This window comes from Calothrix sp. CCY 0018, assembly GCF_963920925.1.
Lineage (GTDB): Bacteria > Cyanobacteriota > Cyanobacteriia > Cyanobacteriales > Nostocaceae > Rivularia.
The window spans coordinates 115,344-173,014 of record NZ_CAWUDI010000007.1 but is presented as its reverse complement, the minus strand read 5'-3'; the positions used below and the strand labels follow the sequence as shown (position 1 = coordinate 173,014).

Annotated in this window: 61 protein-coding genes, 1 tRNA gene, 2 pseudogenes and 1 riboswitch (1 of these 65 only partly in view); of the genes and pseudogenes, 28 read left to right on the top strand and 36 right to left on the bottom strand. The window is 38.3% G+C overall.

Annotated elements, in window-relative coordinates; translation table 11 throughout:
* Positions 1-112 precede the first annotated feature (112 nt).
* The 10 genes from ACM03V_RS07480 (at position 113) to ACM03V_RS07435 (ending at position 5,819) form a co-directional block, all read left to right on the top strand.
* Positions 113-463 carry a type I restriction-modification system subunit M N-terminal domain-containing protein gene (locus ACM03V_RS07480; protein WP_414620134.1) on the top strand — a complete coding sequence of 117 codons (351 nt, stop codon included), beginning with the start codon at positions 113-115 and terminating at the stop codon, positions 461-463.
* Between the two features lie 33 nt (positions 464-496).
* Positions 497-1,672 (top strand): HsdM family class I SAM-dependent methyltransferase, encoded by a 1,176-nt coding sequence (locus ACM03V_RS07475; protein WP_414620165.1) that lies wholly within the window; start codon positions 497-499, stop codon positions 1,670-1,672.
* Between the two features lie 162 nt (positions 1,673-1,834).
* Positions 1,835-2,596, top strand: a complete 762-nt coding sequence (locus ACM03V_RS07470; protein ID WP_414620133.1) for an Rpn family recombination-promoting nuclease/putative transposase — start codon at positions 1,835-1,837, stop codon at positions 2,594-2,596.
* A 9-nt stretch (positions 2,597-2,605) separates the two neighbouring features.
* A complete protein-coding gene (locus tag ACM03V_RS07465; RefSeq protein ID WP_414620132.1) occupies positions 2,606-2,908 on the top strand; it encodes a hypothetical protein in 303 nt (100 codons plus the stop codon).
* Positions 2,905-3,246, top strand: a complete 342-nt coding sequence (locus ACM03V_RS07460; protein ID WP_414620131.1) for a type II toxin-antitoxin system PemK/MazF family toxin — start codon at positions 2,905-2,907, stop codon at positions 3,244-3,246. Before ACM03V_RS07465 ends, ACM03V_RS07460 begins: the two co-directional genes overlap by 4 nt.
* A 52-nt stretch (positions 3,247-3,298) precedes the next feature.
* The gene (locus tag ACM03V_RS07455) at positions 3,299-3,559 is read left to right on the top strand and encodes a ribbon-helix-helix domain-containing protein (RefSeq protein ID WP_414620130.1); all 261 of its coding nucleotides are present in this window, start codon (positions 3,299-3,301) and stop codon (positions 3,557-3,559) included.
* Positions 3,560-3,561: 2 nt separating this feature from the next.
* Positions 3,562-3,738 carry a type II toxin-antitoxin system RelE/ParE family toxin gene (locus ACM03V_RS07450; RefSeq protein WP_414620129.1) on the top strand — a complete coding sequence of 59 codons (177 nt, stop codon included), beginning with the start codon at positions 3,562-3,564 and terminating at the stop codon, positions 3,736-3,738.
* 234 nt (positions 3,739-3,972) lie between these two features.
* The gene (locus ACM03V_RS07445; protein ID WP_414620164.1) at positions 3,973-4,635 is read left to right on the top strand and encodes a DEAD/DEAH box helicase family protein; all 663 of its coding nucleotides are present in this window, start codon (positions 3,973-3,975) and stop codon (positions 4,633-4,635) included.
* A 24-nt stretch (positions 4,636-4,659) separates the two neighbouring features.
* Positions 4,660-5,577, top strand: a complete 918-nt coding sequence (locus ACM03V_RS07440) for a type I restriction enzyme endonuclease domain-containing protein (protein ID WP_414620128.1) — start codon at positions 4,660-4,662, stop codon at positions 5,575-5,577.
* 41 nt (positions 5,578-5,618) lie between these two features.
* Positions 5,619-5,819, top strand: coding sequence for a hypothetical protein (locus ACM03V_RS07435; protein ID WP_414620127.1), 201 nt, complete (start codon positions 5,619-5,621; stop codon positions 5,817-5,819).
* A gap of 117 nt (positions 5,820-5,936) precedes the next feature.
* Here ACM03V_RS07435 and ACM03V_RS07430 read toward each other — a convergent pair whose 3' ends face one another.
* From ACM03V_RS07430 to ACM03V_RS07410, 5 genes are all read right to left on the bottom strand, one after another.
* The gene (locus tag ACM03V_RS07430) at positions 5,937-7,628 is read right to left on the bottom strand and encodes a SulP family inorganic anion transporter (protein WP_414620126.1); all 1,692 of its coding nucleotides are present in this window, start codon (positions 7,626-7,628) and stop codon (positions 5,937-5,939) included.
* Between the two features lie 288 nt (positions 7,629-7,916).
* On the bottom strand, positions 7,917-8,132 hold the full coding sequence (locus ACM03V_RS07425) for a universal stress protein (protein WP_414620125.1): 216 nt from the start codon (positions 8,130-8,132) through the stop codon (positions 7,917-7,919).
* Positions 8,133-8,335: 203 nt separating this feature from the next.
* Positions 8,336-10,027 carry a SulP family inorganic anion transporter gene (locus tag ACM03V_RS07420; RefSeq protein WP_414620124.1) on the bottom strand — a complete coding sequence of 564 codons (1,692 nt, stop codon included), beginning with the start codon at positions 10,025-10,027 and terminating at the stop codon, positions 8,336-8,338.
* Between the two features lie 122 nt (positions 10,028-10,149).
* On the bottom strand, positions 10,150-11,013 hold the full coding sequence (locus ACM03V_RS07415; RefSeq protein WP_414620123.1) for a universal stress protein: 864 nt from the start codon (positions 11,011-11,013) through the stop codon (positions 10,150-10,152).
* A 99-nt stretch (positions 11,014-11,112) separates the two neighbouring features.
* Positions 11,113-12,600, bottom strand: a complete 1,488-nt coding sequence (locus ACM03V_RS07410; RefSeq protein WP_414620122.1) for a SulP family inorganic anion transporter — start codon at positions 12,598-12,600, stop codon at positions 11,113-11,115.
* Between the two features lie 467 nt (positions 12,601-13,067).
* On the opposite strand from ACM03V_RS07410, the gene ACM03V_RS07405 reads away from it, so the two are divergent.
* Entirely contained in the window at positions 13,068-13,277 is a 210-nt protein-coding gene (locus ACM03V_RS07405; protein ID WP_414620121.1) for a DUF6888 family protein, read from the top strand.
* Positions 13,274-13,456 carry a DUF6887 family protein gene (locus ACM03V_RS07400; RefSeq protein ID WP_414620120.1) on the top strand — a complete coding sequence of 61 codons (183 nt, stop codon included), beginning with the start codon at positions 13,274-13,276 and terminating at the stop codon, positions 13,454-13,456. Before ACM03V_RS07405 ends, ACM03V_RS07400 begins: the two co-directional genes overlap by 4 nt.
* Before the next feature lie 68 nt (positions 13,457-13,524).
* On the opposite strand, the gene ACM03V_RS07395 is transcribed toward ACM03V_RS07400, so the two are convergent.
* The 4 genes and pseudogenes from ACM03V_RS07395 to ACM03V_RS07380 form a co-directional block, all read right to left on the bottom strand.
* Positions 13,525-14,559, bottom strand: coding sequence for a tRNA dihydrouridine synthase (locus ACM03V_RS07395; RefSeq protein ID WP_414620119.1), 1,035 nt, complete (start codon positions 14,557-14,559; stop codon positions 13,525-13,527).
* A gap of 98 nt (positions 14,560-14,657) precedes the next feature.
* Positions 14,658-15,059 carry a hypothetical protein gene (locus tag ACM03V_RS07390; protein WP_414620118.1) on the bottom strand — a complete coding sequence of 134 codons (402 nt, stop codon included), beginning with the start codon at positions 15,057-15,059 and terminating at the stop codon, positions 14,658-14,660.
* Positions 15,060-15,394: 335 nt separating this feature from the next.
* Positions 15,395-17,098, bottom strand: coding sequence for an SGNH/GDSL hydrolase family protein (locus tag ACM03V_RS07385; RefSeq protein WP_414620117.1), 1,704 nt, complete (start codon positions 17,096-17,098; stop codon positions 15,395-15,397).
* 368 nt (positions 17,099-17,466) lie between these two features.
* A pseudogene (locus ACM03V_RS07380) lies at positions 17,467-17,718 on the bottom strand (IS1 family transposase); the annotation flags it as partial.
* Positions 17,719-17,733: 15 nt separating this feature from the next.
* Between ACM03V_RS07380 and ACM03V_RS07375 the strand changes: the two are divergent.
* Positions 17,734-17,895 carry a hypothetical protein gene (locus ACM03V_RS07375; protein WP_414620116.1) on the top strand — a complete coding sequence of 54 codons (162 nt, stop codon included), beginning with the start codon at positions 17,734-17,736 and terminating at the stop codon, positions 17,893-17,895.
* 225 nt (positions 17,896-18,120) lie between these two features.
* On the opposite strand, the gene mazF is transcribed toward ACM03V_RS07375, so the two are convergent.
* Together mazF and ACM03V_RS07365 are read right to left on the bottom strand one after the other, a co-directional pair.
* Positions 18,121-18,468: an endoribonuclease MazF gene (mazF, locus tag ACM03V_RS07370; RefSeq protein ID WP_414620115.1), complete on the bottom strand. Its 348-nt coding sequence runs from the start codon at positions 18,466-18,468 to the stop codon at positions 18,121-18,123.
* Complete coding sequence (locus ACM03V_RS07365) at positions 18,462-18,704, bottom strand: AbrB/MazE/SpoVT family DNA-binding domain-containing protein (RefSeq protein WP_414620114.1); 243 nt, start codon at positions 18,702-18,704, stop codon at positions 18,462-18,464. The genes mazF and ACM03V_RS07365 overlap by 7 nt, the downstream gene beginning before the upstream one ends.
* A 65-nt stretch (positions 18,705-18,769) precedes the next feature.
* Between ACM03V_RS07365 and ACM03V_RS07360 the strand changes: the two genes are divergently transcribed.
* Positions 18,770-18,958 carry a hypothetical protein gene (locus tag ACM03V_RS07360; protein ID WP_414620113.1) on the top strand — a complete coding sequence of 63 codons (189 nt, stop codon included), beginning with the start codon at positions 18,770-18,772 and terminating at the stop codon, positions 18,956-18,958.
* Between the two features lie 151 nt (positions 18,959-19,109).
* On the opposite strand, the gene ACM03V_RS07355 is transcribed toward ACM03V_RS07360, so the two are convergent.
* Positions 19,110-20,720 carry a protein kinase domain-containing protein gene (locus ACM03V_RS07355; RefSeq protein ID WP_414620112.1) on the bottom strand — a complete coding sequence of 537 codons (1,611 nt, stop codon included), beginning with the start codon at positions 20,718-20,720 and terminating at the stop codon, positions 19,110-19,112.
* A gap of 57 nt (positions 20,721-20,777) precedes the next feature.
* Positions 20,778-21,455, bottom strand: a complete 678-nt coding sequence (locus tag ACM03V_RS07350; RefSeq protein WP_414620111.1) for a L,D-transpeptidase family protein — start codon at positions 21,453-21,455, stop codon at positions 20,778-20,780.
* Between the two features lie 163 nt (positions 21,456-21,618).
* Between ACM03V_RS07350 and ACM03V_RS07345 the strand changes: the two genes are divergently transcribed.
* From ACM03V_RS07345 to ACM03V_RS07335, 3 genes are all read left to right on the top strand, one after another.
* The gene (locus ACM03V_RS07345) at positions 21,619-22,476 is read left to right on the top strand and encodes an FAD-binding domain-containing protein (protein ID WP_414620110.1); all 858 of its coding nucleotides are present in this window, start codon (positions 21,619-21,621) and stop codon (positions 22,474-22,476) included.
* Positions 22,477-22,673: 197 nt separating this feature from the next.
* Complete coding sequence (locus ACM03V_RS07340; RefSeq protein WP_414620109.1) at positions 22,674-23,807, top strand: GNAT family N-acetyltransferase; 1,134 nt, start codon at positions 22,674-22,676, stop codon at positions 23,805-23,807.
* A gap of 314 nt (positions 23,808-24,121) precedes the next feature.
* Positions 24,122-24,286, top strand: a complete 165-nt coding sequence (locus ACM03V_RS07335; RefSeq protein WP_414620108.1) for a toll/interleukin-1 receptor domain-containing protein — start codon at positions 24,122-24,124, stop codon at positions 24,284-24,286.
* A gap of 153 nt (positions 24,287-24,439) precedes the next feature.
* Here ACM03V_RS07335 and ACM03V_RS07330 read toward each other — a convergent pair whose 3' ends face one another.
* Both ACM03V_RS07330 and ACM03V_RS07325 read right to left on the bottom strand, forming a co-directional pair.
* Entirely contained in the window at positions 24,440-24,808 is a 369-nt protein-coding gene (locus tag ACM03V_RS07330; RefSeq protein WP_414620107.1) for a DUF5615 family PIN-like protein, read from the bottom strand.
* On the bottom strand, positions 24,801-25,139 hold the full coding sequence (locus ACM03V_RS07325; RefSeq protein ID WP_414620106.1) for a DUF433 domain-containing protein: 339 nt from the start codon (positions 25,137-25,139) through the stop codon (positions 24,801-24,803). Before ACM03V_RS07325 ends, ACM03V_RS07330 begins: the two co-directional genes overlap by 8 nt.
* Positions 25,140-25,295: 156 nt before the next feature.
* Between ACM03V_RS07325 and ACM03V_RS07320 the strand changes: the two genes are divergently transcribed.
* The 3 genes from ACM03V_RS07320 (at position 25,296) to ACM03V_RS07310 (ending at position 28,392) form a co-directional block, all read left to right on the top strand.
* Positions 25,296-25,805, top strand: a complete 510-nt coding sequence (locus ACM03V_RS07320) for a hypothetical protein (RefSeq protein WP_414620105.1) — start codon at positions 25,296-25,298, stop codon at positions 25,803-25,805.
* Position 25,806: 1 nt separating this feature from the next.
* Complete coding sequence (locus tag ACM03V_RS07315) at positions 25,807-26,250, top strand: nucleoside 2-deoxyribosyltransferase domain-containing protein (protein WP_414620104.1); 444 nt, start codon at positions 25,807-25,809, stop codon at positions 26,248-26,250.
* A gap of 76 nt (positions 26,251-26,326) precedes the next feature.
* A riboswitch (cyclic di-AMP (ydaO/yuaA leader) is annotated at positions 26,327-26,485 on the top strand.
* Between the two features lie 569 nt (positions 26,486-27,054).
* Positions 27,055-28,392, top strand: a complete 1,338-nt coding sequence (locus ACM03V_RS07310) for an SLC13 family permease (protein WP_414620103.1) — start codon at positions 27,055-27,057, stop codon at positions 28,390-28,392.
* Positions 28,393-28,540: 148 nt separating this feature from the next.
* Here the strand turns inward: ACM03V_RS07310 and ACM03V_RS07305 are convergent, their stop codons facing one another.
* The 3 genes from ACM03V_RS07305 to ACM03V_RS07295 all read right to left on the bottom strand — a co-directional run bounded on the left by ACM03V_RS07305 (position 28,541) and on the right by ACM03V_RS07295 (position 32,537).
* Complete coding sequence (locus ACM03V_RS07305) at positions 28,541-28,900, bottom strand: Spx/MgsR family RNA polymerase-binding regulatory protein (RefSeq protein WP_414620102.1); 360 nt, start codon at positions 28,898-28,900, stop codon at positions 28,541-28,543.
* Positions 28,901-29,257: 357 nt separating this feature from the next.
* On the bottom strand, positions 29,258-31,648 hold the full coding sequence (locus ACM03V_RS07300; RefSeq protein WP_414620101.1) for an EF-hand domain-containing protein: 2,391 nt from the start codon (positions 31,646-31,648) through the stop codon (positions 29,258-29,260).
* A gap of 205 nt (positions 31,649-31,853) precedes the next feature.
* Positions 31,854-32,537 (bottom strand): Uma2 family endonuclease, encoded by a 684-nt coding sequence (locus ACM03V_RS07295; RefSeq protein ID WP_414620100.1) that lies wholly within the window; start codon positions 32,535-32,537, stop codon positions 31,854-31,856.
* A gap of 137 nt (positions 32,538-32,674) precedes the next feature.
* Here ACM03V_RS07295 and ACM03V_RS07290 point away from each other — a divergent pair, with 137 nt between their 5' ends.
* Together ACM03V_RS07290 and ACM03V_RS07285 are read left to right on the top strand one after the other, a co-directional pair.
* On the top strand, positions 32,675-33,094 hold the full coding sequence (locus ACM03V_RS07290; RefSeq protein WP_414620099.1) for a hypothetical protein: 420 nt from the start codon (positions 32,675-32,677) through the stop codon (positions 33,092-33,094).
* 242 nt (positions 33,095-33,336) lie between these two features.
* Complete coding sequence (locus tag ACM03V_RS07285; protein ID WP_414620098.1) at positions 33,337-34,362, top strand: sodium:calcium antiporter; 1,026 nt, start codon at positions 33,337-33,339, stop codon at positions 34,360-34,362.
* Positions 34,363-34,470: 108 nt separating this feature from the next.
* Here the strand turns inward: ACM03V_RS07285 and arsC are convergent, their stop codons facing one another.
* The 7 genes from arsC to ACM03V_RS07250 all read right to left on the bottom strand — a co-directional run bounded on the left by arsC (position 34,471) and on the right by ACM03V_RS07250 (position 41,313).
* On the bottom strand, positions 34,471-34,854 hold the full coding sequence (gene arsC, locus ACM03V_RS07280) for an arsenate reductase, glutathione/glutaredoxin type (RefSeq protein ID WP_414620097.1): 384 nt from the start codon (positions 34,852-34,854) through the stop codon (positions 34,471-34,473).
* A 103-nt stretch (positions 34,855-34,957) separates the two neighbouring features.
* Positions 34,958-35,575, bottom strand: a complete 618-nt coding sequence (gene arsH, locus ACM03V_RS07275) for an arsenical resistance protein ArsH (RefSeq protein WP_414620096.1) — start codon at positions 35,573-35,575, stop codon at positions 34,958-34,960.
* A gap of 36 nt (positions 35,576-35,611) precedes the next feature.
* A complete protein-coding gene (locus ACM03V_RS07270) occupies positions 35,612-36,325 on the bottom strand; it encodes an MIP/aquaporin family protein (protein ID WP_414620095.1) in 714 nt (237 codons plus the stop codon).
* 311 nt (positions 36,326-36,636) lie between these two features.
* Positions 36,637-37,497 (bottom strand): manganese catalase family protein, encoded by an 861-nt coding sequence (locus tag ACM03V_RS07265; protein ID WP_414620094.1) that lies wholly within the window; start codon positions 37,495-37,497, stop codon positions 36,637-36,639.
* Between the two features lie 450 nt (positions 37,498-37,947).
* Entirely contained in the window at positions 37,948-38,271 is a 324-nt protein-coding gene (locus tag ACM03V_RS07260) for an ArsR/SmtB family transcription factor (protein ID WP_414620093.1), read from the bottom strand.
* A 31-nt stretch (positions 38,272-38,302) separates the two neighbouring features.
* Entirely contained in the window at positions 38,303-39,514 is a 1,212-nt protein-coding gene (locus ACM03V_RS07255) for an aspartate aminotransferase (RefSeq protein WP_414620092.1), read from the bottom strand.
* Positions 39,515-40,080: 566 nt separating this feature from the next.
* Positions 40,081-41,313 (bottom strand): iron-containing alcohol dehydrogenase family protein, encoded by a 1,233-nt coding sequence (locus ACM03V_RS07250; protein ID WP_414620091.1) that lies wholly within the window; start codon positions 41,311-41,313, stop codon positions 40,081-40,083.
* A gap of 378 nt (positions 41,314-41,691) precedes the next feature.
* Between ACM03V_RS07250 and ACM03V_RS07245 the strand changes: the two genes are divergently transcribed.
* The gene (locus ACM03V_RS07245) at positions 41,692-42,045 is read left to right on the top strand and encodes a peptidoglycan-binding domain-containing protein (RefSeq protein ID WP_414620090.1); all 354 of its coding nucleotides are present in this window, start codon (positions 41,692-41,694) and stop codon (positions 42,043-42,045) included.
* Between the two features lie 64 nt (positions 42,046-42,109).
* Here ACM03V_RS07245 and ACM03V_RS07240 read toward each other — a convergent pair whose 3' ends face one another.
* From ACM03V_RS07240 to ACM03V_RS07230, 3 genes are all read right to left on the bottom strand, one after another.
* Entirely contained in the window at positions 42,110-42,631 is a 522-nt protein-coding gene (locus ACM03V_RS07240; protein WP_414620089.1) for a Ycf51 family protein, read from the bottom strand.
* A 78-nt stretch (positions 42,632-42,709) separates the two neighbouring features.
* Positions 42,710-43,975 (bottom strand): glycosyltransferase, encoded by a 1,266-nt coding sequence (locus tag ACM03V_RS07235; RefSeq protein WP_414620088.1) that lies wholly within the window; start codon positions 43,973-43,975, stop codon positions 42,710-42,712.
* A gap of 100 nt (positions 43,976-44,075) precedes the next feature.
* Positions 44,076-44,468, bottom strand: coding sequence for a hypothetical protein (locus ACM03V_RS07230; protein ID WP_414620087.1), 393 nt, complete (start codon positions 44,466-44,468; stop codon positions 44,076-44,078).
* 305 nt (positions 44,469-44,773) lie between these two features.
* Between ACM03V_RS07230 and ACM03V_RS07225 the strand changes: the two genes are divergently transcribed.
* Positions 44,774-45,706, top strand: coding sequence for an ADP-ribosylglycohydrolase family protein (locus tag ACM03V_RS07225; protein WP_414620086.1), 933 nt, complete (start codon positions 44,774-44,776; stop codon positions 45,704-45,706).
* Positions 45,707-45,857: 151 nt separating this feature from the next.
* On the opposite strand, the gene cutA is transcribed toward ACM03V_RS07225, so the two are convergent.
* The 4 genes from cutA to ACM03V_RS07205 all read right to left on the bottom strand — a co-directional run bounded on the left by cutA (position 45,858) and on the right by ACM03V_RS07205 (position 49,124).
* On the bottom strand, positions 45,858-46,181 hold the full coding sequence (cutA, locus tag ACM03V_RS07220; RefSeq protein WP_414620085.1) for a divalent-cation tolerance protein CutA: 324 nt from the start codon (positions 46,179-46,181) through the stop codon (positions 45,858-45,860).
* A gap of 158 nt (positions 46,182-46,339) precedes the next feature.
* Entirely contained in the window at positions 46,340-47,422 is a 1,083-nt protein-coding gene (locus ACM03V_RS07215) for a transposase (protein WP_414620084.1), read from the bottom strand.
* 29 nt (positions 47,423-47,451) lie between these two features.
* Positions 47,452-48,327 carry a hypothetical protein gene (locus ACM03V_RS07210; RefSeq protein ID WP_414620083.1) on the bottom strand — a complete coding sequence of 292 codons (876 nt, stop codon included), beginning with the start codon at positions 48,325-48,327 and terminating at the stop codon, positions 47,452-47,454.
* A gap of 137 nt (positions 48,328-48,464) precedes the next feature.
* Complete coding sequence (locus ACM03V_RS07205) at positions 48,465-49,124, bottom strand: Npun_F0813 family protein (RefSeq protein WP_414620082.1); 660 nt, start codon at positions 49,122-49,124, stop codon at positions 48,465-48,467.
* A gap of 247 nt (positions 49,125-49,371) precedes the next feature.
* Between ACM03V_RS07205 and ACM03V_RS07200 the strand changes: the two genes are divergently transcribed.
* A tRNA-Arg gene (locus ACM03V_RS07200) sits at positions 49,372-49,445 on the top strand.
* Between the two features lie 119 nt (positions 49,446-49,564).
* On the opposite strand, the gene ACM03V_RS07195 is transcribed toward ACM03V_RS07200, so the two are convergent.
* Positions 49,565-50,398: an Rpn family recombination-promoting nuclease/putative transposase gene (locus tag ACM03V_RS07195; RefSeq protein WP_414620081.1), complete on the bottom strand. Its 834-nt coding sequence runs from the start codon at positions 50,396-50,398 to the stop codon at positions 49,565-49,567.
* A gap of 87 nt (positions 50,399-50,485) precedes the next feature.
* Here ACM03V_RS07195 and ACM03V_RS07190 point away from each other — a divergent pair, with 87 nt between their 5' ends.
* Both ACM03V_RS07190 and ACM03V_RS07185 read left to right on the top strand, forming a co-directional pair.
* Positions 50,486-50,626, top strand: a complete 141-nt coding sequence (locus ACM03V_RS07190) for a pentapeptide repeat-containing protein (RefSeq protein WP_414620080.1) — start codon at positions 50,486-50,488, stop codon at positions 50,624-50,626.
* A 462-nt stretch (positions 50,627-51,088) separates the two neighbouring features.
* Positions 51,089-51,412, top strand: coding sequence for a Mo-dependent nitrogenase C-terminal domain-containing protein (locus ACM03V_RS07185; RefSeq protein WP_414620079.1), 324 nt, complete (start codon positions 51,089-51,091; stop codon positions 51,410-51,412).
* A gap of 139 nt (positions 51,413-51,551) precedes the next feature.
* Here ACM03V_RS07185 and ACM03V_RS07180 read toward each other — a convergent pair whose 3' ends face one another.
* The 3 genes from ACM03V_RS07180 to ACM03V_RS07170 form a co-directional block, all read right to left on the bottom strand.
* A complete protein-coding gene (locus tag ACM03V_RS07180) occupies positions 51,552-51,947 on the bottom strand; it encodes a hypothetical protein (RefSeq protein ID WP_414620078.1) in 396 nt (131 codons plus the stop codon).
* A 115-nt stretch (positions 51,948-52,062) separates the two neighbouring features.
* Positions 52,063-54,696: a protein kinase domain-containing protein gene (locus ACM03V_RS07175; protein ID WP_414620077.1), complete on the bottom strand. Its 2,634-nt coding sequence runs from the start codon at positions 54,694-54,696 to the stop codon at positions 52,063-52,065.
* 479 nt (positions 54,697-55,175) lie between these two features.
* Entirely contained in the window at positions 55,176-56,348 is a 1,173-nt protein-coding gene (locus ACM03V_RS07170; protein ID WP_414620076.1) for a metallophosphoesterase family protein, read from the bottom strand.
* Between the two features lie 253 nt (positions 56,349-56,601).
* Between ACM03V_RS07170 and ACM03V_RS07165 the strand changes: the two are divergent.
* Positions 56,602-57,671: pseudogene (locus tag ACM03V_RS07165) on the top strand (iron uptake porin); it runs 636 nt beyond the window's last position.

Genomic DNA, 57,671 nt, shown 5'->3' with positions numbered 1-57,671 from the left:
GGTACACTCTAGCCTTGATAAACAAGTTAAATTAAATTTTTATATCTTTTGCAAGTTGACAGCTTAAAAGTTATATAATAAAAACTTTGGTTATTTTGACTACTATTCCTTTATGGCTGCTAACACCTCCGATTTAGAAAAACGTTTATGGGATGCTGCTGATGAGTTAAGGGCTAATTCTAAACTCAAATCTTCTGAATATTCTGTTCCGGTTTTGGGTTTGATTTTCCTCCGCTACGCTGATTGGAAGTTTACCGAAGCTGAGAAGGATTTGAAAGATAAAGGTAGTCGCAGACGAGGTGTTTCTAAGGCAGATTATCAAGCTCAAAGCGTAATGTTTTTACCGGAAAGTGCGCGGTTTTCTCAGCTATTGGATTTACCGGAAGCAGCTGATATTAGTAAAGCTATCAATGACGTGATGAAAGCGATTGAAGATGAGAATACACAGTTAAATAATATTTAACCTAGAAGTTACAACCGCTTTGATAATAATTTACTGGTTGAGTTATTAAAAAAGTTTAGTAAGGTTGATATAGATACGGATTTAACAGGAGATGCTTTCGGGAAGATTTACGAATATTTTCTGGGTAAATTTGCCATGAGTGAAGGGCAGAAGGGGGGAGAATTTTTTACTCCTACTTCTGTTGTGAAGTTAATTGTGGAGATTTTAGAACCATATCACGGCAGAATTTTTGACCCCGCTTGTGGTAGTGGTGGAATGTTTGTCCAAAGCGCGTCTTTTGTCAAACGTCACCAGAAGAATCCTAGCAGCGAAATTAGTATTTACGGACAGGAAAAGGTAGGGGAAACTGTACGTCTTTGTCAGATGAACTTGGCTGTGAATGGTTTATCTGGGGATGTTAAGGAAGGAAATACTTACTACGAAGATATTCATAAAAGTATTGATAAATTTGATTTTGTGATGGCGAATCCACCGTTTAATGTTGATAAGGTGGATAAAGAAAGGATGGAAGGCGATCCAAGAATTATAGAGTTAGGGATGCCGAAGGCTGATAATGCTAATTATCTATGGATTCACTTTATTTATAGTGGTTTAAACGAAAAAGTTAGAGCCGGATTTGTGATGGCGAACTCTGCCAGCGATGCCCGCAGTTCTGAATTAGAAATTCGCAAAAAATTAATTAAAGCTGGTGCGGTAGATGTAATGATTGCCGTTGGTTCTAACTTTTTATATACGGTAACTTTACCCTGTACGCTGTGGTTTTTAGATAAAGGCAAAGCGGATACGATAAGAAGAAATAAGGTGTTATTTATTGATGCCAGGAATATTTATCAGCAAATAGATCGAGCCCATCGGGAATTTTCGGCGGAACAAATAGAGTTTTTAGCTAATATCGTTAGGTTGTATCGCGGGGAAGCAGTAGAAACAGTTAATGGTGCCGATGCAATGCTGCAAGAAAAGTTTCCCGAAAGTATTTATATAGATATAGCGGGATTGTGTAAAGTCGCCACAGTTGATGATATTGAAGCGCAAGGTTGGAGTTTAAATCCAGGGCATTATGTAGGAGTTGCGGAGAAAATTGTTGATGATTTTGATTTTGCCGAAAGGTTGGGAGAATTGAATGAAGGATTGGAACTTTTGAATGGGGAAGCAAGGGAATTAGAGGAGAGGATTGCGGAGAATGTGGTTAAGTTGTTGGAGAATAAATAACTCTAAAACCTCACCCCCATCCCCTCTCCTTGTTAAGGAGAGGGGTGTTTGAAAGAAGTGGTGAGGTCGTCTATCTCATATTTCAAAAGGTGCATTTCCATGAGTTATGATAATGCTTGTAAATATTTAGCTGAAGAATATCCTAGAGATTTTATGCGGTAGTTGTTAGGAGTAGAACCACAAGATATAGAAGTATTAAAAACCGAATTAACACTAGAACCAATTCGCGCTGATTCCGTTATATTTCTACAAACAGCAAACGAAATTTTACATATTGAATTTCAGACTTTACCTCAATCTACCCCAGCAATACCCTTTAGAATGCTTGATTATTCAGTACGTTTAAAACGACAATATAAATGTGATGTCATCCAGGTAGTAATTTTTCTCCAGGAGACGACAAACGAAGTTGTTTTTACAGAAGAATATCGAGATAATACAACCACACATCATTATCGAGCAGTGCGGATATGGGAACAACAACCAGCGCTATTTTTAAATAACCCCGCTCTATTACCTTTAGCAACATTAGCACGAACCGATTCTCCCCAAAGCTTGCTTGGACAAGTAGCCGAACAAATCGCTACAATTTCAGATAGAGAGGAAAGACAAAATATCGCAGGCTGTACGGAAATTTTAGCCGGATTGCGGTTTCAAAAAGATATTATTCGTCAATTTTTACGAGAGGATATTATGCAAGAATCAGTAATCTATCAAGATATTTTACAGCAGGGGAGAAAGCAAGAAGCGCTTAAAATGTCTATTTCATTATTAAATTACCGTTTTAGCGAACTTGATTCATCAATTATTGCACGAGTTCAAGTTTTATCAGTTGAAAAATTAGAGGCTTTAATTAAGGCTTTGTTTAATATTTCAGAAGTTTCTGATTTAGTTGCTTGGTTGGATGAAGAAGAAAGTAATTGAGGAGTTATTATGCATATCAAAATCAAACCCGAACACGAACAGTTTATTCAAGCACAAATGGCTACAGGTAAATATAACAATCCTGAAGAGATACTTGATATAGCATTTCGAGTATTGAAAAAGTTAAATGCTAAAGAAAAAATTACCGCAGAAATTGAAGCTTATCATCAAGAAACAAATCATACAAGTTTTTTTGAAGCAGCGAATAAAGCTTATGATGCTTTACGCAATAATCCGGAAGCTTGGCAAGAAGAATTACAAGAAAGGCAATTATGGGAAAATACTTTAGCTGATGGTTTGGAGGAAGCTTGAATAAAATATCACGAGGGGAAGTCTGGCTAATAGATTTAAATCCTGTGCGTGGACACGAACAAGCAGGGAAACGTCCTTGTTTAGTAATATCAGTGAACTTATTTAATCAGGGTTCATCTGGATTAGCAATTGTATTACCAATAACTTCTAAAAACAAACCTATTCCCTTTCATATTGAAATTAATCCACCAGAAGCTGGATTAAAAATGCAAAGTTTTATTAAATGTGAAGATGTCCGTTCTATTTCCGTAGAAACATTTGAGAAAAAAAGGGGTACTGTTTTTGAAGAAACGCTTGTAAAGGTTGAGGAAATATTGCGAATTTTGATGGGTGTTTGATTATTTTTAAGTTGTTTGGTTAGATTAACAAGAAAGTCAATAAGGAAAAAATATGCATATAAAAATTAAACCCGAACACGAACAATTTATTCAAGCGCAAATGGCGACAGGTAAATATAAGAATCCTGAAGAAGTCGCTGATATAGCATTTCGACTTTTAGAAAAATTAAACGCTGAATATGCTCAATGGATAGAAGAAACCCGTCAAAAAGTTGATGTTGCTATTGCTGAACTTGAACGTGGTGAAGGTTTGGATGGTGAAACTGTAGTATCTGAGATATTAGAAAGATTTCAAAAAGCGCGGGATAAATAAGAATGAGTAATTATATTATTTCGCCATCTGCAACTAGGGATTTAAATCAAATTGCTGATTACTTTCTCACGCGGAATCTTGAAACAGGAGAAAAATTATTTAAAGAGTTTAATAAAAAGTGCCAAAATTTAGCAAGTTTTCCTAAGATGGGGCGCAGTTATGCTTATATAAAACCTTGATTACGTGGCTTACCGTTAGATGGATATATTATTCTCTACCAAATAATTGATGATGGAATTGAAATTTTACGAGTAGTTAGTGGTCGTCAAGATTTAGAATCTTTATTTACAGACTTGGATGATCAATAAAGAATTAAAAGTGGTTAAGTAAAATATAAATTAGATTTTTGCGCGTATCCTCTAAGGAGTAATTATGCATATCAAAATCAAACCCGAACACGATTAGATAATCAAATCTACAAAAACTTTGCTTATGCGGGGGCTGTTACCGAACCAGAAAAAGAAGTTAGAGCCAACAGTGCAGAGCATTTAAAATTACTACTCCAAGAAAACCACCGTTATGTATTTACACTTATACAAAAATTTCGCATCGAAAAAGGTCAAATTTACCCGCAGTTATCCCAACGTTCCGACATTATCGTTATAGCCGACGAAGCCCACCGCAGCCAATATGACACCTTCGCTTTAAATATGCGAAATGCCTTACCCAACGCCGCATTCATCGGCTTTACAGGTACTCCATTAATGGCAGGAGAGGGGCTTAATTCTCCCCCTTTCCAGCAAGGAGAGGGGCTTAATACTAATTTTAATTCTCTTAATTCTCCCCCTTCCCTCGCAGGGAAGGGGGCTGGGGGGTTAGGTTTGAGCGAATTTGAAATCAAAAAGCTGCAAAAACAAATTCGCTACATGGAATCAACAGACATGGCTGTAATAATATCCCAATCCCAAGGAGAAACCGCAGCATTTGCAAACAAAGGATTAGATATTACCCCCCATAGAAAACGCATAGTAAACGAAGCCCCAGCTTTAGATGAAAAATTCAAAGATGCCGAAAATCCCTTACGGATAGTATTTGTCTGTGCAATGTGGATAACGGGTTTTGACGCTCCCAATTGATCGACAATTTACTTAGATAAGCCGATGCGAAACCATACTTTAATGCAAACAATCGCTAGAGCAAATCGAGTATTTGAGCAGAAAGTCAACGGTTTAATTGTTGATTACATCGGAGTATTTCGCGACTTACAAGAAGCTTTAGCAATATACGGCTCCGCATCCGGTGGTGGAGTTATCGAAGGAGACACACCAGTTAAAGATAAATCCGCTTTAGTAGAAAAATTAAGAGTCGCAATATCAGAAGCAGTCGAATTTTGTACCCAGCGAGGAATTGATTTTCATAAATTACAAACAACCAAAGAAGCCTTTACACGTACTAAAATTTGGGATGATGCTGTAGAAGCAATTTTAATCAACGACGACTCGAAACACAGCTATTTTTCCATAACAGCTAACGTCAGCCAACTTTACAAAGCAATTTTACCCGATACAGCAGCAAACGAATTTTCCAAAATTCAAGTTTTGTTAGAAAAATTAGCCCAAAAAATCCGTTTGGAAGTACCCGAAAACAATATTTCGGAAATGATGGAATCTGTAGCAGAAATTTTAGATGATTCGATAACAGCGGGAGAATTTGTAATTTATAGCAAACCCCAAATCATCGATTTAAGTAGATTAGATTTTGATGCACTGCAAGCTGAATTTGCTACAGGTTATCAAAACACCAAAGCCGAAAAGCTCAAAGTCACGATTAAATCCAAGCTGCAACAGATGGTACAGCAAAATAAAACCCGCATCAATTCTTTAGAAAAGTTTCAAAAAATGATTGATGAATATAACGCTGCTTCCCAGAATGTGGAATGGTTTTTTAATCAATTAATTAGCTTTGCTCGTGATTTAAAAACAGAAGATAAACGACCCATATTGGAAAACTTAACCGAAGAAGAATTAGCAATTTTTGATTTACTCACAAAACCGAAAATCGAACTTAATCAAAAATAAAAAAACAAGTAAAACAGGTTGCTAGAGAATTATTAACAACCTTGAAAACAGAAAAACTGGTTTTAGATTGGCGAAAACGACAACAAACAAAAGCCGGTGTAGAAGTTGCCATCAAAGATATTTTAGATAAATTGCCTGAAAGTTCTTCAATTGAATTATACGAACTTAAATGTCAAGAAGTATTTCAGCATATTTATGAATCTTATCATGGGAAAAAAAGAAGTATTTATGATGCAAATTAATTTCAAGACTTACGCAAAGCCCCCCAATAAATCGGGGGGTTGGGGGGATCTTAAATGTCTGGGATGGTGCGTTAGGCTGAAGCCATAATATACCCTACAACTACCAATTACCAATTATCAATTATCAACGATCAATTCCCAACTACCACCTTGTCTGCCGCTAACTATAGCAAAACCTTCTTTTAAGGCATTCAATCTTTGATCCATCCAGTGATTTTCGGGAATTAAACCTTGAATACCCAATTTTTCTAAACGTCTTTTAACTTTTCCTGTTGCTCCCACGACTATTACTTCCCTACCTTCGTCAATCGCTTCATGAATCGCATTTTCTATCGCTAAGGAAGATGTTACGCCCAAAATGGGAACTTCAGCTAAATCAACAATCAAAACATCATAGTTGGCGATCGCACCATGTTCTCTAGAAATTGCTTTGGCAACACCGAAAATCATCGGGCCGCTAAGATGAAATAATAATACTCTGCCGTTTGCTAAATCTAAATATTTCTTTTCTTCAGAACTAAGCACAATTCGATCATCATCGTCGGTAATTGCTTTGACAGATTTCGCTTGCATTTCGTTCAAACGAGCAATAGTTAAAATATTCGCAATAAATACCCCTACAGCAACAGCTACCATTAAATCCACAAATACCGTAAGTAATACTACGCTATACAAAATTCCGGCTGCTTTCAAAGAAATGTTGTGAACCCGTTTGAGAAAACCCCAATCGATAATATCAATCCCGACTTTTAAGACAATTGCTGCTAATACGGTAAGCGGAATTCCAGAAGTTAAAGGAGCAGCCCACAATACGACTATTAACAGCACTAAAGCCCGACTAATACCGGATAACGCAGTTCTTCCACCAGCTTGAATATTAACTACAGTCGCCGTTGTCGATCCAGCACCTGCAATTCCACCACATAAGCCGGTAATTAAATTAGCAATACCTTGTCCAATTAATTCTTTATTTGATTTATGTTCGGTACGGGTGAGGCTGTCAGCAACAAGGCAAGTTAACAGAGAGTCGATGCAACCTACTATGCCTAATACTAAAGCTTCTACAAACATTAATCTTAAATCGCCACTGGTAAAAGTAGGTAGTTGTAGTTGAGGTAAACCGGGAGTGATTTCACCGATAGTGGCAATGGTGCGAATTTCTACACCTTTTAATAAGAAGATCGAAATTAAAGTACCGACGATTAAAGCTACTAATTGTGGAGGAATAAAGTTTTTTAATTTATTTGGATACAGGAAAAGAATTGCTAAAGTTACAATTCCTAAACCAGTTTCCCAAAAATTAAGATTAGTAATTAAAGTTGGTAGATTCTGAATTACACCAACCACTCCACCTTGGGGAGTTTCTTGTCCTAAAAAAGGTGCTATTTGAATAAAAATCAGAATTACGCCGATTCCTGTCATAAATCCAGAAATCACGTTGTAAGGCATCATTGTAATATACTTTCCTAACCTGAGTAATCCAAAGATAATTTGAAATACTCCCGCCATCATGATTACGGTAAATGCCATTGCCAAACCATTTTCGGGATTCTTCGCGGTTAGTTCGGTAATAACTGCGGTAACAATTACGGTCATCGGGCCAGTTGGCTCGGAAATTAAACTTGGAGTACCGCCAAATAAAGCAGCGAAAAATCCAACTAATATCGCTCCCCACAATCCAGCCGAAGCACCCGCACCAGAAGCGATACCAAAAGCTAATGCCATAGGCAAAGCCACCACCGCTGCCGTTACCCCTCCAAGAATATCTCCTTGCAAGTTACGGAAATGGATCTGATTAGTTATTTGCATTTTGCATTATTACTCCATTAGAAAATCGAGTTGAATTAATTCATGGGAATGGAGAATGCACCAAAAGAAGGGCAAGTGAAAAGAAACCGGGTTTTTGTTGCTCAGAATATAATTTTTTGGTTTAAGAGGATGTTTTAAAAGTATCCGGCGCTTTATTACCGCACGCCAGTTGCTACAACGCGGGGAACCCGCGCAACGCACTGGCTCTACTACACAGGCAAATTCCACCTCCGTGGAATATTGATTTATAACCCACGGAGCTGGGTTTTGCTTGTGTAGCCGCGACTTCTAGACGAAGCGGTAGAGTATATAATTAGACTTTCCTTCACATCCTCTAAGCAGTTGAGCGGTGGTACTACCAATTACTAAATTGCGAATGCGGCTATATCCGTAAGCTCCCATGAGTAATAAGCTAATATCTTGCGCGTTGATATAGTTGGCAATTACTTCGGTTTCACCTTCTAAGTAACTGCAACAGTCGTTGATATTTTGCTCTTTAAACATGATTGCTTAGCTTGGTTAAGTCTGTCTGTTGCCGTTCTATCAGAGCGATTTTTAGCAACTGTAAGCAAATGTATTTTTAAGAAGATGTTTGAAAACTCCAAACCTCTCTCGTTCTTGGAGAGAGGCTTATTACCCCCCTTCCCTGTGAGGGAAGGGGGGCAGGGGGGTTAGGTTTCCAGGCATCTGAAAGTATTCCGGCGCTTTCAACCGCCAAACTGTTCCCTTTGTCTGCCACTAACTATTTCAAAACCTTCTTTAAGGGCACTCAGCTTATCATCCATCCAGTGATGTTCGGGAATTAAACCTTTGATGCCCAATTTTTCTAAACGACTTTTTACTTTTCCTGTTGCTCCGACGACAATCACTTCCCGATGTTCGTCGATCGCTTCGTGAATCGCATTTTCTATCGCCAAAGAAGAAGTTACACCCAAAATCGGCACTTCACTTAAATCTACAATCAAAACATCATAATTAGAAATAGCACCATGTTCTCTGGCAATGGCTTTGGCAACACCGAAGATCATTGGGCCGCTAAGATGAAATAATAATACTCTGCCGTTTGCTGAATCTAAAAGTTGTTTTTCTTGGGGAGTTAGAAAAATTTGATCGTCGTCGTCGGTAATTGCTTTGACTGACTTAGATTGCATTTCATCCAAACGAGCAATAGTTAAGATGTTTGCAACAAATACCCCGACAGCAACGGCTACCATTAAATCTACGAATACCGTTAGCAATACTACGCTATACAAAATTCCCGCTGCTTTCAAAGAAATTTTGTGAACCCGCTTGAGAAAGCCCCAGTCAATAATATCAATCCCTACTTTTAAAACAATTGCAGCTAATACAGCTAAAGGGATTCCCGAAGTTAAAGGAGCAGCCCACAATACGACAATTAACAGTACTAAAGCTCGACTAATTCCCGATAATGCAGTACGCCCACCAGCTTGAATATTAACGACAGTTGCGGTTGTAGCACCACTCCCAGCAATTCCACCACAGAAGCCGGTAATTAAATTAGCAATACCTTGTCCGACTAATTCTTTGTTTGATTTATGTTCGGTGCGGGTGAGACTGTCAGAAACCAAGCAAGTTAACATACAGTCGATGGAGCCTACCATCGCCAATATCAAGGCATTAATAAACATTAACCTCAAATTACCACTAGTAAAATCTGGCCAATATAGTCTTTCGGGTAAACCAGGAGTAATTTCACCAATAGTGGCAATGGTACGAATTTCTATTCCTCTCAAAAAAATCAAGGAAATTAACGTACCAATAACCAAAGCTACCAGTTGTGGAGGAACAAACTTTTTTAATTTATTCGGGTACAAAAACAGAATTGCTAAAGTTACAATTCCTAAACCAGTTTCCCAATAATTGATATTTGTAATTAAATTTGGTAAATCCCTAATTACAGCCAACACGCCACCAGGGGGAGTTTCTTGCCCTAAAAAAGGTGCTATTTGAATAAAAATTAGAATTATACCGATTCCCGTCATAAATCCAGAAACCACGTTATAAGGCAGCATTGTAATATACCGCCCTAATTTGAGTAATCCAAACAGGATTTGAAACAGCCCCGCCAACATAGTTACGGTAAATGCCATTGCCAAAGCTTTCTGTGGATCTTCGGGATAAATAGCCATCAGTTCGGTAATAACTGCGGTAACAATTACCGTCATGGGGCCAGTTGGCTCAGAAATTAAACTTGGAGTACCACCAAACAAAGCGGCGAAAAACCCGACTAATATCGCTCCCCACAAACCCGCAGAAGCGCCCGCACCAGAAGCGATACCAAAAGCTAATGCCATTGGCAAAGCAACCACCGCAGCCGTTAAACCTCCGAGAATATCTCCTCGCAAGTTACGGAAATGGATTTGATTGGTTATTTGCATAAAAAGATTACAGGTTAAAGGTTGAAGATTAAAGATTACAGGTTAAAGGTTAAAGGTTGAAAATTAAAGGTTAAAGCTTGAAATTAAGAAACTCCCTACTCCCTACTCCCTATATCTCTCAATTAACGAAATAGTAATAAAGGAATATTGCTACTTCTGAGTAGTTGAGCGGTGGTACTACCAATTACTAAATGGCGAATGCGGCTATGCCCGTAAGCTCCCATCAATAAAAGACTGATATCTTGCTCGTTGACATAGTTATCGATGACTTTTTCTGATTCACCTATCTTAAGACTGCAAATCGGTTGATATCTTGCTCTTTTTAAAAATTGTTCTGCTTCATTAAGTCTTGCCGTAGCCTTTCTATCCGAACTATCTTTAGCTACCGTCAGCAAATGTATTTCTAAGTTTTTAAAAGCATCAGAATCTGCTAAAAATTTAAGTACTTTATATGCCGTTGCACTACCGTCATAAGCAAATAAAATCCGCTGAATCGGTTTAAATTCAGCAGAAGTAACTAAACAAGGTTTGTGACTGCTACGAACAATTCTGTCTACATTTGCTCCCAAATGTCCCTGTGCGAAATCCGCCGCTTCTCCCCGCTTACCCAAAACAATTAAGTCCGAATTCTCTTCAAATTCATGCAAAAAATCTACCAAAAATCCGGTTTTATGAATTAAATTAAAGTCTTCTACACCTTCAGCTTTTAAACTTTGGGCTGCATTATCTAATATTAATCTTGCCCGTTGATTGTTTATCTTGGCTCTTTCATGTTCTAAATTTACTAATTCATTCAGCAAAATTTCCGAAGCACCGAGTCCAATACTGCCGCTTAAATTGTCAGTATTCGCAACTTGTTGGCTACGAATATCGGTGACAGATAACACTTTGATGGGAGCGTTAAATTGAGTTGCAAACCAAGCCCCATATTTATAAATATTTTCAGCAAAAGTTGAACCATCGGTACAAAGTAAAATATTTTTCACGGTAATTCGGGCACCTGAAACTAAAAGTATTTTTTGTGGGCATAGGGAGCAGGAAGTAAGGAGTAGTAACCAGAATTTTTTAGAAGAATTTTTTAAATACTACTGGTTATGAGCGGGCTTCGGTTTTTGATAGTCTGTCAATTTATCTAGTAAGGTGGCACTAGCTTCATTGAGTCCGATTAAATCTACTTCTGCACCATTCCGGCGAAATTTAAGTATCGCTTTATCGAGTACTTCTACTGCCCCTTGATCCCAGAGGTGAGCATGAGTTAAGTCAATCGTGACATTTTCTACTAACTCTGTAAAATCAAAATACTCTAAAAACTCATCTCTTGATAAAAAGAAAATTTGTCCGGCGACTTTATAAGTGCAGTGAGAGCCATCTTGACTGAGCATTTTATCTACAAATACCAACTGAGCAATCTTACGAGAGAAGAATACGGTACTCATCACAATGCCCACAACCACACCAAGGGCAAAATTACTAGTAAAAACTATCACTAACATCGTAGTCAACATCACGGCGGTATCCGTGCGGGGAATGCGGCGAATATTCTTAAACGAAGACCAGCGGAATGTCCCAATTGACACCATAATCATTACTGCTACTAAGGCTGCCATCGGCATCTGCTTAACCCAAATTTGCAAACCCAAAATTGCAATTAATAGAAAAACTCCAGCCGCAAGAGTTGATAATCTACCCCTTCCACCAGACTGCACGTTAATTACCGATTGTCCAATCATTCCGCAGCCAGCCATACCGCCGAAGAAGCCAGTTATCATATTTGCAATCCCTTGCCCTTGCGCTTCCTGATTTTTATCGCTGGGAGTATCGGTAAATTCATCCACCAAGGAAGCTGTTAAAAACGAAGCCAATAAACCAACGATCGCCAAAGTTACAGAATAAGGCAAAATTATATTCAAAGTTTCCAGATTAAAAGGCACTTCGGGTAAAGCAAAACTAGGTAAAGCAGTTGGCAACTCTCCTTTATCTCCCACCCTGGGAACGTTTAGATTTAAACTAATTGCTGCTATAGTCATCACTACCAAAGCCACCAAGGGAGAAGGAACTACTTTGGTAAAACGAGGCAAAATATAAATAATCGCCAACGACAGCGCAGTTAACAGGTATACAGTTAGGACGTTTACCGTTGACGGAAGCCCGATTAATTCCGGTAGCTGAGCCTTAAAAATTAATATTGCCAAAGCATTAATATAGCCAACCATCACCGCTCTGGGAACATACCTCATATATCGTCCCAGTTTCAGCACCCCAAACAAAACTTGTAAGATTCCCGTTAAAAAAGTGGCTGCGAATAAAAATTGCAACCCGTAATCCTTAACTAAATCGATCATCAAAAGAGCCATCGCTCCTGTAGCAGCAGAGATAGAAGCTGGCCTTCCCCCCAAAAACGCCGTCGTTACTGCAATAATAAAAGAGGCATAAAGACCCACCTTGGGATCGACACCAGCAATAATCGAAAAGGCGATCGCCTCCGGAATCAACGCCAATCCGACCACAGCCCCGGCTAAAATATCCTGCCGACTGTTAAAAAACCACTCTCGCTTCCAAGTTGTCAAATTCAAATTATCCTCCTAGCACCGTAATTCATCTAAGTCAGCGCATAATTATCGCTTCAATTTAGCCTACCCGTAAATTGAATTCAGTAATTAATAATTCGTAATAAAAAAGTTGATATTCCCTTAGAGAACTTGTGAGACAAGATATAAAACCTAACACAGACTTTAATTACAGCCAAACCCGCACGCGAAAATTAGTTCGCTGCTTTTTCTCCAGCAATAAGTGGAAATAATTTTGATGAATATTGAATCAGGCAAGAGATAATGATTGACAATTCCAGCTATTTGAAGCTACCGAAGAGATAGTAATCTGCGACATTATCCGAACCCGTTTACTATTGATTTCAAGTTACGCAAGCATATCATAGCGTTGTTACAATTCGCAACATAAGTTAACTTGGGTTGAATTTAGATTTTGCTGAGTTGCTATATATATTGATCAAGAATCGATATAGGGAAACCAAAACAAAATCTTGATAAAATCTAGATTGTTTGTCAAAAAAACAGTAGAACCTACTATTGAACAGTTAAGAACTTTTTACATTCTATGTCTAGAAACAAGTAATTTACTAAAAACTGTGGAATTAACTAGATATGATAGAAGAACTGGAAGAATAGTAGTTTTAATCGGCGACACAATTGAAGTAGAAATTTTAACTAATGGAGAACGCATTATAAGATGAATGACTCAGATTATATGCAATTAACTGAAGCTGAATTGCGAGAATACATTAAATCTCATCCTCAAGATGAAGATGCTTTTCAGCATTATCTGTCAATTATCAGAAAAAGACCAAATAGTGTTGTTGTTAGTACCGACGAACAATTAAGAGCAGAATTAAGAAAAAGATTGAATTCTTAAGAAGGCGATCGCTAAATTTTTCAAGTTTTTCTTCAATCTTGGTTAATCTTTCTTCAGGTAAGGCGCTCTCAAATAGGATTCGGATTTTTAGCATTTGAGTACGGTGAATCGGCTAAATTTTTGTTGCTATCGAGGAGAATGCGATCGCAAAGGTTAAGCAGTTCTACTTCGGTTTTTGTTCGTCGCATTAGCTTTAGAAAATGACCTTCATTGTCAACCAAGAGTGCAATATAGTTGAGGTACATTTTGAGGTGTCCCGCACGCGCACGCGCTGGTGTTTTTACTGCTTCAGGGGTTAGTCGTAATCTATCTATATATTTACGAACTTCAACTAAGGGAACGGGTGAAATTGGCTCGGAGCGTAAAGCCTGCCTAATTTGACTAAAAATCCAAGGATTTGCGATCGCCCAACGTCCCACCATCACACCTGCCGCACCCGTTTGAGAAAGCACTTTGAGGGCAGTCGCAGCTGAGTTAATATTACCATTGGCAAGCACCGGACAATTGACCCGTTTGACCGCTTGGGCAATCAAATCGTATCTCACCACTCCACGGTACATATCTTTCACCGTGCGACCGTGCAAGCTGAGTAAGTCGATACTATGGCGATTAATTATATCTAGAATTTCTTCAAAGGTATTGGTGTTATCAAAGCCTATACGCATTTTCACGGTTAAAGGTCGATCGTTCACAGCAGAACGCAATTCTCCCAAAATCCGATTCACAGTTTCAGGTTCTCGTAGTAATCCGCCCCCAACATTTTTGCGATAAACTCTAGGTGCCGGACAACCCATATTTAAGTCAATTCCAGCAATATTATAGTGGCAGAGTTCTCGTGCTGTTCTGATTAAATCTGGAACACTTTCGCCAATCATTTGAGCAAAAACGGGGCGATTCGTGTCGTTTTCGACGATTGAAGCCAAAATCTTATGATTGAGCCGCGAGTCATCGCGGACGCGAAAATATTCGGTAAAGAAATAGTCAGGACTGCCGTAGTCGGCAATAATTTTCATAAACCAGAGATTTGTCACATCCTGCATGGGTGCAAGAGCGGTGAGGGGTAAATCTGGATCGAGCGATTTGGGGAGCGATACCTTGGACATAGAGATTACGCGAGCGGACAAAGCATTACTTTATCAAAGCGCGATCGCTTCTTCTAGATACTGCAATATATAGATATTTTCCGTAACGCGCATATGATTCAATTCGGTTGATTGGCACGAACTTCGATATCTTCAAGTGTTTGCAGTAAAAGACGCTTAGCTTGCATCTCCCAGCCTAATTTCTGAATTTTAATAGCTGCAAAAGTACCACCGATCGCAGCCAACAAGCCGATGGGTTGATGAAGTGAAATTCCGAGTAACAAACCCAAGCCACCAATTCCCCAAAACGGTAAAGCTACTGTTTGCCGCTGTTCTTCAATAATTTTATTTAGTTCACCCGACGGCATTTCGGTCAATAATGCTTCTTTTACCTTTTTCTGTTCTGCCATTGGTACAGCTAAACAAATCTTCCGTCGTAACTTTTCAATTTTACGGGCATCAGTGCTATATTCCGTAAGTTCATCAAGAGTCATTGATAACAAACGTTTTAATTGTTCCATTATGTGCTACAGCTTCCTTATATTTTTTTAGTGAAAAGTTATTTAATGTGATGTATGTATCTTATCGGTTTTTGACATCTTCCCTTACTAAAAGTAGTACCAATTCTGTATGAGATGAGGTTGCGCTGAATCGCTCTGAATGTGATTAGTCAAAAATTTCTCCCGACACCCTTCTAAAGTGAGGGCTTTTGGCAAGTAATTAAGAAGCTGGCGGTTGAAACCACACCTATTGCTATATAGAAATTGGTATAAAAAATAAAAGGATGCCTGTGGTTAAAACAAGCATCCGTCAATAGATGAATTCTAATTAACTTCCGTAGTACAGGTTGAGCCTTCTATACAAGTCCAGCCTCCGCTGCACAAAGTGCTGTTTGACTTCCAAAAATATTCACTACGTCTTCAACTTCATTACTAAGATTTATCAAATCTACTCGCAGCAAATTTTGGGAGACACGGGTAAATTCAATTGTTCCCCCAGCATTTAAGTAGCTGGTAAAATCCAACATATCATTTGTTTGGAACCAATTAATCGTATCCACATCGGCTTGCCCATCCAAAATGTCGCTGCCAAATATGTAAGTATCTTTACCCAAACCACCATTAAGTTTGTCGTTACCGATACCTCCGTTCAGTGTGTCGTTACCAAAACCGCCGTTAAGTTTATCGTCGCCGATGCTACCGTTGAGTTTGTCGTCGCCGAAACCGCCGTTAAGTTTATCGTCGCCGATACCACCCGCCAGAAAGTCGTTGCCAAAACCGCCGATTAGTAAGTCGTTGCCAAAACCGCCGATTAGTAAGTCGTTGCCAAAACCACCATAAAGTTTGTCGTTACCAAAACCACCGATTAGTATATTAATTCCACTGTCACCGAGAATAAAAGCGTCATGGCGATTGCTAGTAGCTTGCAAATTTTGATAAACAAATTCTCCTGTAATTTCATGAACTGCTCTTGTTGGATGCTCTCCATCCCAAAACAAATATTCCGAGGGATCGTCACCTACAGAGGAGGAAGCTAAGAAAGAATCTTCTGTATTTGTTAATCCAAAAGCTTCCGGGTTATCGATAGAGAATTCTAAAAGAGAATTGATATCGATGGGAGTAATACTAATATCGGATAGCTCCGAATCCAAATTACTTATTCTCTGTGCCAACAGTTCATTGTATTTATTAGTTGCTTCTGTAAAGATTTGAGCTTCTTCTGGACTGTTAACTAAAGGTCGGATTCCTAAATCGGGCAGATTAAAAACAATGAAGTTGCGAGCGTCTACCTCGTTGTAGAGTTCCTTTACAGAAGTTTCCAAATTATTGACTGGTTCATTTAGGTCTAAAACAGAACCATTTAGATCGACAACAGAACCATTAGAAACTGCGTCGAAATCATTGGAACCACCCCATATAGCGTAAAGTGCATCTCCTAATTGGCTAGTCTGCTCGGCAGGCAAATCGTCAACGTCATTAATAAACGAATCAATCTGTTTTAATACCCCTGGTATATTCGGATTCAGCCCCGGTATTGGGGGATTGGGAGGTATTGGATCTGGATTCGCGACATTCTCAAGTCCACTTGTTGCTCCTGCAAAGGCAAAGTTAACGGAATTAGTTGCTGTTTGAGTGCCATAGTTTAAATTAGCTTCAACTACAAAGGTGTTGGTGTTGAAAACCGCAGCAGGAGGTAAAGATGGATCGGGAGGAGGCAAAAAGGATGGATCGGGAATCACGGTTAATAACGTGGATGCCACAACAGGACCATCTAAATTAAGCTTATCAGCCAGAAAATCTACCCAAATTGAACGTGGATCATCTGGATCGCCATTAGTAAACTTTCCTTCGCTATCGTAGGGGGGTACTGGCGGTGAGATTGGAACTAAGCCAGAAAGTCTTGGATCGATGCTGCTAAATATATTTTCTACGGCTTTGGTAGTATTAAAGACATTTCCAGGGTCGGAGAGACTATCGCTAAAAACGTATAGCTGGTTGAACGTCTTGTTGGTAGAATTATTTTCTTTTGTTTTGCCTGATTTATATGTAAAAGATACCACTGGAAATACCTGCCTTCAAATGTAATAGGACTTGAAAGAATTCATTGTCTGCTTGAGTAGGTGCAACGCTATTTTATAAACTGCGATCAAAGATTAATGATTGTCAATTTTTGAAGAAAATTCTTAAAAAATCAAATTAAAATCAGTAATTTTACGTTTATATTAACTAAATGTTACTAGATACACAAGTAGTTTCAATTACATTTTTTACACTTATCTAAATTCTGGATCTCAAGTAGAAATCTATTGAATTAACCACGTAGGTGGGTTTTGCTTGTGTAGATGAGCCATTGCGTTGCGCAGGTTCCCCGCGTTGTAGCAAATGGCGTGCGGTTTCAACCGCCAAACTTAAAATAACCAACTTATATCCCAGCCTGCTTCACCCAATTGATCGCAGTATTATGAGAAATTCCCATCTTTTTCTCAATCGCTCGAAACCCCATCCCTCCTCGATATAATTCCAAGCATCGTTGCTTAACTTCCTCTGAATAACCTTTTGGCGAATAACTCTCTAAAAACTGCTTTCCACATTCTTTGCAAATATAGCGCTGCTTGTTGTGACGATGACCATTTTTAGAAATCTTTTCTGATTGGCAATGCGGACATCTGTATTTGTTCAAGTTCAATATCCATTTATGAAAAGCTTGCTTAAAAAATCGATGCTCAAGGCTATAGATACAGTTGTCGAGCAAGATGCAACCGCTATCGAAAATCTATATCCCAAGCAGCAACCAAAAATTAAACTTCTCAATGAAGAAATTATGCATTATGCAAAGCAACTTTACAGCAATTGGTGAGGTAATTTTGGATCGTAAATAGTAATTGATAATTTTCTTAATACATAATGGTGCGTTACGGCATTATCAAATGGGATAGGTTTTCAATCAAATTAACTCGTGCCGTAACACACCCTACAATTTTAATTTAAAGGCGTAATTTATCATTTTATTAATACAATTATCAAAATGTTGATATTTATAAACTTCATGTAGCAGCGGGTGCAAGTTAAGAGCAACAAAAAATTAAAAAATTAATGGTTCAATTTTTGCTTGTATTTCTTCTATTGTATCTTCTGGTAGACACTCAATAAATTTTGCTTTTCGAGCTTTCCAATCCAAACATTTTATTTGGTTTACAAGAACAATCCCATGTGTTTTTAATCCGTCAGGAAGAACAACTTCAAAAGGATAATTCTTTTGATTGCTTGTAACAGGGATAAATAAAGCCAGGGAGCTTTTTTTATTATAAGCATAAGGTGAAATAACAACAGCAGGTCTATAACCTCTTTGTTCGTGACCTTTAGTTGGGTCAAAATCCAAATAAACGATATCTCCCCGGCTTGGAATATAAGAATCGCTATGCGTTACCAAACCTCTTTCCCCACAGCTACTCCACTATCAATTTCGTCATGACTATTTTCTGGCGTGATTTGACTTACAAGCTCCTCAAGTGAATAACGCTTACGTCTTTTCGGCACGACGATTAAATTCCCATCTTTCACACTAAAATCAACTACCGAACCTTCAGTAACATCAATTTCTTTTGCTATATTTTGCGGAATCCGAATAGCAAGGCTATTTCCCCATTTTGCAACATTTGCATTCATAATCAATCGAATTCTAAATAGAATATACAATGTATCTACATAATAGCAGATTGTTTGAGACTGTTATGGGTTGGTGCTATACGGAAGGTTATGAAAAAAGTTTAAAAAGTGGAAGAATTAACCCCAAACCTCAGATAAAAGTCATTTCCGAACGCCCTAGTTTGATTCGCACAGATGCAGACGCAGCTAAAAAAACCGAGATAGCAGTTGTTGGTGTTACTAACAGCAATCACTTAAAGAAACTCCGCGATTAAAAGCAGAAGAACCAATTTATGACCCCGGTGAATTAGAAATAATTACCTATCAACAACGATTAAAAAAAATGGTATTCCCGTACCTATAGCTTTAATTGAAACCCTCACAAAACATTTTGGGAATAATCTTGTTTCTAAATTTTCTAAATATTTAGTTAATTCGTCGTCTGAATAATTTTAACAATCCAATTCCTGTAATTAAACTAGATAAAATAGTAGTTGTTATCACTCCAATTACAAAGCTAACAATCCAAGCAATTTCTGGATTCCAAACCTTAGATAATAATGAATTAGCAATTAAACCCGTAAAAGAACCTAAGAAAACGCTTGCAAAAATACCTACTAAAGATAGCATCAACCATCCCAACGAATTGTGTATTTGTCGGCGTATGGTTAACCATTTAGCTATCGATGTTCCTCCTATTACTCCTGTTACTGCACATAGCAATTGTCCCTTAAAACCGAATAACATCCCTGTAAAAGTTCCTATAAATAAACCTATCAAAAAGCCAAACAAAGTTTCTATCAAAGACCAAAAATTAAATATAATTCGCTGTTTTAGCACCAACCATTGCATAATTTCAACTGGTACCAAAGTAACGATTGCTGCTAACATTGCGTAGTGATAACCTAAATTTTGACCGAAAATAGAATATACTGCTCCACTTAAAATACTACGTATAAATAAACCAATGCCGATACCAACAATATTTGATAACATCCATTGATAGAAAAAACCAACGTTAATAGCTGTTATTGGAGTTGTTAGGGTATTTATTTGGTTTGTATTCGGTTGATTAGTAACTTTAAAATTCTCAGAATTATTCGTATTAAATGGTATATTACTTCGGAGCGTAGGCAAAAGTGAAATTGGCTTGATCTCCGATAACCGTTGTAAAATTTCTTCAGTATTTGCTGGGCGTTGAGATGGCGATCGCATCATCATCCAATCGAGAAAGTCTGCAAAGGTTGGCGAAATATTTGGTACTGCATCGCGCCATAATAATTCATCAGTTTGGGGATTATAAAATTGATTTGGATCTTTTGCAGTGAGTAAATAAACGAACGTGCGTCCCAAAGCGAAAAAGTCAGATTGCTGCATAGCTTGACCGTTCATTTGTTCCGGTGGCGTGTATCCAGCCGAAACTATCCCCGTTACCTGTCCTTTTGCTTGTGCCTGCCAGTAAGTATCTGTAACTACTCGCGCTGTACCAAAATCAATCAGTGCTAAACCACCTTCAGCCCGCAGCATAATGTTAGCTGGTTTGATATCGCGATGAAAAAAGTTTTGATTGTGAACCTGTTGCAAAATAACGGTTAATTCTTGCAACCACTGCATCGCCATTCTTTCATCAATAGGGCGATATTCCCGCTGTTTGATGTATTCATATAAATCCATCCCCTCGATTTTTTCCATTACCAAACAGTGCAAAGGTTCTCGACTGTTGCGGGGATGATAAACGAAATATCCGTCGTCTTCAACTTGCGGAATTCCAGGATAATTTAACTGAGATAAAACTTCAGCTTCCCGTTGAAATAATTCGATTGCTTTGGGAAAATTATTATGGAGAATTTTAAGGACTTTTAAATTATTATTGCGTTCTTTAATTTCATAAGTCTTACCAAAACCACCACCTCCCAAATACTTTACTACCTTGTAACGTCCTTGCAGCAGCAATTCCGAACCGCAACCCAGACAAAAAATTATCTTGTCAGGATTATCATTGGGTTTTGGACAGTGGGGATTTATACAAAGAGTCATAATTAATGGGCATGGGGAATTGGGCATGGGCTATAGGCGATCGTTATTACCCAAATGTTAAGGAACAACTTCTAATAATGTACCTATTTTTACGACCTTATATAATTCTTCCACATCTTTATTTTTTAATGACGGGCAACCCCAAGTCCAGTTTGTTCGATTATCTATCATTTCATCGCTTCCTTGTGGTACCCCATGAATACCGACTTCACCGCCAATAGAATTAAACCAAGAAATTTTGCCTTGGCTTTTAGCTTGAAAATGCTTTCTCCAAGATGCAGCATTGGGATAATCTAACCACATAAATTTACTCCATGAAGCATGAGGATATAAATCTTTTATACGAAAGATACCTTCAGGAGTACGTCTGTCACCTTCCTTGAACTTATCTCCTTTTGGACTACTACCGAAAACCACCGGGTAAGATTTTATCGGCTTTTGATTGTAGTAAAGCGTGATTCGATGCTTTGATTTTTCAATTAAAATCGAAGTCTTATCTGTATCTATATTTTCTCCAATTAACTCCTCAACTGTTTGATTGTAATTAAGTAAATTGTGTCCAGGAATTGCAGAGTGAATAGTTTTCGGTGATTCACAACCAGTAAAACATAAAACTCCCGCAACATCCCTAAGAGGGAAAATAAATCCCAAGCGAGTTAGTAGAAAATATAGTGCAGATGTGCTAAAAATTAAAATAAAAAATATTTTTATTTGATTTTGATATTTTAAATTCATTTTATTTAGAGTAATAATAGTTACATTTTTTTAGTCAATCAACTTTAACACTCCGAGTATATGAATTACACACCGGCAAACCTCACCCCTTCCCCTCTCCTTAATAAGGAGAGAGGTGCCGGAGGCGGGGTGAGGTTCTTTTATTCCCAATGCCCAATTCCCAATGAACAACGAAATGCGCCGCGACTTTGACAACCGCGAAGAATTGATAGCTTATCTCAAACAAGAATTTCCCGAAGCTGCAAAACGAGACGAACACATCAGCGAAACCGTAGGTGGACGAAAAGCCGCCGAAAAAGCTTTAGAAAAAGTAGACCCCAAACGCTACGGGAAAACACGTAATTTTTTAACTGGTGGAGTTACCAAACTTTCTGCTTATTTGCGCTACGGTGTTCTTAGTTTGGCAGAAGTACGAGACTTTGCTTTAAATAGAGCTAGCAACGATAACGACGCGACAAAGTTAGTTAACGAATTAGGCTGGCGCGATTATTGGCAAAGATTATACGTAAAACTCGGTGATGGAATTTGGGAAGATAGAGAAGAATACAAAACGGGATACGATGCTGCCGAATATGCAGCAGAATTACCCGAAGATATCGCACAAGGTACCACAGGATTAGTTTGCATCGATCGTTTTAGTCAACAATTGCGCGAAACTGGTTATTTACACAACCATATGCGGATGTGGATTGCAGCATATATAGTACATTGGCGAAAGATTCGCTGGCAAGCTGGAGCAAAATGGTTTTTAGAACATTTATTAGATGGCGACCCAGCAAGTAATAATATGTCATGGCAGTGGGTAGCAAGTACCTTTAGTCATAAACCTTATTTCTTCAATCGCGAGAATTTAGAACGTTATACCGATGGGGTTTATTGTAAGCAATGCCCTTTATATGGAAAATGCGATTTTGAAGGTAGTTACGAACAGTTAGAAGAGAAATTGTTTCCTAAAAAAGAGTTTAGTAATCAGCCCAATAGTCAGAGTTTTCAGAAGGGGAAGAGGAAGGGTAATGGGTAATGGGTAATTGGATGTAGGTTGGCTTCACGGCGCATGAGAATTGAATCATATAATAAATTATTCATGTTGCGCCGTAACCCAACATTGCCTTGTTAATGTTAAAAAAAATTAAAATGCTTTTTAAGAAAAAAATTGACACTTAAATTACTTTGTTTTATGTAATAATAATTACAAAATGGAATAAATATTAATTCATCATGCTTATACAGGAAAATTTATTCAAGAAAGAAAAACTACAGATAAAAGCGGTTCAAACTGTTAATGAACTTGGATTACATATAGATGCTTGGAATCAACTGGCTTTTGCAGCACCTCAACAGTTACCAATGTCTTCTTATGCTTGGGTATCATCGTATTTTGAACACAATTTGTCAGCGGATGAATCCTGGGTTTGTTTATTTGCTTACGATGAAAAAGAGCTAGTAGGTGTGATGCCGCTAGTTGTAAAATCACGCAGTTTAGTGGGATTCAAGTTTTTTCTATTAGGTATCCGTAGGTCTACACAAACCTGTTCGATTGATGTATTAGCTAAACATGGTCAGGAAAATACAGTTATTCCGGCTATGATTGATGCTGCAATTGCATATTATCCCCATCAAATAGGTTTTATTTTTGATAGATTACCAGAAAATTCGCCAACGATTGATGTCTTAGAAAATTTATCAGGTTTTACCCTTGTCAAAGAATTTGATAGTGTAGGAGCTTTTTTAAAAATTGCCGATAGTTTCGCGGAATATCGATCTAGTTTGAGCGGTAATTTTAGGAGCAATCTGAATAAAGCCTCCAAAAAACTGCATAAGCTAACAGATGTGAAAATTAGTTTTCTAAATGGAAATAAAGCAACACAAGAACACTTAACTAAATTGATAGAAGTAGAAGCGAAAAGTTGGAAAAAAGATGAAGGAACAGCGATAAGCGATAGTGCTAAAGATATGGATTTTTTTCAACATCTTGCCGAGCGATTATCAGCAGCAGGTTTTCTAGAATGGCAAATATTAGAAGCTGAAGGAAAGACAATTGCAGTTAACTTTGCAGTTCGCTTGAAACGTTCAATTTTAATTTGGAAGCTAAGTTTCGATCCGAGCTACTCGAAATGTTCTCCTGGTAGTATCCTTTTGGAAGAAGCAGTCAAATTAGCATATGAATCTGAGGATATTGACGAAATCAATTTAATGACCGATCATTCCTGGTACGACAATTGGAAAATGGAAAAACGGCGATATTACAATCTCAAACTATATCAAAATAAACCAATTCCCTTGATGATTGGATATTTTGCTACGTCTATACGCCAAAAATTTCGGTCATTATCAAGTCCAGCCGATCACTGACTATTAAAATGTAGGTTAGCTTCACGGCGCACGGATATATTCATATTTTACGAAAAATTAAAATGCGCCGTAACCCAACATTGCGTTATTGGTTTTTTATAAAATTCTGCTTTTTAATAACAATATTCATCCACAAGCATGATGTTGGGTTACGAGACGATTAATGTATATTATCGTTAAAAATTAAATTTGGTTTCCGTGTCTAACCCAACCTACGAGCTATATTAGTAAATTAAGCTAGTTTCATCAGGAATATTTCTGTTTTATGTTGTAAAAATAGTAATGTATATACTGGATAAATCTACTTAGCCGAAATGTCCTCACAAAACCAATTCGACGTTTTCCTTTGTCACAATAGCAAAGACAAGCCGGAGGTAAAACAAATAGGAGAACAATTGAAACAGCAGGGACTCCAACCTTGGTTAGATGAATGGGAATTTCGTCCGGGTTTTCCTTGGCAACGGGAATTAGAGAGGTAAATTGGACACATTAAATCTGCTGCTGTTTTTGTCGGTAGTAGCGGTTTTGGTCCTTGGCAAGAACACGAGTTAGATGCTTTTTTGCGTGAGTTTGTCAAAAGGCAATGTCCCGTGATTCCTGTATTACTTCCTACTGCACCACAAATACCACAATTACCAATTTTTCTTAGTGGTTAAATGAATAATCTGGTCTTGATACTCGTTATCAAAAGAAAATTCAGCCAACAAAATCAACTCCTCCAGATTTTGACCTGCGCTTAAATTTGGGTTAAGTATAAAAATACCAGGCATATGATGACCTTCTGCTATGTGGTCAGTCAAATGTACGGGCATAGATTTACGATTATTTGTCACCAAGACAAAATTATATTCTTCGCACCAACAAAGAATTTCTGGATCTAAAGTTCCTTTTATTGGTGTGTCAGGTTCTCCTACAGCCCAAACTACTAAATCGGGTTTCTGTCGTCGCAGTTGATTAGTATACACAGGATCTACATTCTCATCCATCAAATATTTAAGCACCTTTACCCTGTTCCATCGCTGCTTTTTCTTGTTTAATTTTCCGCAAACGAACAATACCCGGAGGTGGATTTAAAGCTTGTGCTTTGCGTTGTTGGTGTCCCCATTCCAACCAATCAGCAATATAGTTACTCACAACTTCCTTATTTTGCAAATAATAAAGAATCGTCGCGTAAACTTGTTCTAAACTCAGAGATGTGTAAGTTTGAGCAATTTCCTCTGGAGTTCGAGAACGATAAATATGTTCATAGAGAATAGTTTCAATACCTATTCGAGAACCTTTGAGACGAATATCATCGGCTGATAAAAAATTAAAGTAATCTTCTAATTGCATACCTTAAACCTCTTTCTTTTTATCTTAAATTCTATGCAATATTATTTCTATACGAAAATGTAAATTCTTAGCCCACGCAGGTGGGCTTTGTTTGTATAGCCCCAGACTTGCAGTCTGAGGGTACCGTACCATATTTAAAAACACGAATTATCAAAAATGCCCAAACAAGACTCTACAAAATTAACAAAAGTATCTGTAAATCTCCCTTTCGGCATTGGTGGAACGGAATGGGAACCCGATGATACCGAAAGAAAAGCCGCTTGGTCATTATTTGTAGAACTCGTCACCCGTGTCACCATCCAACCTTTAGAACCTGAAACAAACCAAGGATTATTGCGTGAAGCACTGACATCTCTCCATAGTTTATTTGCAACTACGCGGGAAATCCTTAAAAAAGCTGGTCCCGATATCGGTGCATCTCATCGCTCGGTTGGAGGAATAGCTATTACTGTACTAAATAAAGGTTTACGTCCTTTTCTTGCTAAGTGGCATCCTTTATTACAATCTTGGGAAGCACAACGTCCTCTCGATTTAAGTCCTTTTGAACATGAAAAAAACTGGAAGCACCAGGCAAACTTAAGAAGCGAATTAGAAGTACTCAGGCGCGATTTAGAAGAATATGCTATAGCTTTAGCAGTAATTGCGGGTGTAGATTATACCTTTTGAAATGAGTAAATACATTGAAGCTTTATCAGAATTTGATGGACAAGGTGATGCGATATTTTGCGCTGGAGGTATAAGCAACTGTCCAGATTGGCAATCGCAAATAGTGGAATTGTTGAAACCTTCACCTTGGATTATTTTAAATCCTCGTCGTGCTAATTTCCCGATTGATAATCCCGATGCTTCTAAACAACAAATTGCATGGGAACACAAACATTTGCGACTTGCTTCATCAATTATGTTTTGGTTTCCCCAAGAAACAATTTGCCCCATAGCACTTTACGAATTGGGTGCTTTTTCAATGACAGATAAACCTTTGTTTATAGGAGTTCATCCTAATTATCCGAGAAGACAAGACGTAGAAATTCAAACAAGTTTAGTACGTCCCGATATTAATATAGTTTACTCGTTAAAAGAATTAGCCAAACAAATTTTAAAGTCAGGTTAGGAAATACCTAAAAAATAAAACACTCTTAAGATAGATTTTATAAACCAGTAGATCGATTGTATTATAAATTCTGTTAAGCAAAAATCAGCCTAATCCAGCTTATATTCAAGTTGGAGCGGAGGAACCATTATTATCGGGGCTTATTTTACTTAGAAGAATTAATATCTTCTTAGTAAGAAGGATACCTCTCAATCCTAGCCCGTCAGCTAACTTCGTAGGCATCGAGGGGGATTGATGATAAACGTTATGTTTTCATCATTATCCCAGGCTAATATTACTCGCGTCAGTTGTGTACTTAATTATTACCTGGTGAATTTATCATGCATAATTTATTAATTTGTATAAAAGAAAATCTCTATAATTTAAGCATTTAAGATTATAGAAATAATTATTAGTACATAGATCCAAATTGCAGCTAATTTCTGTAATGGCGGCATCTCGATCCATATTAACAACTACTATCTCTCTTTACCTCTTCCCTCCCTCTTGAAAAGTTGTTCTCTTCGAGAAAGCCTATGTCCTAGCGGACACGCTTCGCTAACGGCTCACATAGGGGAAACCCCCAAGTTCACACTTTATGTCGCTATCGCGACACGCTGAACCGCACCTTCGGTGAACGCTAACGCCGCGAACTCTGCGTCTCAGCGGTTTTTTTAATAAGTAATTTTCTGGTGGTAAGAAAGTAATTTTTATAGTAGAACTATCTTGCTCCCTATTAATTATTAGTAGGAAGCAGATGCTCCCAATTAATGATTTAGCCATTCAAAATTGATCATAAAAACTATTAAATCTGGAGAAATTGTGATGCTACATTGGCAAGCAATGTTGAGCAGTGCCGTATTTATCGCTGTCATTGGTTTAATTATGACAGAGTGGATAAATTTGACGGTAGCAGCTTTATTAGGAGCATTACTATTAGTTTTCACTAATATAATGACTTTAGAAGAAGCAATTGGGTATATTGCTAAAAGTCACGGAACGTTATCATTATTTTTCGGCGTAATGATATTAGTAAGAGCGTTTCAACCGACAAAAGTTTTTGATTATTTAGCTGCACGGATACTATTTCTAGTAAAGGGAGAAGGTAAACGTTTACTACTAGGAATTATTGCTGTAACTGTTCCAATTTGTGCAGTTTTACCCAACGCTACAACTGTAATGTTGTTAGCTCCTTTAATTCCTCCAATAGCCAAAGAATTAAGCGTTAATTTTGTTCCGCTATTGATTTTAATGGTATTCGTTGCCAATGCTTCGGGATTATTAACTTTAGTCGGCGATCCGGTTACATTCTTAGTTGGTGATGCAATTAATTTAAGTTTTGCGGATTATTTATTACGTTTAAGTTTGGGGGGAGTAATATCAATTGCTGTAGTTGCGCTGACATTACCCATACTTTTCCGCAAAATTTGGCGAACAAAGTTAGATGATTTGGGACAAATACCACATCCACAAATTAAACATCCAGAAGCTTTGACAATGGCTGGGTTTATATTTGCTTCTGTACTGCTATTTTTTGTCATCGGGGATTCTTTACCAGTTAAGATTTCACCTGCTGCTGTTGCTTTAATGGGTGCTGCTTTATCAATGCTTGTATCTCATCAAAGCAGGGTTGATACGGTTGAGAATATTTTGCGCGATGTCGATTGGAGTACTTTGATATTTTTTATGAGTACTTTTGTGTTAATCGGAGGATTGGAAAAAACAGGTGTAATTAAAAGTTTTGCAGGTATCTTAGCAGTATCTATCGGGACTAATATAGTTTTTGGTTCGATAGTATTAGTTTTTGTGGTTGGAATCTTATCAAGTATAGTTCCGAATATTCCTTTAGTCGTGGCAATGATACCGCTGCTAAAACAGTATTTAATTAATGTTGGTTTAGTAGGAACAGAAGTATTAACACCAGATTTCATGGGGCAATTACCGCCATCCGTATTACCTTTATTTTATGCCATGCTGTTTGGTGCAAGTTTAGGAGGAAACGGTACTTTAGTTGGAGCATCTTCTAATATTGTCGCCGCAGGAATTGCCCAACAGTACGGAAGACGCATTTCATTTAAAGGATTTCTTAAATATAGTATTCCGGTGACGATATTACAGTTAGTTGCAGCCACAATTTATTTGTTAATTCGATTTTTTGGCTGAATTTTTAAAGGATGTTTTAGAAGTATCTGGCGGTTTAAACCGCTACTACACAGGCAAAGTCCACCTCCGTGGACTAATTTATTTATATAATTTATAACCCGCGCAGGCGGGTTTTGCTTGTGTAGCCGCGAATTATATTCGCCTGTAATTAATATAATTCCAACTTTTCTTTTATCACCTCTTCTTTTTCCCTAAATCCCACCAACACACCATTACCATCTTTGACAAATAACGGACGTTTGAGCAGCATTGCATCTTGAGAAAAAGCTTCTATCCATTGCTCATCAGTCCAACTTTTCTTTTCCTCACCTAACGCTCGATAAGATTGTCCTGAAGTATTTCGCATCGGTTTAGAGCTTAAAGCTTTTACCCAGTTGGCAATAATATCCTTACTGGGTGGATTTTCTTTAGTATTAATAAATTCGTACTCGATGTTGTTATTTTGCAGCCAAGCGAAAGCTTTTTTGCAAGTACCGCAATTAGGAATACCGTAAACTTGGATTGACATTACTACCTATAGGGGGATTAAGAAACGATTACGATAAAGGTAATCTGAGTTTATATACCTAATTTTCCCTCAAAGGTGTGACATGAGCCAAGAAGAAGATAAAAATACTATTAAAATCGAACCTGGAACTGTGGTATTTATTATATTTGTCTTGTTGATACTTCCGTTGCTGCTTACAGGTTTTCTTTCTCAGTAAAAAAATATAAGCAATATGATAAGTAGTTGTGCAAAATTAATTGTACATTCCGAAACCTTGAAATCCTTGTGATTGCTTCGTTCCTCGCAATGACAATATCTAATTAATTTTGCCTAAGCACTTAAGCAGTACCGAAAACATCGATACTGCTTCTGATTGGTTTATGTGATTTCTACAAATTCGCCACTGCGAGCAAACTCTTCCTCTTCCGGAGTGAAGTGGGGAGTTTCATCAACAATTTCTGGATCGAAGCTGTACGTTTCCTGAAGAAATTGTCCTTCGATGACAGATGATTCTAACTCTTTGATATAATCTTGGGCTAGGGTACAGGCCTCAATGATACCTGACTCATCGCCTTTATCCAACAACTTTTGCAGAGTTGCTCTTACCCCTGACAACCGCGATGCCGGTTTTAGAATCCCATAAAGACGGTACAAGCGATCGACGGAGATGCTCAGGTGTTTGAGGGCTTTGCTGCGTGCAAGTTCGGAGTCCAAACTCGGCCAGTAGCGGGTAGTGTAAAAAGCTTTCTCATCTTTGTGATACCACTCCTCAGAGCGAGCAATGGATGAGGAAACGGTGTTATGTAGTTTCCAAAAAAATAAACGCAAGCTGTCACCATCTACAACTGTAGATAACTTCGCCTCCATCGACACTTCAAAGTTATTCAGTTGTGGATCTCTTCCTAATAAAAGATACTCCACCGGGTACATATCCACTTCTTTGTTCTGCACCACATACATATTCAGGTGGTGACGACAGTAGGGGCAGGGATACATAGTGGCAAATAGTTTAAAGAAGTCTTGGAAAACTGCCACCAGGGCTTTTTGCTCCTCAAGTGGTTTAGTACACAAGATTTCAGGGGTAGTGTGGAAGAAACCCCACACCGCAGGGCCGATATAATAAGGAAAACTAACGCGCATTCCGGCATCCTTAATATCACTACGTGCCAAATAAACATCAATAAATGCTACATATTGCGAAAGCGCTCCTGACTCGCGCCCAAAGTCTTGACGCTCGCGCCGTTTTTGTACGCCATTCAAGTAGTGATGCGTCAAACCCCATGCTTGCTTAACTGCTAGCTTTTGTTCGGGAGTACATTTAGAAAAGTTCTCTGCCACATCCGCGCCATAGCGGTCAAATTCTCCCCCTGTTTTAGTATCTTCATACCACTGAGCCAAAGCCGCTTCATTAGGTACGGAATTGCTTTGGATATCAGCAGCAGTGCTAACACTGAAAGCAGCTAGTAATTTTGGCATGAAATCTTCATACCAATAAGCTACAGGCATCATTGCACCGTCTATTTCTTCTGAAGCCGAGTCGAGGATAACGCGATTCCACTGCTTGAGATAATCTTTAGGATTGCCTGCTGATTTAGGGGGAGGTGGAGCTAATTCTGCATTAAGTTCCATCTGCCGCAGACGGTTGAGTTCGTTGATAGCAAGCACGCCAGAAGCAATATCGCGAAAGCTGAAATGCTTTTTCTTCAAAGTAATGGCGAACTCAACCCCAGCTGCAAACTTCTCCTTCACAGAAGTGGATTTACGGCGTGCTTCCTGCATTGCTTTATCCCGCGCAAGCATCTCTGGTGTTTTTTCAATGCTGTTCCAATTGTTAATGCGTTCAGTCAGTCGAGCGTACTCTTTTTCGATTGATTCAACGACTGCATCTAACAAGGGGTAGCAAGCTTTTTCTACAATATCTAACCCCTTGTAAAGTGCGATCGCTTTCTGTACAAACTGCACAAAGTCTGTAATTTTGTAGGGCAAGTCTCTTACACGCAGATGGGTTTCATGATTGGCGGAGAAACTCTCGCGGAAGCTACGGTAAGCGGCTCCCTGAATCAACCTAAACAAACCAATCTGCATTTGCAACCGTGATGTGGGGCGTTGTTTTTGCTCTTGGGGGTGTTGCGCGAGCAATTCTTTGAGTCGTGCTACTTCTGCATTGTCGCTCTTGTTTTCCTGTTTGGGGGAAGTAGTTGTTTTAACAATCGGTGTGTCAGTATCCAACTCTACGTCTGAAGTGACGGTAGCTGTCTTATTTGCAGACGAACTGGTAAAAGAAATGGGTGAATCTTTATAGCCAGTGGTTATTTCTGACTCTTCTGGAACCAGTTCCATAAACTCTTCAAAGTCAATTGAGGCATCGCCATCGCTATCGACTTCTTTAATCATTTCCGAGAGTTCTTCATCCGTCAGTCCAAACTGACTCATGACGTTGTGCAGCTCGTTTGTGGTAATCTGACCGCTACCGTCCTCATCAAACACGCTAAATGCCAACTTGAGACGGCTTTTACGATCGCCTTGCGTTGACACCATCAGGGTTTTGAATTCATCAAAATCAATAGTGCCTGATAAATCAACGTCCACTTCTTTGATCCGATCGCGTAGTTCGGTTTTACTGGGACTTTGCCCTAGCGATCGCATTACTTCCCCCAATTCTTCTGCTGATATACCACCGCTGCCATCCGCATCAAAGACTTTGAATGCTTCCCACAACTTCGTCACTTCTTCTTCAGTCATGACCTTTTTTTCTAGTTCTAATGGCATTAATTAACACTCCTGATTTTTTTGGACAATAAGCCAGCAAAATGCTTTCTATTAACCATCAATTAAGCAATAGTCTTATTTTTATATTTAGATAGCAGTAAAAGCAATGTAATATTAAGATGATTTGATGTTAAAAATTTTACTATTATTACTGCTTATATGTTGTTAAGCTAGGATTAGCGTTCCTATACGGATGAGAATCAAGTCAAATTTGCTGCAATCTCTCAACAAACTTTTGATGTTCGTCAGTCTGCAATCCTTGCTGTAAAAACGTTAAAACCTCAGCTAAATTACCTTCTAACAAAGCATCAACAGCTAACCATAAACCCGGAAAAACTTCGCTGCGAATTATACCTGTTTTATCTGCTTCTAAGGGAATATAACGACCTTCTTTTAAAATAAACCAGTTCAAACGATTTTCATACATTTGCCAAACAATATATTCTTTAACGCCGTTACGACGGTAAGCATTGAGTTTATCATTGAGGTCATAAGAAGCGCTGCTTGCAGCAATTTCTGCAATTAATTCTGGCGAACCTTCGATATAATCATCTTCACTGATACGAGAATTACCGCCTACTTCTGGCTCTATTCTTAGTAAAGCATCTGGTTGGGGTTCGTTATCAGCATCTAACCGTACAGTAGCATTATCTTGTACATCAACTTCAGGTGTCGCTGCTTTATAAGCTATTAACCAACCAATAATACTAGCATGAGGTCTACCATGTTTTGTCGCACGTACAGGTGAAGCCACGTAAACAACTCCTTCGATTAATTCTGCTTTCTTAATCTGTATCATGGCTTGGTAGCGACGTTCAAATTCATATCGAGTCAGGCGATCGCCATTTTCAAGAGGCGGTACATTAACAATCGTGGATGTAGCTGTCATAATCAATTACCAGTTATCAATTTTCAATTTTCAGTTATCAGCAGATGTGAATCATTTGCTTTGTCTCTATCCTAATATTGACTTTTAACTAATTCACAATCCAAAATCTAAAAAAACGCATCCGTTGTTAAAATTCTATGACTAACCGAATTATCTGGGTACACGGTGACTGTCTGAGTCCCAAAAACCCCGCACTTGATGAATACCCGGATACTCCCGCTATCTGGGTTTGGGATGATGCTTTATTAGAAGAATGGCAAATCAGCCTTAAGCGCATCACTTTTATTTACGAATGCTTATTAGAATTACCCGTCGTCATTCGTCGCGGTGATGTTGCCAAGGAAGTTTTAGCTTTTGCAAAAGAACATAATGCTAATAAAGTTGCTACTACAGAGAGTCCAAGCCCGCGTTTTGATAGTATTTGCAGTGAAATTGAAGGTTCAAAAGAATTAGAAGTATTTGAAGTCGAACCATTTTTTGAATACGACGGTTTTATCGACCTAAAAAGGTTTTCTCGGTACTGGAAAGTTGCTCAAAAATACGTTTTTGAACAGTGAGCAGTGAGCAGTTATCAGTTATCAGTTAAATTATTTTTGAATAAAGTATAGATATTTTAAACCCACGGAGGTGGGTTTTGCCTATGTAGCTGCGACTTCTAGTCGCCAGATAAAAATCTTAGATTTAAACTAATTACAACTACCATTAGTTAGAAACATCAAGAGGATACATTAATTAAATTAGTTTGCTAGTCTGGGTAGACAAAACATTTACGCTCAAATTGTCTGCTGGAGAATATATAGTGATTCAATCTCTGCCAATTGGTATTACGTTATTTGCGATCGCGGCAATTGTAATTGGCTTGGTGGGTACCAGAATGTGTAAGGTTGCCGATCAATTGGCGGATGCTACTGGTTGGGGAGAGGCTGTAGTTGGTGCTGTTTTTCTTGGTGGTAGCACTTCTTTGGCGGGGATTGTCACCTCTGTAACTGCTGCTTATGGAGGCCATGCCGAATTAGCTGTTAGTAACGCGGTTGGAGGTATTGTCGCACAAACGGCGTTTTTAGCAGTTGCCGATATATTCTATCGCAAAGCTAATTTGGAACACGCTGCTGCTTCGATTGCCAATTTAATCCAGGGAACTTTGCTGATGTCTTTGTTGGCAATTCCTTTACTTGCTACTTCTACTCCACAAGTAAGTGTTTGGGGAATTCATCCAGCAAGTCTTGCTATTATTGGAGCTTATCTATTTGGTTTGCGTTTGGTTTCCCAGTCAGAAGAAAAACCGATGTGGAAACCGCGATACACGGAAAAAACCATAGAAGATGAACCAGCAGAAATAACAGATATTAACGTCAACTTAACAAGACTTTGGTTAGAGTTTTTATTTTATGCAGTAATTTTAGCTTTAGCTGGCTATTTAATTGCTCAAACTGGTGTATTTATAGCAATTGAAACTGGATTATCGGAATCTTTAGTTGGTGGTTTATTTACAGCATTATCAACATCTTTACCGGAGCTTGTAGTTACTTTAGCAGCGGTAAGACAAGGAGCATTGACTTTAGCTGTAGGCGGTATTATTGGCGGTAATTGTTTTGATATACTCTTGTTAGCTTTTTCTGATATTGCCTTTCGTAGTGGTTCTATTTATGCTGTTATTTCTGATAAACAGGTTTTCGTTATTTCCTTAGCAATTTTGATGACGGGAATATTGTTATTAGGACTTCTTCAGCGCGAGAAATACGGTTTTGCAAATATTGGTTTTGAAAGTGTTTTAATTTTACTTCTTTATATAGGTGGAATTGGATTGCTGATTTCACCTTTTTAAATAAGATGGGGAGATTCGGAGATCAGAAGACAAGAAGAAGAAAAACTACTCGCTATTTCTTCACTATTTACTATGCCCCATGCCCTATGCCGAATACCCTATTTAAAACTAACTCAATTCATCTATCAATTTAATTACTCTTTCTTTTACTTGTTCGCGGATGCGGCGATATGTCTCGATCTCTCCACCTTCTGGATCTTCTAATTGCCAATCTTCAAATACTTCTCTTGTTAACCATTCTGGTGGTAAATTTACTCCACAACCGCATAAAGATATTACAGCATCGTAGTCTTCAGGATTAAATTCACTCAAAGCTTTCGATTGTTGGTTGCTGATATTCATCCCAATCTCGGACATGATTTCGACAGTTTTGGGATCTACAAAACTCGCTTCTAAACCCGAACTGGTAACACCAATTTTACCTTCTCCTAATTTACGAGCAAATGCTTCAGCCATTTGAGAACGGCGAGAATTCTTTTTACAAACAAACATTACTTTTTTGATTTTTATTCCCCTAATAACAAATATGAAATTACCCTTCGGGTTCACTACTTGCTACAACGGAGGGAACCTCCGCAACGCAGTAGTTCACCAATTACCCATTACCAATCTTTTGTTTTCGTTCGCTATGACGATCTGTAAGATAATCAACTTGATCCCGTAACAGCATGGTAAATTTATACAATTCTTCCATAACATCAATTACCCTATCCCGATAAGGTGAATCTTTCATAGTTCCATCTTCATTAAACTCTTGGTAAGCTTTAGCAACAGAAGATTGATTGGGAATTGTAAACATCCGCATCCAACGCCCTAAAAGTCTCATTGAATTAACGGCATTGAAAGACTGAGAACCACCGCTTACCTGCATTACCGCTAAAGTTCTTCCTTGTGTCGGTCTAACCGATCCTATACTCAAAGGAATCCAGTCAATCTGGTTTTTGATAATTCCAGTCAGATTACCGTGCATTTCTGGAGACGACCAAACTTGCCCTTCCGACCATTTACTCAATTCTTGCAATTCCTGAACTTTGAAATGAGTCTCCGGTACGCTACCCCGAATCGGTAATTCACGGGGATCGAAAAATTTTACTTCTGCACCGAATCCTTCAATAATTCGCGCTGCTTCTTCTGCTAACAAACGACTGTAGGAACGCTCTCGCAACGAACCATATAAAAACAATATTCTTGGTTTATGGTCGAAGTTTGTCATGTAATTAATTACCAATGATCAATTATCAATTACCAATTACTTAAGATCCCGAAATCCGTAAGAAAGATGTCGATAAACAACAACTGCTAACTGCGCTCCCATAATTGGCGCTAACCAATAAAGCCAATGATGTTGCCAAATTCCGACCATCAAAGCAGGACCGAAAGAACGTGCCGGATTCATACTTGCACCTGTTATCGGTCCCATAAAAGTCGCTTCTAAAGCTACCGTTAATCCAATTGCTAATCCTGCAAAACCTACGGGTGCGCGTCTATCAAGTCCAGAACCGAAAATAACGAACATCAAAATGAAGGTGAGAACCAACTCTAACACCAAAGATTGCAACCAATTGTCATTCAAAGGCAAAGTTGCGCCTAAATTTGCAACCTTTCCGAAGCTAATTAAGAGTAAAGCTGAAGCTGATACTGCGCCAATCAACTGTGCTAAAATATACGGCGCGACTAAGCGTTTTGGAAAAAAACCACTAGTCCAAAATGCTAACGTTACCGCTGGATTTAAGTGTGCGCCGCTAATATGCCCTAAACAATAAATCATTGCTGCAACAACTGCACCGAAGACAAAACTAACACCTAAATGCGTTAAGCTACCATCGCTAACAGCATTTACCATTACTGCTCCGGTACCGGCAAACACCAAAGTAAAGGTACCGATACCCTCGGCGATCGCCTCTCTTTTACAAATGCTGCCCAATAACTGTAGTCGCGAATGCTGCTTAACACTTGTATGCATAGGCTTTACTGGCAAATTAGCGCCCCAAATTTATAACAAACTTTACATAAATAGATTATTTCAAAAAAAGTTGATATGTCAAGTAAGTAGTAATTTAAAAAGATTGATTTTTAGGTTACAGTTTACACGAAGACTCTTTGAAAAGGAGGTTGAGGGAAATATTAGTATCTGGAACACTCTATTTATGATTAGGATTACTTTACCTCCTCCATTACTTTTGATCGGTAATCAGTAATAGTATTAAAAAAAATATAGAGACGTGATGATATTATCACGTCTCTATAATCCGTAGAAATTATAAAATATTAGTACTACCTACTTTTAGGTGTACCGTGCAATCTTGGATCGGGTTGAGGTGCTTCGAGTTCTGGCCCTTGAGGTTGAGGATTTTTCAGGTATTTAAATTCTCCTTTACCGTCCATTGATGAACCTTTAGCCCAGCGCCCTTCTGCGCTTTCGTTACCTTCGGATAAATCCCAGTATTCGTAAGATGCTGATTGCTTCTCTTTTTCTTGAGGGAATGAACTAGGAATGGGAAAGTCTTCTAGTCCAGAGTCTTTTAAATCTTCTATTGCAGCCAGCCACTGATTTTGGTGCATTGTGTCGCGGGCTATCATGTAGCTTAAAGTATCTTTGACACCAGGATCGTTGGACATTTCATACAGCCGCACGGCTTGCAAACGTCCTTGTGATTCGGCTTGAACGTTAGACATAAAGTCTGCCATTAAATTACCGCTGGCAATAATGAAACGACCGTTCCAAGGATAGCCCACGCTATCGGCTGGCATTGCACCTAAGCCAGATACAATGGCGTGTTGCGGGTTCATCGCGTTAGCCATAATGACATCTTCGGCTTTGCTTCCACCCATGACTGCACCAACAATCGGATCTTTGACAGCTTCTTGTTGAGCTTCTAAGGGAGCGTTATCGAGAAGATGGGCTATCAAACCGGCAACCATCTCAATGTGTCCAATTTCTTCGGTACCGATATCTAACAGCATATCCTTATATTTGGCCGGACCTCGGCAATTCCAACCTTGAAATAGGTACTGCATCATTACAGTCATTTCCCCGAAAGGACCACCAATTAATTCTTGGAGTTTCTTGGCATATACTGCATCTGGATGCTCCGGTGGCGTGAAATACTGGAGACGCTTTTTATGGTAAAACATTTGTGTTTTGAAAATTTTCTACAAGCGCGATTTGAGGCGATCGCTACAAATCGCAAGCAGCGAAACTATAATAAGCATTTTTCTACACTAAAATTAATTAGCATTTATTGATAAATTCCCAGTTAGGGAAGACTTAATTTTGATTCCTATATCTTTAACTGGCAATCTAAATGCCGACTGAGTTTCAAGTTTTCGCTTATGTTCTTATTTAAATAATAAAAAGGCTTTTCTCCATCACCCGTGAGTAAGAAAGCCTAAATATGAGAAATATGCTTTTTTATATAGAATTTATATATTTAGGAAGAGGAAACTAGTTATAAATACAGGAGTCTAACAGAACTCTGATGTTACCTATGCACAATTTATAAACGTAGCACCGCGTCCCATTTCGCACCTGTATTTTAAGCTCAATCATCAAAAAATTATTCTTTATCAAAAATATTACAATTATTAGGAATCTTCACAGCAAGACGCAGGTACAATTGTATTACTAGTATATTCTGTTAAATATTGCTGTAGTACTTGAAACTGAGGTTGATTAAGGCTGTAATAAATCCAGCGCCCTTCTTGACGAGCGCAAACTAGATTAGCTTCTTTAAGGGTTTTCAGATGGAAAGACAGTTTGGATTGACTGACATCTAAAATATCGCATAAATCACAAACACAGATTTCACGATTTTTTAGTAGTTGCAATACTTTAACCCGTAATGGTTCGGATAAAGCATGAAAGCCAGAAATAATACTATCTGGAACCGTAGTAGGAGTGGATTGCATCAATTTATATTGAATTGAAAGTCAACTATACTCATTTTGAACTAAAAAGTGCAGGTTTGGAGTCATAACGAATACCTGCTTGTTTAAATCTATGCAAAGCTTCATCAAGACGTTTAGTATCGGCAATCAGACTAATACGCACATAATTTTCACCTCCAGTACCAAAAGCATTGCCGGGAGTAACTACTACACCTGTTTGCTGCAATAACTTTAAAGCAAAATCTGTAGAATTCATGCCTACAGGAGAAGGAATCCACAAATACATTGTTGCTTTTGTTTTAGAAAGATTCCAACCCAAATCTGTCAAACCTTGGATCAGAAAATCGCGACGGGTAGAGTAGCGTTGTTGAACTTGCTCTAAATAACTATCGGGTAACTGTAAAGCAGTTTGGGCTGCTGCTTGCAATGCTGAAAAAATACCATAATCTAAATTTGTTTTCAGCGTTCGTAAACCTTGAATTACGTGTCGGTTGCCTACTACAAAACCCACGCGCCAACCTGCCATATTATAGGTTTTAGACATGGTGTGAAATTCCACGCCGATATCTTTCGCACCGGGAATTTCTAATAAACTTGTAGGTTGATAGCCATCAAATGCTAGTTCCGCGTAACACAAGTCATGTACTAGCAAAATTTCATGTTTTCGAGCAAAAGCAACTATTTCTTCAAAAAACTCGCGGGGTGCAGTCGCAGCAGTAGGATTATTCGGATAATTAAAATAAAGTATTTTTGCTCTTTGGGCTACGGTATCCGGTATTTTTGTTAGATCGATTAACCAGTCATTTTCTGGCTGTAAAATTAAACTGTGAATTTCACCACCAGCAATTACGGGGCCGCGAAAATGCACTGGATAAGACGGCGAAGGAACTAAAACCAAATCGCCAGGATTAACGTAAGCTAATGCCAAATGCCCCAATCCTTCTTTAGAACCTAATAACGGTAAAGCTTCGCTATCGGGATCTAAATTAACTCCATAACGGCGATGGTACCAAGTAGTAATCGCATTACGAAAATTGGCTGTTCCTTCAAAAGGAGGATAACCGTGATTGTCGGGATTTTTTAAAGCTTCTATCGCCGCATCAACGATAGGCGAAGGTGTTGCACCATCGGGGTTTCCCATACCCAGATCGATCAAATCCAAACCTTGCTCCCGCGCTTTTGTCTTCAATTCATCCAATCGAGCAAATGGATAAGCGGGTAGCTTCTGTATTCTTCGGGCTGGGATTATCCAATCTAAACTCATTTTTAAATCAACTCTTGAATTTTTGATCTACGCAAAAGCAAGGTAATTACATGATAATTTATTTTTGCGTATATCCTGGAACTGTTACATTACCAAGAAATCAGCCCCCCAAGCAATATACCTGCCTTGACATCCTCCCCCGATTTATTGGGGGATTCTTAAGACTCACGACTCAGGTTTCTGTTTCATTACCACAAATTGTGTCAAAACCATAGTGTGTACCTAACTGCTGTCATCCCACCAGTAAACTGAGAATCTTCTGACTTGAATAGATAAAAATCTATTTTTACCGAAGCCCTTCGGGCAAAAGTCGCGAAGTAAGAAGTAAAAAGTAAAAAGTAATAATTTTAGCCCGTGCGGATGGTATAAAGCCTCGTCTTTTAAAGACGAATAAAAACCAAATTTATCATTATTTGAATCCTCTACCTTTTAAGAAGAGGTATTACTTCTTACTTCTTACTTACTACTTATTACTTGTGAAAAAAGGTATTTTCCTGAAAATATATTTTCTTTACCGATGAATTGGGAAGCCCACACCGTACCCGATAGGGTCGGTGTTGGGTAGTTCACAGTTTATTATCGCTTTTAGAGCCAGAAAACTTCTTGGTTTGATTGCTCGCAGAATTTAAACCATTGGAAATTCCACTTGCTTCTACTGGCGCTGTAGTCGAAACCATCGCTGCCATCAACTGTTCGAGAGCAACTTTAAACGGTAATCTATGAATATCTGAGTTGGGCTGTAGCGCAAATTCTGCTGATTTTTGCAACTGTTTGAGAGTTATATTACCCAAACCTAAATCATCCAGTTTTTGAGGTAATCCGATTTCTGCGTAAAATTTGAGCAATTGTTGTCTGGCAGCAGCAGCTAACTGGTTCCCCTGTAGCATTTCTTCCAAACGCAACTGTACCAAAATACCGTAAGCAACTTTTTCGCCATGAATGCTACCGCGTCCGCAAACATGAGTTAAACCATTATGCACCGCATGAGCGGCAACAGTACGACATTGTGCGCCGCCAATTCCACCAACGACTCCAGCAAGTAACACCGTAGCGTCTACAACTTCTCGCCAAACTTCGCTACCGGGAGATTGCAAAGCCGCAGCCGATTTTTGCAATAAAATATCGCGTAAAACCCTGGCTTGTTGAACTGCTGCAATAATTAAAGTTTGTTCGGAATGTCCGCTGCTTACCGATGCTTCGTACCACTTGGCGATCGCATCACCAATTCCGGCAACTAATGTACTTTGGGGCGCTGTTTGAATTAAATCGTAATCCAATATCAGCAAGTCAGGGCAGTTATCTAAAGTCACATCATATAGAAACGCCCCTTCATCAGAATACACGTTAGAAAGCGCAGTCCAAGCCGCACAAGTCGCCGCCGAAGTCGGGATTGTAACTACTGGTATTTGTAATTGATAGGCTAATAATTTCGCCGTATCAAGGGCTTTACCACCACCAATACCGATAATTACATCAGCTTCATGGACTTTTGCCGTGTTTAGTAAAAGCTCTAAACTGCTTTCACTACAATCGGGAGCATAACTCTTTTCAATAAAATCTAACCTGCGAGATTTCAGCAATTCCAGATACTTTTGAGCAATATTTACAGTACGATTAGGGGAGCTAAACGGCTTATAAGTAACGCCACCAACAATCAAGGGACGATTCCCCAAGCGTCCGATAGCATCAACAGCTTGATTGTGGATTTGGCAACCGCGAATTACTTTTGCTGGAGCTACCGCAAGAGTTAATAAGGAATTGGATTCCGCCTTCAAAGTGTTTTTCGATTGATTAAACATATAACTTATTTAATTAGCACCAAAATATAGAAAATTTTTTCGGAATTGAGAAATCGTTTAGCTTACTAAGTTATTTTACCTAAGAATAATAATTGTATCGTTAGATGTAGATTTAAAACTTATAAGTCTATATGTCAGCTATATTACATTTTAGACTGTATAATGTCTACCTTAAGTATTATTGTCAACGAATAAATACTTAGCTGATCGAATAATCAGCATAAATCAACTAACATAGAGATAGTATATTTACCAGTAACCACAGCTACATGATGCACTTAGTGCAAAGAATTTGAAAAAAATTAGTAATTTTGCGGAGTTTCAACGATAAAAGAATATAGGTAAGAAAACTCTTCAATAAATAATTAAGGTAATCATATGGAAACATTTAATAATAATTCTCAACAAATAGGTAAAAATGGTAAGGTTAAAACTTTTCAACAAAGAGTTTTTTCTGTCGAAGAGGACGCTGCAAGCAATAACTTACCTTCTCAAGTGAATAAAAACGAACCGATCGCATTGCCAGAACTAAGAAAAGGTAGCAAAGGAGAAATGGTAATGAAAGCACAGCGCATCCTCAAAACAACTTCCGATTACATCGGATATGTAGACGGTGATTTCGGTTGGGTTATGGAATCAGCAGTGCAAAGCTTTCAACGTCGGAGCAAAGTAGCAATAACTGGAATCATCAATGATGATACTTGGAATGCTCTAAACCAAATTCGTCGCTGAAATCAGTAAACAGTGAACAGTTAAGAGTTTCATCTTATAACTCCTAACTCCCAACTTCTAACTCCTAACTTTCAAAAGTTGATAATTTCTCTAAGTTATCTTCGTAAATATCAATTTGCATTCCGCTATCATCGCGATCTGAAAGGGAACGCTTAACTTGTCCTAAATACAGAGGAACAGAAAGTCCGGGTTCGGGATGTACTATACTGCGAGCGCGAATAGTTAATTGATTATCTTGTCGGGTGCCTAATCTACCGTAGGAAAATAAATCGCTAGCAGCTTGTCGTAAAGTTGCATCTAATTCTGAAGAGGTGATTTGGGGTGGGGTAGCAATTACAGCTTGCGACGATCCATTATCAAATACTAGTTTATAATGAACCGCACCCGGAATCACGGTGCGCGTTAAAGGGGTGAGAGAGAGAGGGAATAAACCCCCCGTTAGTACCAGCATAAATCCCGTCGCACCCGCCAAGCGGAAACGAATACCCCATTTAAAAATAAAGCCTAAGAGTGTAATAAAAGCAAATATTAATGTGGCAATACCCGACCATTGAGTGTAGCGTGCGAAATCATCTGTTGAGAACATAATGGTTTAACTGCCAAGTTAATTAATCTATCAATGAATTTATTTTACCTGGCAAGCTACCATCTTATCTGGGGTAATTCAAATTATTTCAAGCTGTTTTTCAATGGCATCACAAGCAACACCAACACCATCTTCTGCTTGAATTATGCGTCCAATTTCTATTGCTCTTGCTGCATAGTCGGGATTTTCCAATAAAGCTTTTAACTTTTTCACTACCCGTTTTGCTTTATATTGCTGGCGTGGAATAGTACGAGAAGTTCCTAACCGTTCGACTCGTGCGGCATTGTCTGGTTGATCGTGACTGTAGGGCATCACAAGCGTTGGACGACCGGCTCGTAAGGCTTGAGCCGTCGTACCAATACCACCTTGATCAACAATCGCACAAGCTTTCTGAAAAATTTGAGAATACGGTGCATAACTTACTGCAATAATTTCTTTTGAAAGGTTTTTTGGAACCGGATTTTTACCAATTAATAAAACAGCGCGACGGTTTAACTGTTTCACTGCTTCAATGCTTTCCTGATAAAAGTTGCCAGCATCCATTACAGCAGATGAGCCAAGTGTAAAAATAATCGGTGGTTCACCCGCATCTAAAAACTGCTTTAGTTCTGGAGTTAGTTCTGCTCCACCTTGGGTTCCATCATAAAATGTGAAACCTGCAACTACCGTATTTTCTGCCCAATCGGGTTGAATTTTTGCTAACACTGACGAGAACATGGCTAGCACAAGATAGGGAGAATACTTGTCATCGATGAAGGGATTGCCAGCAAGAGTTGGTAATCCGAGTTCACGTCGAAGTTGATGAACGGGTTGTGTCAAAGGTTTAGTCATTACTTTTACCAACTTAATAATGGCTCGGTAAACAACAGGACTAAACCTGCCTAGTTTAGTTAAAAATGGAAACACAGGAATAATTGATGGGTCATAAGCAGAGAAAAAGGAAAGAGGTGAGAGAAGAGCTAAAGCCCAACGAATCCCCAATTTTTCTGCAACTAACCGAGCCGCTACGACTCCTTCACCTGCAATAATCAAGTCTGCATCTTTGGCTATATTGATCAAATCCGTGTAAGTTTGACGTAAATTAGCACAAACCCAATTACGGATGATATATTCTGAACCAGTTTTCAAATCCATCATCCGCGCCATCTCTTGAGAATCACTCAAAGCAGTGTTATCAGGGCGCATTCGCTGAAATTCAAATTCCAAAGCTTCAATTTTTTCTCGATACTCTTTGTGTGTCGCAAACACCACATCATGACCGCGTTTTCGTAATTCAAGCGCGATCGCAATATTAGGATGCAAATCACCTAGAGAACCAATGGTAGTTAAAACAATTCGACTCACTCTCTTATCTGTAAATATAATATAAAAGAATACCTGCTTAGTTTAACTAATGCAGGCACTACAAATTTATAAAATATTTTTGAATATACAAATATTGTAGTTAATAACGGCTACATCTTATAGATAAATCCTTACCATCATTTGAAGTTGAAACCGACACGATATAATCTTTTGGACAAGTTCGCACGGAATTATTTTCTATTATTTTAATATCTTCAGAAAGCGTACAGGTTTGAAACTCTGACTTTTCTGCGAACATTATATACTTCTGAGCTTTGCAAGGAAAAGTAGACCTGCCTGTTCGATAATTGCTGATGGTAATTTTAGTGTCTCTTGCTAATACGCAATATTGTAAAGAACCATTTGCATGGCGATTTATGGTACTTGCTTCACAGGAAATTGCTGAAAGTGCAGGTTGAGGAAAAAATATATTTATCGCAGAAATACTCACAAAAGAACTAACCGCAGCTAATTTGTGGTTAAAAAAGATCATTAGTAAAAAACCTTTTTGAATACTTATAGAAATTGATCTATTTGATTTAATAAATATTTAAAAAAAGAATTAAAAATATTGAGAAAAAACTTATAAAAAACACCCCTTGAGGGGTGTTTACATCTTCCCAACAATCAGCAACAGTGACAAATGCGGGACAAACCACATTCACAGTCACAAGCGTGTATTGTTATATTATTAACTTTTTTTGCTATACACCTCAGAATTTGCACTTAGAAATGCAAGTTCAAATTAACGAAATTATTTATTGTCTTGCTTTAGTTGTGTTTGATTAAAATAAAACTATGAAAAAATCAGAATCTGGTTTACTCGGTTTATCTATAGGCGATGCATTGGGAGTACCTGTAGAATTTACGAGTCTAGATCAAATTAAATCTCCGGTAACATCAATGTTGGGCTATGGAACCTGGGATGTGCCTGCTGGAACTTTCTCTGATGACAGTTCCTTAACTTTTTGTTTAGCTGAATCTCTTTGTAAGGGATTTTCGCTAGATGATATTGCTAACTCTTTTTATCGCTGGTATCACGAAAATTATTGGACGGCGACGGGGGAAGTTTTTGATATTGGCAACACGACATTTTTGGCGATCGCTGATTTTCAAAGAGGTGTTCCACCCATACAAGCTGGTGGTAAAAGCGAAAACAGTAATGGCAATGGTTCTTTAATGAGAATTTTGCCTATGGCTTATTGTTTCAAAAAATGGGCTTTTCCAGAACTAATTTCTCGTACACATCAAGTTTCTTGCATTACTCACGCGCATCTTAGATCGCAGATGGCTTGCGGGATTTATGTAAGCATTGCAGTCTCGTTGTTAGAAGGTGAGAAACTGCAATCAACTTATGAAAAGGGATTAGAAAAGATACAAACAATTTATTCAGCGTCTGAATATGCTGGTGAAATCTCGCATTTTGATCGAGTCTTTAGCGGAGAAATTGCTAAATTACCTGTAGACGAGATTCAATCTAGCGGTTACGTAATACATACTCTTGAAGCGTCTTTATGGTGCCTATTAAATAGTTCGTCTTATGCCGGATCTGTATTAAAAGCAGTAAATTTAGGCGGAGACACCGATACCACAGCAGCGGTTACGGGTGGTTTAGCAGGAATTTATTATGGTATTGAAAATATCCCTAAAGAATGGATCGAACAAATTGCCCGCAAACAAGACATTGTGGATTTGGCCAAGCGTTTCGATGCAGCGGTTTTTGGGAGTTAATAGTTAGGAGTTAGTAGTTAGGAGTTAAATTTTATCGGTGCGTTGTGCCCAGCAAGCAACACAACGGCAATAAAGCAGGAGGAATATCCACACTGCTTTCTTTTTGCCTGCCCTACAATTTTAGTCACTCTTCACCGATAACTGATAACTGTCAACTGACCTGCTGTGCAATCCACTGTAAGTAAGGTTGATAACCTTGGAGAATGGGTATGGCAATAATTTCGGGTACTTCATAGGAGTGAAGTTCGAGGATTTTTGCTTCTAAAGTGGGAAATCTAGTTAAATCGGTTTTAATAAAAAGTTGCCATTCTTGGTCATTGTTAACTTTCCCTTGCCAAGTGTAAATTGAGTTTATGGGGCTGAAACTGACGCAAGCAGCGAGTTTAGACTCTACTAAAACATTGGCAATTTTAAGAGCTTCTTCTTGAGAACCAGTTGTTACCAATACTATACCGTAGTCGGTAAAGTTATCCATAAGATTAGAAAAAAGTAGATGGACACTATGGCTGAAATAATCCGTAGCCGATATTGCTAATTCCGGGATTACTAATTACGAATCAACTAAATCGCTATGGCAAGGGAAAATGCCTAACATAGAATTGCGTTTTTCCGAGCGGAGCTTATGATAGTTAATTAAACAGGGGATAATGAATATACTTGCCCATCAATTAACAATCGGGTGATACCTTTGGCTTGCAATTGATAACGAGCCTTGTGTAACACTTTGCTATCGGGTACTTTGATTACGCGATCGCGTTTTGAGGAAAAGCGTTTTGCGACTCGATGGTTGTCGAATACGGGTAAAGTTGTTTCCTGGGTTTCTGGACTGGGGATTTCTCCTAAGTCGCTAAAATCCCTGAGCGGACGAGTAATTAGTTCTGCGGCTCTATCAATGACTATGTAGCAGGTTCTAGGTAAAGCTGCTGCTGATAGCGGTAGAACTCGAACTAAAGGTTCGTTTGACCTTCTTCTAGGAACAAAGCGTGTAGGTTGCTCGAAATCATCTTCTTCCTCGTCGTCGTCGTCATCATCGTCATCAAAATCGTCTTCGAGTAAATCGTCTAAATCTTCCAAGTCATCGGAATCATCGATTTCCTCACCAAACATTTCCGCTATGACTTTGGCTTCAGTACGTTCATTATCTAGTATCGGGCTGGGAATACTCTTGAGTTGGGGAGGACTGGGGATACTTTTAACTTCCTTCTCATGTTCTTCAAGTAGTTCCAATTGTTCGGCAACTGGGAAAGGCTTTTGAGAAGGAACTGGAGTTGATGCAGAAGTTGGTGCAGAAGAACGTCTTTTTACCCTTCTAGGAGCTTCGGTTGTTTTTGTTACCTTCCTTAATATGGGTTGTTTTTTGACAACTCTTTCATCTTGTTCGTCTTGTTCGTCTTGTTCATCGTCTTCTTGGACGCTTTCTTCCTTGATTTTAGGCTTAGAAGTACGCGATATTGTTTCCTTCTCTTCAACTTGTGCTTCATCATCAAAAGAAGGAATATTCTCGTAGCTAACTTGTGCCCTGCCTTCAGGAGTTCTAGCCGCACGCTTTAAAGAAACCAAGTATTCGTACTCATCTTCGGGCAAAGTACTTTTGAGTAAGCGGCTGATAGTCGAATTGCTTACACCATAGCGCTCTGCCAAAGTCGAAGTAGTTTCGGCACTTTCTCGATACAACTTGAGAATTTCTTTCTTGTCGGATTCTGTTAGTTTTCTCACAATGGATGTAGACCCCCAACGTTGTTTTTTTAAGTTCGTTTGCGTCCGCGTTCTCGTCGCGAACGATTTGATGAAGTTTCATGTTCGAGGGCTGCGCCCATACCGAATAAAACTCCACTCAATACCCAACCCACTTCTAATACGCCTCCACTTTCATAATTAGGTACTCTATTCTCTGCCCATTTAAACCATATATCTGCAATGTAAAGCGAAAACGTTGCTACTGCAATCATTCGCCAAGGCAAAGAAGCGCGTCCACCCCAAAAAGCAAGTAGCAGACTCGTAGCAATAATTAATAGTAATACGTCGCTGACTACGTAAAACCAGTTTAAGATGTCTTTTAGTTGGGATGCTCCTTCGGCTCCAGCGGCACTCAATTGATCTGGCTGACTAATTAACCATGCCAAAGCGCTACCAAAGGCGGCGATCGCCAATACAATTATCCACTGCCAACCTTCTAAATTGATTCGCCTTGAAGCTACCGCTAAAACCATGCCGATGCCTACCAACAAATAAGTCACCACAAAAAATATATCGCCAACTGAGGGAAATGGGTCTATTTTTAAGATGATTTCTAGATAGCCAAAAATTATCCCTCCTAAACAATAAGACAGCATACCTATACCAAATAGCAGCCATACATTTCTGCCGCTGACAATTTGGCGACTGCGCCAGTTTCTTAAACACAAAATTCCCGCACCCAAGTAAGCTAACGCTTCAAAAATATTTGTTCCGGTAATATACCAGCTCGCACGTTTTAGTTCACCATCTGCACCTGGAACTTCAGCGCTAAAAAGTAAAAAGTACAGCAGTGCTAAAACACCCCAAGCAATATTAGCCAGGATAATGTTCTGAGTGTTAAACCACGATTTTGAACCGTCGGACTTCTTGTAAATGCTACTCATTTATAATTTACCGTGTTTATGCATTTAGCTTCATAATTTGCTTATAGATTGTGTACGTAAAATAAACCCGACTTTAGTAGGGATGTATTCAACATCACAAACCTACACAATCTTAACTGCATAAAAATCCTTATGTGCTAATGCCACAGTTTACTCAGAGAAGATTCTTTTAGCCAATTAATAAATACGGTTCTTTCCGGCACGGACATATCGTGTAAAGTATCCATTACCTGATGGGCAAAATCGGAACTACCAAAAAATGCTTTACCTAATCTGTGTAAATCTTCCAGAAATACAGTTACATAATCTTCTTGCCAGAAAGGAATTTCAATCGGTTCTATCGGATTTATACTCAATAAGTAGTCAATAGCATTAGGTGAAGAAGCAGCAGGGAATTGCCATTGATTCAAGATGGTTGAAATTTCTTTTTTAAATGAACTCGCTTGTTTTGCGCCAAGAAGTTCTTCAATATCCATATACACCGCTTGCAACAGCAAAATACAGGCAACAGTCAAAATTTTATTATTACCTTGATTGCTCGCTTCACTCTCAAACTGGTCTAAACGAATTTTTCCCCAAACACTGAAACGTTCTTCTTCCTCTAACAATACGCAGGCTTTGCCTCGGTTATCCGTCAACTCTCGCCACAAAGCTCTAGCTTCTTCCTCTTGGCTAGCTTTAAATAAGCTAATCAACCGAAACGTTTGTCCTTGATAATGAAGAACGGGAACCTGTTGGTCGCGCTTAGGATGTACAATACTAGATATTTCAACGTCTTGCCGTTTCAAAATAAACATAAAATTTTCAGATAACTCCTCTGCGAGGCACTTTTAAAATACGGGAGATATAATAACCGTCTTTGTAATAATTGACGCTTTTACTTACGACAACACAATATACCTGAGTTATATCCTTTGTGTCCGGATTTTTATGTAACTTTATAGTCAATCAAATTACATTTTATCCTGGTTTATTCAAAAAAATCCAAGACCTCATTGCTTTTTATTCAGACCGCTGATATAATACATTAGCTAAACTTTGTTTGGGTGCGTAGCTCAGCCGGATAGAGCAACTGCCTTCTAAGCAGTCGGTCGCAGGTTCGAGTCCTGCCGCACCCGTTTTTAGTGATCAATTATCAGTTATCAATTCCTGCTTCCCAGTCTTTGGCTGGGAAGCAATGTTTGAAGGCTCCGCCTTTTTATCGTGACAGTTAACCTAACATTATTTTTTAATTCATTTATTTAGCAGATTGTTCTTGGCTTACTTGTCTCACCTCATCAACAGTTAAACCCAAAGCTTGCGCTATCTGTTCCACAGTCAAACCAGCAGCTAACATTGGTGTTACAGCTTGTAGCTTTCCTATACGTTCTCCTTCTTGTACCCCTTCCGTTTTTCCTTCCGTTTTTCCTTCCATTTTTCCTTCTTCAAACGCTTGCTGATATACACGTGTTTTCTTTAAATCGCTTAATTCAAACATTTCTTGTATCTCCTTGATATCCATTTTAGGTAATTTATAAATCAGAATCGTCTCAATTATTTGTAATAATTGTTGCTTTTGCTTTACTGATTCAATTTCTTGGCTGGTTCTAGTAATTAACTCCCTAGCTTCTTGTACAGCTTTGTCTTCGTTTTCTATAACTAATTTTATCGTAGCAATTCCAATCGGTAGGGATGCATTTTCTCCCAACTCATCTAAATAAATACGGGTGATTCTACCAGATGCGAAGGATTCGCGGTAATGTTTGATTGGTGCGGTATCGATGCTACGAGTCGGATAAATAACCGCAGCAAACCAGTCATTCTCTGGTTGATTTTGACGTAGATATAGATTAATTTCTGTAAACAGCCGCGAGTAAATTTCTGAGTCAGGTTGAAATTGAACTTCGACAAAATAAATGGGCTTTTGCGGTTCGTTTGGAAGAAATACACCATCTATTCGGAAAGCAGTTTGCTTAATTTCAACTGATGAGAATTGATAACCCGTAGCAGTTGCGGTAGGATTGCTAATTAATTCAAAGAATATATCGGGGAATTCTTGAAAAAGACGGTAGAAAATGCTATCAGTTTTCACTAATTAGATGATTGAAAAGCAGAGTATTATTAGATTACTATATTTAGATATTTGATAGCTTGATGAAAATGAATATTTCAGGAATCTATGAATAGAGAAGAAATTGAAACAAGATATGCTGCTGGGGAAAGAGTTTTCACTGACGTTAAACTAGCTGACATAAACTTAAAGTCAATTCATTTAAGCGGAGCTAATTTAAGTAGAGCTAATTTAATAGATATTTACTAAAAACCTAAACTTTGATGTTGGGTTACGGCGCGTGTGTACTTTTCGTAAACTATTAAATTATTCGTGCGCCTTTAACCCAACCTACATTCTAATTTAAGTAGAGCTAATTTAATAGATATCTACTAAAAACCCAAACTTTGATGTTGGGTTACGGCGCGTGTGTACTTTTCGTAAACTATTAAATTATTCGTGCGCCTTTAACCCAACCTACATTCTAAAATTTTCATGTTGGTTTACAGCACGTCTGTACTCTTCATAAACCATCAAATTATTTGTGCGCCTTTAACCCAACCTACATCTTAAGAACTGAATATTATAAGTTCAGACTATGTACACAAAAACATAGTTAAGCTGAGCTTATAGGCTATAATTTTTTTTTATATTTATCTAGTATTTACATTTGAATAGATTATGCCTAAACTACAAATATAGCTTTTTAGTCAGACACATTTGGATATAGCAATGTTAAACCTAATCAGACGTACTCCTCAAACAACTTTGAATTCAATCAAAACTCAAGTGCTTTGGTTCGATGGGTTATATCCTATACGTCAGTGGCTAAATAACCTTGAGATTAACAATGTTGCGCTAGCCCATTTTATCTGCCGGATGATTCCCACGCAGTGCCCTTTTGAGCGAGATATTTGTTTATTTGGTCGTACTATTGTACGCATTCCACCCTTATGCAAACTTAATCCATTGTATGAGGAAGTCATAGGTTTACGGTTCCGAGCGCTTTGTTATTTAGCCGATGATTGTGGCGAAGATGTAGGTTGTTATTGTTGAGAATAAAATTTTTATTAGAAGCATGAATAAAGTCATAAATAAAAACCGAACTTTACAGATTTATAATTGCTTACGCTATTTTCAAAACCTGACTTTCGATAGGTAATTGCTCTATCAATGCTAAATTTAGTCAATTGGGTTACATTCTTCTACTTTGATTCTTAACCGATAACTTTGCAGCTGTTCCTCGCCACAATACTACTAAAGGAATGCAGCTAATAAGTAAGGCTGGCAATAGCATAATCATAGCCGATGTAAATTCAGAAGCTAATAGCGCGATCGCCGGAATCAACATTGCAAAACTGACTATTCCAAAGATGAACCAGCCTGTTATCAACACCCACCAAGAAATTTTTCCTGCCGCTAAACCCCTAAAGGCTATTCCTTCTAATTCAATTCTACCCATTGGGTCGTACCCGGAGGGCATTTTTTCTTGATAAGTAGGTTCATCGTTGACAGAAACGGAATAAACAATCTGTTCGGATTCAAATTCTTCATCGGGAAGAAATTGCTTAAATTCATCATTCTCGCTCATTTTTGCTACTCCTAATTCCAGCAGTGTTTTTGAGGATTGATGCTATCAATATAAATATCTACATTTGCACGCAACTACTTTTCGTGAAATCTTTGAGAAACTCTCACTTCTATATTTATTCATTTATCAAACAAAATTGGTACTTCGGATTATCTTGTGGTTTACATTTCTGCTGTACTTTCACTAATACCCCTAATTGATTATCGTCTTGTGGATCGACTTGACGATCATGAAATTTATTAAATTGTACCTCTCCCGTAGCACCAGGTGTAGAAAAAGAAGGGCTATTTAATTCATCGTACAAACTTTGACGAGTGGGGTTATTTTGCGTTTTCTTTAATGCTGCCACAATTGCTTGAGTAGCATCATAAGCTGTTGCAGCCCGCCAACCTACATATTGAGTTCCCCACAGTTTTACTGATTGGCTTCTAAAAGTGGGTTCGGTACGTTCGACATGAATTGGTACGGCAAGAACTAAATTTTTAGCTTGCTCCCCAAATGTGGATGATACATTATCGGCGTTATAAAGAGAATCTCCACCTAATAAAGGTTGATTCTTGTATCTAGAAATAATTAACGAAGCTTGTGTTGCTTCTTCCGTACCGATAGATAGCATTAATAATTTAATATTTTCATCTATCTGACAATTATCAATTCCAGAATCAGCTAAATCGCACTCTATGACGTTTCCTAAAGAAGCGTATTTTTGCTCGAATGATTCTTTTAAAGAAGTGCTATAGGATTTTCCTGAATCGTAAAAAACTGCTGCATTTCCAGAACCAATATTTTGCCGCGCATAGTCAACTAAATCTGCTGCTGCAACTGCATCGTTAGGGGCTGTACGAAAAACATAGTTGCTCAAATCATATTTATATTTTGATTTTTCGCTAGGTTGAGATTTTCTAACAGCAGTACTTGTGGGAGAAATAGCCACTAACTTTTCTTTTCCATATACTTCGCCTGCTGCTAAAGTGGCATCGCTGGTAAAATGACCAACCACTCCTAATATTTGTCCGCTAAATGCGCGATCGCCCGGAATTTGATTCTTCGCTAACTGCTTAGCTACTTTGGGGGCTGTATCTTCTACATCTGGATCGGAATTATTTTCGTCTCTAGCAAGAACAACTTGTAATAATCTTCCTTCGATACCATCTTGATTGTTCAATGTTTCTTGAACTGAAGCAACACCTCGTAATATTTGTTCTGATATATTTGTATTGCGCTCTTTATTTTTACCGGGAATTGCAGCAGCAATTGTGACGGGATTACCTTTAATATTTGCTTTGGCGTTGTTAAGAAAAATCAGCGTTTCAGGGTCAACAGGACATTGATTAGTTGCTTGTTTAAATAAATCTATCGCTGTTTGAAAATTATTTTTGGCATTTTCATATCTTTGATTTTTGAAGGCTGTCATACCTTCTTGTTTTTCTCCCAAAGCTTGTTTGCATAATGTGATATCGGTTGTTTTTTCTCTGAGTAAAGATTCTTCTCCTCTACTAAAAAAGTTGTCAGCAAGTAATTCTGGCTCTGAACTTGTCATAACTGCAAAGGCAGTTGCACCCACTAATAATGCACCGATACCTCCTGCTAGCAACAACAGTTTTTTATTTTTTTTCTGAAGAGGATTATTTGGAGTATCTGGTTCTGAAGTAACCGTCGGTGTGGCAACCGGCTTGGGTATAGGTATACCCGACAGATGCGGTGGTATTGGCTGAGGTTGGGGGTAGAGGGATGGTGATGGTTGAGTTACTGGAGGTTGGGATTGAAGATTGGAAAGAGCAGATGTAACTTCACGAGCTGACTGATACCTATCTTCTGGCTGATAGGACAGCATTTTATCTAAAATATCTACAAGTTGAGAATTGACATTAGCGTAGTTTCGCCAATTCCAGGTATGATATTCGCGAATTTCTTGGGCTTCTTTACCTGCAAGCAAAGACACGCAAGTTGCAGCTAAAGAGTATAAATCCGATGAAGCTGATACAGGTTTACCAGTCATTTGTTCTGGTGGAGCAAAATCTGGAGTTCCGATCGCAACTGATTGGGCTGTGGGAACCCCCGTAACTACAACTTGTTTGACTGCACCAAAATCTATCAGATGAAGGGCATTAGATTTTGTTGCTCGCATGATATTGGAAGGTTTGATGTCCCTATGGATTACTCCTTCACCATGAACATAATTGAGGACATCCAAAAGTTGCTTTAGAATTTCGATTATTTCTGCTTCTGAAAACTGTCCTTTTTGGTTTAATTCCTGGGCTAAATTCTGACCTGCGATAAAGTCTTGCACCAAGTAAAAAAAAGTTGGTATTTGATGAGATTGCCCAGTAGATTCTTGGAGGTCAGGAGGTGCTTCTAATTGTGCAAAAGCCCATGCACGGGGGATTTGTGAGTGTGTTAGTTTTCCTAAAACGCTTGCTTCTGCGCGAAATAATCTTTCGATATCAGCTAATTGACACTCTGAAGGAGAAACTTTTGGATGTAGTTGCTTGATAACTCTTAACGGTAAATCTGGAAACTTTAAATCTCTCCCTAAAAATGTTCTGCCAAATCCACCTCTTTCTATCTCTGGAAGTAATGGCCTAAGCGTTACAAAGCAACCTTCTAAAATCAGAGGCATTCCACAGTTTGCACAAAATCTTTGTTTAATCGGTTTGGTATAAAGATTTTTTTCAGGAATTGTATTAATCGGGTCTTGACAACTTGGACGAGTACAATAAACTTCAATTAGAGGATTAGTAGTAACCATTGAATAACCTTAAAAATTACTCTTGTTTCAGTTTTTATATATCTCGGCAGGCTTTTTAACTTTTATATAAGTAGATGCTTAATTCCTTGGGCAAGCATGAAAAACTCTATTTCATCTGCTGCTTTTGGCAATTATTTGTTTTGAATGATAAATAGCTATGACAGCAGCTTGTCATGCAAAAAAAAGTAATGCACTAAAAATTAGACAAGCCGGGAGCAAATTCCAGTTCTTTTTAGAGATCGGAATTTTAAAGGTAATAAATACAACTATTAATACTACCTTACCGACTACTAAATTTTTTCATAACTTAACAAACATAAACGCATATTATTTGTACGTTATTACTCAACAATATTTACGCAAATGTAACACTATTGCTATGATTTTGTACTTCACTTTTGTGCAAAGTATTGCAGGGGGAATGGGGAAAGAATTATTAATTCATAGCTGGTAACTGATAACTGCTCACTGCTCACTGTTCACTGATTCCCACAAAGTTTTTCGTTTAGTTTCTCTACACACGCGGCTTTTTCTTCTGCTTTTAAATCTTGATATTCTACGTCTCGGCGTAAAACTATACCGTTATGTCCTGTCAAAAACCTTGGCAGCTGTTTGTATTCAATAAGCTCTAAGGTTTTCATGTCGTAGGTGGTATATGTGGTTAATTCTGGGGAGTCAAAGTTAATATCAATCACCGTAATCGCCTTTGCTGAAGGTTCTTCTGTTCCAATTAACGGACGAGGCCCCGAACCCATAAGTCCCATATGAAGTAGCTGCAATTTACCGCGATGACCGGGATAATAAGCGTGGTGATGTCCGCTAATATACGTATGAACGTTGTATTTTTCTAACATTTCTCGCAATTCTTCGGGGTTTGCCATTACGGCACCAAATTTGTTGCGCCCTTCTGCAACTGCATATAAAGGTAAATGACTCAATAAAATTCGCATTTTTGCTTGCTGCGCTTCTGGGCTTGCTAATGCTTTTTCTACCCAAGCCATTTTTTCGGGGGGAATTCTATGGGTTGAACCATCCCAAGCCATGAAGAAGATATCTTTATGTTTGAAGGTGTAGAAAAATGGGAACTGACTTTTATCTATAAATTCAACTCCGGGGTTATGTTCGGGGTTATTCCAATATTCTGAAGCTAAATCTCTTTCTTGTTCAAATACAAAATTGCCTTCTTTTTTAGCACCGGAAGCGTCATGATTGCCGATGGTAAAACCGAAGGGTATGTTTGCTTTACGTAAAGGTGCTGCAATATGCCGATCAAAAGCCGCCCACATTGCGTTAATTTGGGATTCACTTAGCGTCTTTTTCTGACCGGCTATCATATCACCGCTACAAACTACCATATCTGGCTGCCAAAAAGGTAATAAATTAATTCCTTTATCTACCTCTGCATCGTAGTCGGTGGAACCATAAGCTGAATTCAAATCGCTGATAGCTACTAAACGCACATCTCCACGAGGAGGATTGAATAAACCACTACTCCCAGCAGTTTTAATTATTTCTTGTGTTTCTGGCGGTATTGAGATTTCGGGTGTTTTAGGTGTTTTTCTAGCTTCTTGGTTGGAGTTTGTACAAGCAAAGCAAAAGATACTCAGCGCAAAGCCTATAATTACAAACGAAAAAAACCGTCGCCAATGCATTTCTTTAGTCTCCAGTCAACTACACCGTAAATATAGCGGATAGTTAGGCAATTTATTTTTATACCAGGATACAAATTTGAATGGGGAATTGGGGATTGGGCATGGGTAAGATTTATCATTCTTTAATCAATGCTAAATAAACTACTAATTATTTTCTTTTTTGTTGTTATATCTAAATATTTTTTAAGATTTACATTTCTTTTTTGAATAAAAATATTATTGTTTGGAGGTAATCAAGAGTAAATACAAATAAATGAAACAAGATAAAGGTGTGTTGCCATTTATATCTGCTATTATAGGTGCTATTTTATTTAATTTATCTCCAGCTTTCGCTCAAGTAAATTCTACGGAAAATTTAATAAATCCTCAAATAAGTTTGAATTTATCTGACGATAGAGATACTTTTGACAACATTAATAACGAGCAAGATATTCCCTCTACAGCAGATATAGATACTCTTAATCAAAAATATAGCCAAGGACAGATTTATTTAGACAAGGTAACAAGTGCCGAACAATTACAAGATGTTAGCCCCCAACATTGGGCTTATCAAGCGTTACGTACTTTAGTGGAAAAGTACCGCTGCATAAGTACTTCGGGAAATGAGTTTAATGGCGATCGCGCGATGACTCGTTATGAGTTTGCAGCTGCTTTTAATGCTTGTCTTTCCACTATTGAAGGTTTAATTGCTAATTCAAGTAATAATTTGCTCAAGTTGGAAGATTTGACGGTTTTAGATAGAGTGCAAAGAGAGTTTGTGACTGAATTAAAAGAGGTAAGGAATAGAGTTGATAATTTGGACGAACAAGTTACCTCTATTGAAAAAATCAATTTAGTACTACTACGACTTTAAATGGTACGGTAGATTTTTATCTAATTAGTGCTTTTGGTGATGTGAAAGCAGCTGCACCGGGAGACAATCTAAGAGAAAGTTTAGATAGCAATCTAAGTTTTTCATCGCGTGCGGTGCTTGATTTTGATACTAGTTTTACTGGTAAAGATTTATTACGAACTAGTATACAGGCTGGAAATATCAGCAGTTTTGATCGAAGTGCTGTTGGTACGGATATGATTAGTTTAATCGGAGCTACAAATACTGATAATAAATTTGATTTAGCTTCACTTTATTACGAAGCTCCTATAGGTAATAATCGCGGTACGGTTGTGATAGCACCAATTGCCGGTTTCCCAACTCGTATTTTTCCTTCACTTAATCCCGTCTCTTCAGTTTCTACTTTCGGTAGCGAAAATCCGATTTATGCTTTTGCATTTGGCACGGGTGGAGTAGTTTATTACAAATTTACGGATGAAATAGCTGGTGGC

Coding starts and splice junctions, on each gene's coding strand:
- ACM03V_RS07245 (WP_414620090.1), top strand. CDS start 41,692: ATGGAAACATTTAATAATAATTCTCAACAAATAGGTAAAAATGGTAAG.
- ACM03V_RS07230 (WP_414620087.1), bottom strand. CDS start 44,468: ATGATCTTTTTTAACCACAAATTAGCTGCGGTTAGTTCTTTTGTGAGT.
- ACM03V_RS07310 (WP_414620103.1), top strand. CDS start 27,055: ATGCTACATTGGCAAGCAATGTTGAGCAGTGCCGTATTTATCGCTGTC.
- ACM03V_RS07255 (WP_414620092.1), bottom strand. CDS start 39,514: ATGAGTTTAGATTGGATAATCCCAGCCCGAAGAATACAGAAGCTACCC.
- ACM03V_RS07350 (WP_414620111.1), bottom strand. CDS start 21,455: ATGAATTTAAAATATCAAAATCAAATAAAAATATTTTTTATTTTAATT.
- ACM03V_RS07480 (WP_414620134.1), top strand. CDS start 113: ATGGCTGCTAACACCTCCGATTTAGAAAAACGTTTATGGGATGCTGCT.
- ACM03V_RS07250 (WP_414620091.1), bottom strand. CDS start 41,313: ATGTTTAATCAATCGAAAAACACTTTGAAGGCGGAATCCAATTCCTTA.
- ACM03V_RS07300 (WP_414620101.1), bottom strand. CDS start 31,648: ATGCCATTAGAACTAGAAAAAAAGGTCATGACTGAAGAAGAAGTGACG.
- ACM03V_RS07465 (WP_414620132.1), top strand. CDS start 2,606: ATGCATATCAAAATCAAACCCGAACACGAACAGTTTATTCAAGCACAA.
- ACM03V_RS07400 (WP_414620120.1), top strand. CDS start 13,274: ATGAATGACTCAGATTATATGCAATTAACTGAAGCTGAATTGCGAGAA.
- ACM03V_RS07395 (WP_414620119.1), bottom strand. CDS start 14,559: ATGTCCAAGGTATCGCTCCCCAAATCGCTCGATCCAGATTTACCCCTC.
- ACM03V_RS07355 (WP_414620112.1), bottom strand. CDS start 20,720: ATGACTCTTTGTATAAATCCCCACTGTCCAAAACCCAATGATAATCCT.
- ACM03V_RS07295 (WP_414620100.1), bottom strand. CDS start 32,537: ATGACAGCTACATCCACGATTGTTAATGTACCGCCTCTTGAAAATGGC.
- ACM03V_RS07325 (WP_414620106.1), bottom strand. CDS start 25,139: ATGCAATTAGAAGATTACTTTAATTTTTTATCAGCCGATGATATTCGT.
- arsH (WP_414620096.1), bottom strand. CDS start 35,575: ATGACAAACTTCGACCATAAACCAAGAATATTGTTTTTATATGGTTCG.
- ACM03V_RS07180 (WP_414620078.1), bottom strand. CDS start 51,947: ATGAGCGAGAATGATGAATTTAAGCAATTTCTTCCCGATGAAGAATTT.
- ACM03V_RS07185 (WP_414620079.1), top strand. CDS start 51,089: ATGTTAAACCTAATCAGACGTACTCCTCAAACAACTTTGAATTCAATC.
- ACM03V_RS07175 (WP_414620077.1), bottom strand. CDS start 54,696: ATGGTTACTACTAATCCTCTAATTGAAGTTTATTGTACTCGTCCAAGT.
- ACM03V_RS07240 (WP_414620089.1), bottom strand. CDS start 42,631: ATGTTCTCAACAGATGATTTCGCACGCTACACTCAATGGTCGGGTATT.
- ACM03V_RS07225 (WP_414620086.1), top strand. CDS start 44,774: ATGAAAAAATCAGAATCTGGTTTACTCGGTTTATCTATAGGCGATGCA.
- ACM03V_RS07450 (WP_414620129.1), top strand. CDS start 3,562: ATGAGTAATTATATTATTTCGCCATCTGCAACTAGGGATTTAAATCAA.
- ACM03V_RS07170 (WP_414620076.1), bottom strand. CDS start 56,348: ATGCATTGGCGACGGTTTTTTTCGTTTGTAATTATAGGCTTTGCGCTG.
- ACM03V_RS07360 (WP_414620113.1), top strand. CDS start 18,770: ATGGGTTGGTGCTATACGGAAGGTTATGAAAAAAGTTTAAAAAGTGGA.
- ACM03V_RS07315 (WP_414620104.1), top strand. CDS start 25,807: ATGAGTAAATACATTGAAGCTTTATCAGAATTTGATGGACAAGGTGAT.
- ACM03V_RS07210 (WP_414620083.1), bottom strand. CDS start 48,327: ATGAGTAGCATTTACAAGAAGTCCGACGGTTCAAAATCGTGGTTTAAC.
- ACM03V_RS07455 (WP_414620130.1), top strand. CDS start 3,299: ATGCATATAAAAATTAAACCCGAACACGAACAATTTATTCAAGCGCAA.
- cutA (WP_414620085.1), bottom strand. CDS start 46,181: ATGGATAACTTTACCGACTACGGTATAGTATTGGTAACAACTGGTTCT.
- ACM03V_RS07265 (WP_414620094.1), bottom strand. CDS start 37,497: ATGTTTTACCATAAAAAGCGTCTCCAGTATTTCACGCCACCGGAGCAT.
- ACM03V_RS07290 (WP_414620099.1), top strand. CDS start 32,675: ATGACTAACCGAATTATCTGGGTACACGGTGACTGTCTGAGTCCCAAA.
- ACM03V_RS07205 (WP_414620082.1), bottom strand. CDS start 49,124: ATGTTTATTTTGAAACGGCAAGACGTTGAAATATCTAGTATTGTACAT.
- ACM03V_RS07430 (WP_414620126.1), bottom strand. CDS start 7,628: ATGCAAATAACTAATCAGATCCATTTCCGTAACTTGCAAGGAGATATT.
- ACM03V_RS07390 (WP_414620118.1), bottom strand. CDS start 15,059: ATGGAACAATTAAAACGTTTGTTATCAATGACTCTTGATGAACTTACG.
- ACM03V_RS07420 (WP_414620124.1), bottom strand. CDS start 10,027: ATGCAAATAACCAATCAAATCCATTTCCGTAACTTGCGAGGAGATATT.
- ACM03V_RS07345 (WP_414620110.1), top strand. CDS start 21,619: ATGAACAACGAAATGCGCCGCGACTTTGACAACCGCGAAGAATTGATA.
- ACM03V_RS07335 (WP_414620108.1), top strand. CDS start 24,122: ATGTCCTCACAAAACCAATTCGACGTTTTCCTTTGTCACAATAGCAAA.
- ACM03V_RS07260 (WP_414620093.1), bottom strand. CDS start 38,271: ATGCAATCCACTCCTACTACGGTTCCAGATAGTATTATTTCTGGCTTT.
- ACM03V_RS07320 (WP_414620105.1), top strand. CDS start 25,296: ATGCCCAAACAAGACTCTACAAAATTAACAAAAGTATCTGTAAATCTC.
- ACM03V_RS07365 (WP_414620114.1), bottom strand. CDS start 18,704: ATGAATGCAAATGTTGCAAAATGGGGAAATAGCCTTGCTATTCGGATT.
- ACM03V_RS07305 (WP_414620102.1), bottom strand. CDS start 28,900: ATGTCAATCCAAGTTTACGGTATTCCTAATTGCGGTACTTGCAAAAAA.
- ACM03V_RS07375 (WP_414620116.1), top strand. CDS start 17,734: ATGAAAAGCTTGCTTAAAAAATCGATGCTCAAGGCTATAGATACAGTT.
- ACM03V_RS07340 (WP_414620109.1), top strand. CDS start 22,674: ATGCTTATACAGGAAAATTTATTCAAGAAAGAAAAACTACAGATAAAA.
- ACM03V_RS07270 (WP_414620095.1), bottom strand. CDS start 36,325: ATGCATACAAGTGTTAAGCAGCATTCGCGACTACAGTTATTGGGCAGC.
- ACM03V_RS07425 (WP_414620125.1), bottom strand. CDS start 8,132: ATGTTTAAAGAGCAAAATATCAACGACTGTTGCAGTTACTTAGAAGGT.
- arsC (WP_414620097.1), bottom strand. CDS start 34,854: ATGTTTGTTTGTAAAAAGAATTCTCGCCGTTCTCAAATGGCTGAAGCA.
- ACM03V_RS07440 (WP_414620128.1), top strand. CDS start 4,660: ATGCGAAACCATACTTTAATGCAAACAATCGCTAGAGCAAATCGAGTA.
- ACM03V_RS07190 (WP_414620080.1), top strand. CDS start 50,486: ATGAATAGAGAAGAAATTGAAACAAGATATGCTGCTGGGGAAAGAGTT.